At 60.4% G+C, this 57,671-nt stretch carries 48 protein-coding genes and 1 pseudogene (2 of these 49 only partly in view); 29 read left to right on the plus strand and 20 right to left on the minus strand.

Annotation, left to right across the window (positions count from 1 at the left end; genetic code table 11):
- The 12 genes from AB4N48_RS19735 to AB4N48_RS19790 form a co-directional block, all read left to right on the plus strand.
- Positions 1–50: the final stretch of a nucleotide sugar dehydrogenase gene (locus tag AB4N48_RS19735; RefSeq protein WP_016771595.1), read on the plus strand. 1,267 nt of this gene lie to the left of the window's left edge; 50 of the gene's 1,317 nt are visible here — the last part of the coding sequence; its start codon lies beyond the left edge, outside the window; the stop codon is at positions 48–50.
- 79 nt (positions 51–129) lie between these two features.
- Entirely contained in the window at positions 130–1,611 is a 1,482-nt protein-coding gene (alg8, locus tag AB4N48_RS19740; protein WP_162098720.1) for a mannuronan synthase, read from the plus strand.
- A gap of 35 nt (positions 1,612–1,646) precedes the next feature.
- Positions 1,647–2,816: an alginate biosynthesis protein Alg44 gene (locus AB4N48_RS19745; protein ID WP_024011680.1), complete on the plus strand. Its 1,170-nt coding sequence runs from the start codon at positions 1,647–1,649 to the stop codon at positions 2,814–2,816.
- 9 nt (positions 2,817–2,825) lie between these two features.
- A complete protein-coding gene (gene algK, locus AB4N48_RS19750) occupies positions 2,826–4,334 on the plus strand; it encodes an alginate biosynthesis TPR repeat lipoprotein AlgK (protein WP_276574718.1) in 1,509 nt (502 codons plus the stop codon).
- Positions 4,331–5,812, plus strand: a complete 1,482-nt coding sequence (locus AB4N48_RS19755) for an alginate export family protein (RefSeq protein WP_056783051.1) — start codon at positions 4,331–4,333, stop codon at positions 5,810–5,812. Before algK ends, AB4N48_RS19755 begins: the two co-directional genes overlap by 4 nt.
- 26 nt (positions 5,813–5,838) lie before the next feature.
- Positions 5,839–7,410, plus strand: coding sequence for a mannuronan 5-epimerase AlgG (algG, locus tag AB4N48_RS19760; RefSeq protein ID WP_073473915.1), 1,572 nt, complete (start codon positions 5,839–5,841; stop codon positions 7,408–7,410).
- An 11-nt stretch (positions 7,411–7,421) separates the two neighbouring features.
- Entirely contained in the window at positions 7,422–8,888 is a 1,467-nt protein-coding gene (locus tag AB4N48_RS19765) for an alginate O-acetyltransferase (protein WP_122751910.1), read from the plus strand.
- 8 nt (positions 8,889–8,896) lie between these two features.
- Positions 8,897–10,009: a mannuronate-specific alginate lyase gene (locus AB4N48_RS19770; protein ID WP_095180419.1), complete on the plus strand. Its 1,113-nt coding sequence runs from the start codon at positions 8,897–8,899 to the stop codon at positions 10,007–10,009.
- A gap of 270 nt (positions 10,010–10,279) precedes the next feature.
- A complete protein-coding gene (locus tag AB4N48_RS19775) occupies positions 10,280–11,845 on the plus strand; it encodes an MBOAT family O-acyltransferase (protein ID WP_252883214.1) in 1,566 nt (521 codons plus the stop codon).
- A 10-nt stretch (positions 11,846–11,855) separates the two neighbouring features.
- Positions 11,856–13,028: an alginate O-acetyltransferase gene (locus AB4N48_RS19780; RefSeq protein WP_076565958.1), complete on the plus strand. Its 1,173-nt coding sequence runs from the start codon at positions 11,856–11,858 to the stop codon at positions 13,026–13,028.
- Positions 13,029–13,042: 14 nt separating this feature from the next.
- Positions 13,043–13,699, plus strand: a complete 657-nt coding sequence (locus AB4N48_RS19785) for an alginate O-acetyltransferase AlgF (protein WP_041479483.1) — start codon at positions 13,043–13,045, stop codon at positions 13,697–13,699.
- Between the two features lie 208 nt (positions 13,700–13,907).
- Positions 13,908–15,359: a mannose-1-phosphate guanylyltransferase/mannose-6-phosphate isomerase gene (locus AB4N48_RS19790; RefSeq protein WP_024011673.1), complete on the plus strand. Its 1,452-nt coding sequence runs from the start codon at positions 13,908–13,910 to the stop codon at positions 15,357–15,359.
- Between the two features lie 80 nt (positions 15,360–15,439).
- On the opposite strand, the gene AB4N48_RS19795 is transcribed toward AB4N48_RS19790, so the two are convergent.
- Positions 15,440–18,187, minus strand: coding sequence for an RHS repeat domain-containing protein (locus tag AB4N48_RS19795; protein ID WP_460094194.1), 2,748 nt, complete (start codon positions 18,185–18,187; stop codon positions 15,440–15,442).
- A gap of 170 nt (positions 18,188–18,357) precedes the next feature.
- On the opposite strand from AB4N48_RS19795, the gene AB4N48_RS19800 reads away from it, so the two are divergent.
- The 3 genes from AB4N48_RS19800 to AB4N48_RS19810 all read left to right on the plus strand — a co-directional run bounded on the left by AB4N48_RS19800 (position 18,358) and on the right by AB4N48_RS19810 (position 21,139).
- Entirely contained in the window at positions 18,358–18,822 is a 465-nt protein-coding gene (locus tag AB4N48_RS19800; protein WP_056783040.1) for a hypothetical protein, read from the plus strand.
- A gap of 35 nt (positions 18,823–18,857) precedes the next feature.
- Complete coding sequence (locus AB4N48_RS19805) at positions 18,858–19,682, plus strand: SDR family oxidoreductase (RefSeq protein WP_460094195.1); 825 nt, start codon at positions 18,858–18,860, stop codon at positions 19,680–19,682.
- A gap of 161 nt (positions 19,683–19,843) precedes the next feature.
- The gene (locus tag AB4N48_RS19810; protein ID WP_305382256.1) at positions 19,844–21,139 is read left to right on the plus strand and encodes a hypothetical protein; all 1,296 of its coding nucleotides are present in this window, start codon (positions 19,844–19,846) and stop codon (positions 21,137–21,139) included.
- 45 nt (positions 21,140–21,184) lie between these two features.
- On the opposite strand, the gene AB4N48_RS19815 is transcribed toward AB4N48_RS19810, so the two are convergent.
- The 4 genes from AB4N48_RS19815 to AB4N48_RS19830 all read right to left on the minus strand — a co-directional run bounded on the left by AB4N48_RS19815 (position 21,185) and on the right by AB4N48_RS19830 (position 26,083).
- Positions 21,185–22,051 carry an efflux RND transporter periplasmic adaptor subunit gene (locus AB4N48_RS19815; protein ID WP_460094196.1) on the minus strand — a complete coding sequence of 289 codons (867 nt, stop codon included), beginning with the start codon at positions 22,049–22,051 and terminating at the stop codon, positions 21,185–21,187.
- Positions 22,052–22,061: 10 nt separating this feature from the next.
- Positions 22,062–22,262, minus strand: coding sequence for a DUF1656 domain-containing protein (locus tag AB4N48_RS19820; RefSeq protein ID WP_016771611.1), 201 nt, complete (start codon positions 22,260–22,262; stop codon positions 22,062–22,064).
- The gene (locus AB4N48_RS19825) at positions 22,252–24,444 is read right to left on the minus strand and encodes an FUSC family protein (protein WP_236168113.1); all 2,193 of its coding nucleotides are present in this window, start codon (positions 24,442–24,444) and stop codon (positions 22,252–22,254) included. Before AB4N48_RS19825 ends, AB4N48_RS19820 begins: the two co-directional genes overlap by 11 nt.
- Before the next feature lie 139 nt (positions 24,445–24,583).
- The gene (locus AB4N48_RS19830; protein WP_460094197.1) at positions 24,584–26,083 is read right to left on the minus strand and encodes an efflux transporter outer membrane subunit; all 1,500 of its coding nucleotides are present in this window, start codon (positions 26,081–26,083) and stop codon (positions 24,584–24,586) included.
- 272 nt (positions 26,084–26,355) lie between these two features.
- Between AB4N48_RS19830 and AB4N48_RS19835 the strand changes: the two genes are divergently transcribed.
- From AB4N48_RS19835 to AB4N48_RS19850, 4 genes are all read left to right on the plus strand, one after another.
- Positions 26,356–27,324, plus strand: coding sequence for a LysR family transcriptional regulator (locus AB4N48_RS19835; protein WP_024011667.1), 969 nt, complete (start codon positions 26,356–26,358; stop codon positions 27,322–27,324).
- A 413-nt stretch (positions 27,325–27,737) separates the two neighbouring features.
- Positions 27,738–28,112: a DUF6124 family protein gene (locus AB4N48_RS19840; RefSeq protein WP_460094198.1), complete on the plus strand. Its 375-nt coding sequence runs from the start codon at positions 27,738–27,740 to the stop codon at positions 28,110–28,112.
- Positions 28,113–28,952: 840 nt separating this feature from the next.
- Complete coding sequence (locus AB4N48_RS19845; protein WP_460094199.1) at positions 28,953–29,927, plus strand: 2-hydroxyacid dehydrogenase; 975 nt, start codon at positions 28,953–28,955, stop codon at positions 29,925–29,927.
- 140 nt (positions 29,928–30,067) lie between these two features.
- Positions 30,068–30,577: a DUF2165 domain-containing protein gene (locus tag AB4N48_RS19850; RefSeq protein ID WP_073473697.1), complete on the plus strand. Its 510-nt coding sequence runs from the start codon at positions 30,068–30,070 to the stop codon at positions 30,575–30,577.
- 18 nt (positions 30,578–30,595) lie between these two features.
- Here AB4N48_RS19850 and AB4N48_RS19855 read toward each other — a convergent pair whose 3' ends face one another.
- Complete coding sequence (locus AB4N48_RS19855; protein ID WP_460094200.1) at positions 30,596–31,498, minus strand: DMT family transporter; 903 nt, start codon at positions 31,496–31,498, stop codon at positions 30,596–30,598.
- 140 nt (positions 31,499–31,638) lie between these two features.
- Here AB4N48_RS19855 and AB4N48_RS19860 point away from each other — a divergent pair, with 140 nt between their 5' ends.
- Positions 31,639–32,514, plus strand: coding sequence for a helix-turn-helix domain-containing protein (locus AB4N48_RS19860; RefSeq protein WP_460094201.1), 876 nt, complete (start codon positions 31,639–31,641; stop codon positions 32,512–32,514).
- 463 nt (positions 32,515–32,977) lie between these two features.
- Here the strand turns inward: AB4N48_RS19860 and AB4N48_RS19865 are convergent, their stop codons facing one another.
- The 6 genes from AB4N48_RS19865 to AB4N48_RS19890 form a co-directional block, all read right to left on the minus strand.
- The gene (locus tag AB4N48_RS19865) at positions 32,978–35,407 is read right to left on the minus strand and encodes a TonB-dependent siderophore receptor (protein WP_460094202.1); all 2,430 of its coding nucleotides are present in this window, start codon (positions 35,405–35,407) and stop codon (positions 32,978–32,980) included.
- 212 nt (positions 35,408–35,619) lie between these two features.
- Positions 35,620–36,609, minus strand: a complete 990-nt coding sequence (locus tag AB4N48_RS19870) for a FecR family protein (protein WP_460094203.1) — start codon at positions 36,607–36,609, stop codon at positions 35,620–35,622.
- Positions 36,606–37,172, minus strand: coding sequence for an RNA polymerase sigma factor (locus AB4N48_RS19875; RefSeq protein ID WP_460094204.1), 567 nt, complete (start codon positions 37,170–37,172; stop codon positions 36,606–36,608). The genes AB4N48_RS19870 and AB4N48_RS19875 overlap by 4 nt, the downstream gene beginning before the upstream one ends.
- Position 37,173: 1 nt before the next feature.
- The gene (locus AB4N48_RS19880) at positions 37,174–37,500 is read right to left on the minus strand and encodes a DUF3325 domain-containing protein (RefSeq protein ID WP_460094205.1); all 327 of its coding nucleotides are present in this window, start codon (positions 37,498–37,500) and stop codon (positions 37,174–37,176) included.
- Positions 37,500–39,083 (minus strand): PepSY-associated TM helix domain-containing protein, encoded by a 1,584-nt coding sequence (locus AB4N48_RS19885; RefSeq protein ID WP_460094206.1) that lies wholly within the window; start codon positions 39,081–39,083, stop codon positions 37,500–37,502. The genes AB4N48_RS19880 and AB4N48_RS19885 overlap by 1 nt, the downstream gene beginning before the upstream one ends.
- Positions 39,080–39,385: a DUF3649 domain-containing protein gene (locus AB4N48_RS19890; RefSeq protein WP_041479671.1), complete on the minus strand. Its 306-nt coding sequence runs from the start codon at positions 39,383–39,385 to the stop codon at positions 39,080–39,082. The genes AB4N48_RS19885 and AB4N48_RS19890 overlap by 4 nt, the downstream gene beginning before the upstream one ends.
- 146 nt (positions 39,386–39,531) lie before the next feature.
- Between AB4N48_RS19890 and AB4N48_RS19895 the strand changes: the two genes are divergently transcribed.
- The 4 genes from AB4N48_RS19895 to AB4N48_RS19910 all read left to right on the plus strand — a co-directional run bounded on the left by AB4N48_RS19895 (position 39,532) and on the right by AB4N48_RS19910 (position 44,481).
- The gene (locus tag AB4N48_RS19895; protein ID WP_305382244.1) at positions 39,532–40,062 is read left to right on the plus strand and encodes a sigma-70 family RNA polymerase sigma factor; all 531 of its coding nucleotides are present in this window, start codon (positions 39,532–39,534) and stop codon (positions 40,060–40,062) included.
- Positions 40,059–40,991, plus strand: a complete 933-nt coding sequence (locus AB4N48_RS19900) for a DUF4880 domain-containing protein (protein ID WP_460094207.1) — start codon at positions 40,059–40,061, stop codon at positions 40,989–40,991. The genes AB4N48_RS19895 and AB4N48_RS19900 overlap by 4 nt, the downstream gene beginning before the upstream one ends.
- Before the next feature lie 178 nt (positions 40,992–41,169).
- The gene (fecA, locus tag AB4N48_RS19905) at positions 41,170–43,503 is read left to right on the plus strand and encodes a TonB-dependent Fe(3+) dicitrate receptor FecA (protein WP_460094208.1); all 2,334 of its coding nucleotides are present in this window, start codon (positions 41,170–41,172) and stop codon (positions 43,501–43,503) included.
- Between the two features lie 69 nt (positions 43,504–43,572).
- Positions 43,573–44,481 (plus strand): hypothetical protein, encoded by a 909-nt coding sequence (locus AB4N48_RS19910; RefSeq protein WP_460094209.1) that lies wholly within the window; start codon positions 43,573–43,575, stop codon positions 44,479–44,481.
- A gap of 10 nt (positions 44,482–44,491) precedes the next feature.
- Here the strand turns inward: AB4N48_RS19910 and AB4N48_RS19915 are convergent, their stop codons facing one another.
- Complete coding sequence (locus tag AB4N48_RS19915; protein ID WP_016771629.1) at positions 44,492–44,899, minus strand: HPF/RaiA family ribosome-associated protein; 408 nt, start codon at positions 44,897–44,899, stop codon at positions 44,492–44,494.
- Between the two features lie 200 nt (positions 44,900–45,099).
- A complete protein-coding gene (locus AB4N48_RS19920) occupies positions 45,100–46,047 on the minus strand; it encodes a LysR substrate-binding domain-containing protein (protein ID WP_016771630.1) in 948 nt (315 codons plus the stop codon).
- A gap of 135 nt (positions 46,048–46,182) precedes the next feature.
- On the opposite strand from AB4N48_RS19920, the gene AB4N48_RS19925 reads away from it, so the two are divergent.
- Both AB4N48_RS19925 and AB4N48_RS19930 read left to right on the plus strand, forming a co-directional pair.
- On the plus strand, positions 46,183–47,559 hold the full coding sequence (locus AB4N48_RS19925) for an L-serine ammonia-lyase (protein WP_460094210.1): 1,377 nt from the start codon (positions 46,183–46,185) through the stop codon (positions 47,557–47,559).
- A 263-nt stretch (positions 47,560–47,822) separates the two neighbouring features.
- Complete coding sequence (locus AB4N48_RS19930) at positions 47,823–48,140, plus strand: DUF3509 domain-containing protein (protein ID WP_016771632.1); 318 nt, start codon at positions 47,823–47,825, stop codon at positions 48,138–48,140.
- Here the strand turns inward: AB4N48_RS19930 and AB4N48_RS19935 are convergent.
- Positions 48,137–48,637 (minus strand): phosphate-starvation-inducible protein PsiE, encoded by a 501-nt coding sequence (locus AB4N48_RS19935; RefSeq protein WP_039759287.1) that lies wholly within the window; start codon positions 48,635–48,637, stop codon positions 48,137–48,139. The genes AB4N48_RS19930 and AB4N48_RS19935 overlap by 4 nt on opposite strands.
- A 336-nt stretch (positions 48,638–48,973) precedes the next feature.
- Between AB4N48_RS19935 and AB4N48_RS19940 the strand changes: the two are divergent.
- Positions 48,974–49,228, plus strand: a pseudogene (locus tag AB4N48_RS19940) (YebG family protein); the annotation flags it as partial.
- Positions 49,229–49,383: 155 nt separating this feature from the next.
- Here the strand turns inward: AB4N48_RS19940 and AB4N48_RS19945 are convergent.
- Positions 49,384–50,403, minus strand: coding sequence for a Glu/Leu/Phe/Val dehydrogenase family protein (locus tag AB4N48_RS19945; RefSeq protein ID WP_041479665.1), 1,020 nt, complete (start codon positions 50,401–50,403; stop codon positions 49,384–49,386).
- A 184-nt stretch (positions 50,404–50,587) separates the two neighbouring features.
- Between AB4N48_RS19945 and AB4N48_RS19950 the strand changes: the two genes are divergently transcribed.
- Positions 50,588–51,391: a SirB1 family protein gene (locus tag AB4N48_RS19950; RefSeq protein WP_056782998.1), complete on the plus strand. Its 804-nt coding sequence runs from the start codon at positions 50,588–50,590 to the stop codon at positions 51,389–51,391.
- A 139-nt stretch (positions 51,392–51,530) separates the two neighbouring features.
- Here the strand turns inward: AB4N48_RS19950 and maiA are convergent, their stop codons facing one another.
- Genes maiA through hmgA form a run of 3 tightly spaced genes read right to left on the minus strand, consistent with a single transcriptional unit; the run spans position 51,531 to position 54,791 of the window.
- On the minus strand, positions 51,531–52,166 hold the full coding sequence (gene maiA / locus AB4N48_RS19955) for a maleylacetoacetate isomerase (protein WP_056782996.1): 636 nt from the start codon (positions 52,164–52,166) through the stop codon (positions 51,531–51,533).
- Between the two features lie 12 nt (positions 52,167–52,178).
- Complete coding sequence (fahA, locus tag AB4N48_RS19960) at positions 52,179–53,483, minus strand: fumarylacetoacetase (protein WP_460094211.1); 1,305 nt, start codon at positions 53,481–53,483, stop codon at positions 52,179–52,181.
- A gap of 3 nt (positions 53,484–53,486) precedes the next feature.
- Entirely contained in the window at positions 53,487–54,791 is a 1,305-nt protein-coding gene (gene hmgA / locus AB4N48_RS19965) for a homogentisate 1,2-dioxygenase (RefSeq protein WP_323621681.1), read from the minus strand.
- Between the two features lie 163 nt (positions 54,792–54,954).
- Between hmgA and AB4N48_RS19970 the strand changes: the two genes are divergently transcribed.
- Positions 54,955–55,734 (plus strand): IclR family transcriptional regulator, encoded by a 780-nt coding sequence (locus AB4N48_RS19970; protein WP_056782991.1) that lies wholly within the window; start codon positions 54,955–54,957, stop codon positions 55,732–55,734.
- A 26-nt stretch (positions 55,735–55,760) separates the two neighbouring features.
- Here AB4N48_RS19970 and AB4N48_RS19975 read toward each other — a convergent pair whose 3' ends face one another.
- On the minus strand, positions 55,761–57,671 hold the 3' portion of the coding sequence (locus tag AB4N48_RS19975; protein ID WP_460094212.1) for a dermonecrotic toxin domain-containing protein. The gene runs 1,554 nt beyond the window's last position; 1,911 of the gene's 3,465 nt are visible here — the last part of the coding sequence; its start codon lies off the right edge, out of view — the gene reads right to left on this strand; the stop codon is at positions 55,761–55,763.

A 57,671-nucleotide genomic window follows, 5' to 3' on the forward strand; every position in this document is an offset into this window, starting at 1 on the left:
TGTCCAAGGCCACCAGCGCCGGTAGCCGCACCGAAGGCATTTGCTGGTAAGGCAAGCCTCAAGCTTCAAGCCGCAAGCAAAAGCAACACGCTTGCGGCTTGAAGCCTCCATCACCTTCGGATGACGGTTATGACCAAGCTCAAACATTTTTTTCTGCAATCAGCCGGCTGGCTTTTTTATCTCAGTCTGCTGATGGGCCTGGCCTTGATGCTGCCCACGTCCACATTCGACTCCGAGTCGAAGGACTTCATTTTCCTGATTGGCGCCGTGGGTATCTGGCGCTACTCGATGGGTGCAACGCACTTTGTGCGCGGCATGATTTTTCTCTACATCGTTTACCCGCACCTGCGTCGCAAAGTACGCAAGCTGGGTAAAGCGGCCGATCCGTCGCATGTGTTTCTGATGGTCACCAGCTTTCGTATTGACGCGCTGACAACCGCGCAGGTCTACAGCTCGGTGATCCGCGAAGCCATCGACTGCGAACTGCCGACCACCATTGTCTGCTCGATCGTGGAAATGTCCGACGAGCTGCTGGTCAAGGCGCTGTGGGCACGGATGAATCCGCCGGAGCGGGTCAAGCTCGACTTCGTGCGCATTCCCGGCACCGGCAAGCGCGATGGTCTGGCCTTCGGTTTCCGTGCGATCTCCCGTCACCTGCCGGACGACCGTGCCGTGGTGGCCGTGATCGACGGCGACACCGTGCTCGGCGAAGGCGTCGTGCGCAAGACCGTGCCGTGGTTCCAGCTGTTCGGCAATGTCGGCGGCCTGACCACCAACGAGTTCTGCGAAGTGCGCGGCGGCTACATCATGAGCGAATGGCACAAGCTGCGTTTCGCCCAGCGCCACATCAACATGTGCTCGATGGCCCTGTCCAAGCGCGTACTGACCATGACCGGTCGGATGTCGGTTTTCAAAGCCTCCGTGGTGACCAATCCGGAGTTCATCGCCGACGTTGAAAGCGACTCGCTGCAACACTGGCGTCTGGGCCGCTTCAAGTTCCTGACCGGTGACGACAAGTCGAGCTGGTTCAGCCTGATGCGCCTGGGTTACGACACCTTCTACGTGCCGGACGCCGCGATCAACACCGTTGAGCATCCGCCGGAAAAGAGCTTCATCAAGGCCAGCCGCAAGCTGATGTTCCGCTGGTACGGCAACAACCTGCGCCAGAACTCGCGAGCACTGGGCCTGGGTATCCGCCGCCTCGGCGCGTTCACCTCGGTGGTGCTGTTCGACCAGCGCGTGTCGATGTGGACCTCGCTGCTCGGCCTGACCGTCGCACTGATCGCCAGCTTCAAGTACGGCACCGCGTTCATCCTCGTGTACCTGCTGTGGATCGGTATCACCCGCCTGATCCTGACGCTGTTGCTGTCGTGTTCCGGTCACCGCATCGGCCCTGCTTACCCGGCGATTCTGTATTACAACCAGATCGTTGGCGCCCTGGTGAAGATCTACGTGTTCTTCCGCCTCGACCAACAATCCTGGACTCGCCAGCCCACATCCCTGACCCGTGATCTCGCCAGCTTTCAACGTTGGTTCAACACCTGGTCGTCTCGGACCATGACCTTCTCCGCCGGCAGCATTTTTGTCGCCGTGCTGCTGATGATGGTCTGACCCGCTCCTATTGAATTAACAAGGAAATCGCCCCTATGAATACCGCCGTCAACGTCAACGTAGTGCATGAATCCGAAGCCCAGCGCCAGCACGCTCGCGTGAAAATCCCGGCCAAGCTGCGTTTCTTCGGCCCTGACCGGACTCCGCTCGAAGCGCGGGTCCTCGATCTGTCGGCTGGCGGTCTGGCGTTCAACGCCGGGCAGATGCCACTGACCATCGGCGAGGTGTACAAGGCGCGTCTGCAATTTGTCATCGACAACCTCGGCCTGGCCATGGACGTTGAACTGCAGGTGCGTTCCTTTGACCGCGCCACCGGCCGCGCCGGCTGCCAGTTCCAGAACCTCGAGCCGCAGGACATTTCCACCCTGCGCCACCTGATCACCTCGCACCTGGCCGGCGACATCGTCAGCATCGGCGAAGTGCTGGCGACCCTGCAGCGCGACAACTTCACCAAGGCGCGCAAGAACAAGACCAACGACACCGGCATGACCCCGTTCGGCCGCCTGAAAGCCGTGACCTTCAGCGCCGGTATTTTCGCTGTTGGTCTGGTCGCCGCCGGTTTCATCTTCAAGTCGGTGTACGGCATGTACTTCGTCAGCCACGCCCAGGCCGGTCTGGTCAGCGTGCCGGGGATGAACATCACCATGCCGCGTGACGGCACCGTACAGAGCCTGGTCAAGTCCGACGGCGTTGCCGCCAAAGGCGCACCGCTGGCGACCTTCAGCACCAGCATGCTCGACGTGCTCAAGGGCCATCTGGCCGAAGACCAACTGGCCCCGGCCAAGGTTGAAGAACTGTTCGGCAAGCAAATGACCGGCACCCTGACTTCGCCGTGCGACTGCACCGTGGCCCAGCAACTGGTGGCTGACGGGCAGTACGCGAGCAAGGGCGACGTGATCTTCCAGTTGGTGCCGCGCAACACCCAGGCCAACGTTGAAGCACGCTTCTCCTATCGCCAGTTCGGCGACGTGCGCCCGGGCACCCCGGTGAGCTTCCAGATCGCCGGCGAAGACAAGACCCGCACCGGCAAGATCGTCAGCAGCACCAGCCTGAAGAGCGCCGACCTGTCCTCCGACATCCGCGTGCAGATCCAGCCTGACGAGCCGCTCGACAGCAGCCTGGCCGGCCGCCCGGTGGAAGTGAACAGCGACCGTGGCCCGAACCTGAACTGGCTGATCGACAAAGCCATGGCTGCCGGTCTTTAAGTCGAGGACATGCCTGTGACTACGCATAACTTGAACACACCGCCGACCTTGTGGGAGCGAGCCTGCTCGCGAAAGGGCCAGCGCGGTTTGTCTGAAGTACCGAGTCGACTGCTTCGGGAGCAGGCTCGCTCCCACATGGGATTGATGGTGTGCTCGCTGGCACTGGCAGTTTCTCTGGCCGGTTGCGCCGGGCTGCCCGATCAGCGTCTGGCCAACGAAGCGCTCAAGCGTGGCGACACCGCCACCGCTGCGCAGAATTACCAGCAACTGGCCGATCTGGGTTACAGCGAGGCGCAAGTCGGCCTGGCCGATATCCAGGTCGACAGCCGTGACCCGGCGCAGATGAAACAGGCCGAGGCGACTTACCGCGCAGCGGCCAGCGTGTCGCCGCGTGCCCAGGCACGTCTCGGTCGTTTGCTGGTGGCCAAGCCAGGCTCCACCGAAGCCGAGCACCACGAAGCCGAAACCCTGCTGAAAAAAGCCGCCGCCAATGGCGAAGGCAACACGTTGATCCCGCTGGCGATGCTGTATCTGCAATACCCGCACAGCTTCCCCAACATCAACGCGCAGCAGCAGATCGATCAGTGGCGCAAGTCGGGCTACCCGGAAGCGGGTCTGGCGCAGGTGCTGCTGTATCGCACCCAAGGCACTTACGACCAGCATCTGGATGACGTGGAAAAGATCTGCAAGGCCGCGCTCAATACCACCGACATCTGCTACGTGGAACTGGCCACCGTCTACCAGAAACGTGGCCAGGCGGAGCAACAGGCCGAGCTGATCAAGCAGATGCAGGCCGGTTACAGCCGTGGCACCGTCACCGCGCAGCGTGTCGATTCCGTGGCCCGCGTGCTGGCCGATTCGACCCTGGGCAAGACTGACGAAAAAACCGCGCAGGCGCTGCTCGAGCCGATCGCTCCGGGCTACCCGGCATCGTGGGTCACCCTCGCCCAACTGCTTTACGACTTCCCCGAACTGGGCGACGTCGACCAGATGATGAAGTACCTGGACAACGGTCGCGCCGCCGACCAGCCGCGCGCCGAACTGTTGCTGGGCAAGGTCTACTACGAAGGCAAAATGGTCCCGGCCGACGCGAAAGTCGCCGAGGAACACTTCCAGAAAGCCGTTGGCCGCGAAGTGGCCGCCGATTACTACCTCGGCCAGATCTACCGTCGTGGCTACCTGGGCAAGGTCTATCCGCAGAAGGCTCTGGACCACCTGCTGACCGCTGCGCGCAACGGCCAGAACAGTGCCGACTTCGCCATCGCCCAGTTGTTCTCGCAAGGCAAGGGCACCAAGCCCGACCCGCTGAATGCCTACGTGTTCAGCCAGTTGGCCAAGGCCCAGAACACCCCGCAAGCCGATGAACTGGCAGCGACCCTCGAGGCGCAATTGCCGCCCGAGCGCTTGCCCGAAGCCCGCCGCCTGTTGCAACAGGAACAGGCCAGCCGTGGCGCCCTGAACTCGAACACGCTGCAACTGCACGCCCTGCAAGAAGAAGACGGCGAGGAAAAACTATGAAGCTGAACCCATTCGTGAAGGCCGGTATTGGCCTCACCTTCGCGCTGCTCTGGTCTTGCCCGACACTGGCTGCGATGACTGAAACCAAGAATTTCGGTCTGGAAGTGAAACTCACCGGCCAGTCCGAAGACGACCGTGACCTCGGCACTGCCGGCGGCGGTGACGTCAATGGCGTGGGCCTCGACCTGCGTCCCTGGATCTACGGCGAAAGCGGCGCGTGGAGCGCCTACGCGATGGGTCAGGCAGTGACCTCGACCGACATCATCGAGACCGACACCCTGCAACAATCGGACGGTGAACAAGCCACCGACAACAGTGATCGCAAAACCAAGAAGAACTACCTGGCGATGCGCGAGTTCTGGGTCGGCTACAGCGGCCTCACCCCGTACCCGGGCGAGATGCTCAAGTTCGGTCGCCAGCGTCTGCGCAATGACGACGGCCAATGGCGCGACACCAACATCGAAGCGCTGAACTGGACCTTCGACACCACCCTGCTGCGCGCCAATGCCGGTGTTGCCGAGCGTTTCAGCGAATACCGCACCGACTTGAAAGAGCTGGCGCCGAAAGACAAGGATCGCCTGCACGCCTACGCCGACGCTGCTTACCAGTGGACACCGGGCCAGTGGGTCGGCATTCGCGGCCACCACACTCACGATGACGGCAAACTCGATTACGCCGAGCCGGGCGTCCCGCGCGACTCGCTGGACAAGACCGAGAACGGCGACATCAGCTGGATCGGCCTGACCGCTGACAGCGACGCCTACAACTGGCGCAACACCAACACCGTCAACTACTGGGGCAGCATCACCGGCATGAGCGGCGACCGCGACACGGTCAACGCGCTGAACGCCGACGGCACGCGCCCGACACAAGCCAAGCGCAGCGATGACATCAGCGGCTGGGCAGCCGATGTCGGCGTGCGTCTGCGCCTCGATCCGCAGTGGCAAGTCGGCGGTGCCTACGCCCGCGCCAGTGCCGATTACGAACAGAACGGTCTGGAGAGCAACCGCTCCAACTACACCGGTACCCGCTCGCGCGTGCACCGTTTCGGCGAAGCGTTCCGTGGCGAAATGAACAACATGCAGACCGCCACCCTGTTCGGTTCGTGGATGGTCAACGACGAGTACGACGCCAGCCTGATCTATCACAAGTTCTGGCGTGTCGACGGCAACAAGCCGGTCGGCAGCAACGGCATCAATGCGGTGGAAAACAACACCGACGACGTCACCGGCGCGATCCTCTCCAGCACATCCTTGCCGCTTGAAGATGGCAACAAGGACCTGGGTCAGGAAATGGACCTGGTCGTCACCAAGTACTTCAAGCAAGGCCTGTTGCCGGCGGCGTTGAGCCAGTCGATCGACGAGCCTTCGGCACTGGTGCGTTTCCGTGGCGGTGTGTTCAAACCGGGCGATGCCTACGGCAGCCAGGTTGATTCCTACATGCACCGCGCATTCATTGACGTGATCTGGCGCTTCTGATGCAAACCGCCAAGGGAGTGCCCGACATGATCAGCACCAGAACAGGCTCACTCAGCCTGCTGGCCGGCGCGATGCTGCTGGCCAGCGCCGGCGCCTTCGCCAATGTTGAACCGGCGAAACCTGCGACCGTGGCCAAAGAACTGCAACAGGCCAAGACCTACACCGTCAGCAGCGCGCCGACCGACGCACTGAAACTGGCCAAGCCGACACTGCCCGACCTCTCCGGCTTCACCGCCGAAGCCGCTGCCGCGAAGATCGTGCGCAGCAAACCGGGCAAGATCAGTGTGCGCCGGATGATGCAGGAAAACGCCCTGAAGGACTTCATCGGCGGCGATAACAAGATGGCCGAATGGGTGGTGCGTCAGCACGGCATCCCGCAGGCGATCTTCATCGACGACGGCTACATGAACCTCAAGGATCTGGCGAAAAAACTGCCCAAGCAGTATTTCAGCGAGACGTCCCCGGGCGTGTATCTGGCCAAATTGCCGATCGTCGTCGGCGAGAAAGGCATCCTCGAAATCGACGGTCAGACCCAGGAACTGCGCCTGTCCCAAGAGGCCGGTTCGTTCCTGGTCAACGACGGCAAACTGTTCGTGCGTGACACCAAAGTCACCGGCTGGCGCGAGAAGGACAACGGCCCGGCGACCTTCCGTTCGCCGAAGGAATTCCGTCCGTTCCTGCTCTCCTGGGGCGGCACCGAGACCTACATCGTCAACAGCAAGATGGCCAGCTTCGGTTACGCCAACAGTAAGTCGTACGGGGTGAGTATTTCCCAGTACACGCCGAACATGGCCAAAGTCCTCAAGCGCCCGGAACCGACCGGCTGGATCGTCGGCTCCGAGTTCTCGGACATGTGGTACGGCTTCTACTGCTACGAAACCAGCGACTTTGTGGTCAAGGGCAACACCTACAAAGACAACATCGTCTACGGCATCGACCCGCATGACCGCTCGCACCGTCTGATCATTGCCGAGAACACCGTTCATGGCACGAAGAAGAAGCACGGGATCATCATTTCCCGTGAGGTCAACGACAGCTTCATCTTCAACAACAAGAGTTTCGACAACAAGTTGTCGGGCCTGGTGATCGACCGTAACAGCGTCAACAACATCATTGCCTACAACGAGATCTACAAGAACCACACCGACGGCATCACGCTCTACGAGTCCGCCGACAACCTGCTGTGGGGCAACAAGGTCATCAGCAATACCCGTCACGGCATTCGTATTCGTAACAGCGTGAACATCCGCCTCTACGAAAACGTTGCCATGACCAACGGCCTGACCGGTATCTACGGCCACATCAAGGACCTGACCGACACCGACCGTGACATCAAGCTCGACCCGTTCGACGCGCAGGTCTCGCTGATCGTCGTCGGCGGCGAGCTGGCGGCCAATGGCAGCGGCCCGCTGTCGATCGACTCGCCGCTGAGTGTCGAGCTGTATCGCGTGTCGATGCTGGCGCCGACCAAGTCCAGCGGGATCAGCTTCAACGGCATTCTCGGCGAGCGCCAGGATGAAATTCTCGATCTGTTGGTGCGCCAGCAGAAAGCCGTGCTGATCGACCCTGTCGAACGCCAGACCGAATTGCAGGACTGAGGATAATTTTTATGCACCCACACATGATCAAACTGCTCAGCCTCTCGGCCCTGACTCTCGGCATTCTCGCTGCCGGCAACGCCCGCGCCGACGCTGACGGCGCAAGCGTGACGCCACCGAAGTTCACCGCCGAGCCGTGCTGCAACCTGTGCCCGGCTGCCCATGACGCGAAGAACTACACCACGCGTTATCAGCAGAACTTCACCACCCTGGTACAGGCCCAGGGCGACTGGCTGTTCCGTACCCAGGAAGACCTGCGCACCGAGTTCAACACCACGCCGGCCGGCTACAAGCGCCTGCAGCAGTTGCACGATGCGTTCAAGAGCAAAGGCGTCGAGTTGGTGATCGTTTACCAGCCGACCCGTGGCCTGGTGAACCGCAACAAGCTCAACCCGCAGGAAAAAGCCGCGTTCGATTACGAGAAAGCGCTGGGCAACTACAAGACCATGCTCGGCCGTTTCGCCAAGATGGGCTACGTGGTGCCGGACCTGTCGCCACTGACCAACGAATCGCTGCCGGACACCCTGCCCGCCCACGATTTCTACTTCCGTGGCGACCAGCACTGGACACCTTACGGCGCCCAGCGCACGGCAAAAATCGTCGCCGAAAAGGTCAAGCAGATCCCGGCCTTCGCCGACATTCCCAAGCGTGAATTCGAGACCAAGCGCTCCGGGCGCATGGGCAAGACCGGCACTCTGCACAACATGGCCGGGCAACTGTGCGGCACCAGCTATGCGATCCAGTACATGGACCAGTTCACCACCGAGCCGAAAGGCGAGGCCGGTGACGGTGATCTGTTCGGCGATTCCGGCAATCCGCAGATCACCCTGGTCGGTACGTCGCACAGCGGCAAGAACTACAACTTCGCCGGTTTCCTCGAAGAAGCCATCGGCGCCGACATCCTCAACGTGGCCTTCCCCGGCGGCGGTTTCGAAGGTTCGATGCTGCAGTATCTGGGCAGCGAGGAATTCCAGAAGACTCCACCGAAGATTCTCATCTGGGAATTCTCGCCGCTGTATCGCCTCGACCAGGAAACCATCTATCGCCAGATGATGGCGCTGCTGGATAACGGTTGCGAAGGCAAAGACGCGCAAATGTCCGCCAGTGCCACGCTGAAACCAGGCAGCAAGCAAGAACTGCTGGTCAACAGCAAGAACCTGAACTTGCAAAATGCCAACCATCAGGTCGACATCCGCTTCGCCGACACCTCGGTGAAAACCCTGCAAGCCACCCTCTGGTACATGAACGGTCGCCACGAGGACATCAAGATCGAGAAACCGGAAACCTCCGACACCGACGGTCGTTTCGCCTTTGAGCTGCGCACGGACGAAGACTGGGCCTCGCAAAACCTGCTGGCAGTCGAAGTCCAGGGTCCTGAAGCCGGACCTGACGCCGCGCCACAAAAAGTCGAAGCGAAAATCTGCAAACGCAACGTATTCCCGGGCGTCGGTCAACAGACCGCGCAGCTCGGGCAATGAGGTCTGCTATGCGAAATCCGAAACTGAAAAATCTGTTGGCACCGACACTCCTGAGCCTGGCGATGTTCGCCGGGGCGACTCAGGCCGCCGCGCCATTGCGTCCGCCGCAGGGCTACTTCGCCCCGGTGGATAAATTCAAGACCGGCGACAAGAGCGATGGCTGCGACGCGATGCCGGCGCCATACACCGGTCCGCTGCAATTTCGCAGCAAATACGAAGGTTCGGACAAGGCCCGCGCGACGCTGAACGTGCAGTCGGAAAAAGCCTTTCGCGACACCACCAAAGACATCACTACGCTGGAGCGCGGCACCGCCAAGCGCGTCATGCAGTTCATGCGTGACGGTCGCCCGGAGCAGCTCGAATGCACGCTCAACTGGCTGACCGCGTGGGCCAAGGCTGACGCGTTGATGTCCAAAGACTTCAACCACACCGGCAAGTCGATGCGCAAATGGGCGCTGGGCAGCATGGCCTCGTCGTACATTCGCCTGAAATTTTCCGACTCGCATCCACTGGCCCAGCACCAGCAGGAAGCGCAGGTGATCGAAGCCTGGTTCAGCAAAATGGCTGATCAGGTGGTCAGCGACTGGGACAACCTGCCGCTGGAGAAAACCAACAACCACTCGTACTGGGCCGCCTGGTCGGTGATGGCCACCGCCGTCGCCACCAACCGCCGCGACCTGTTCGACTGGGCCGTCAAGGAATACAAGGTCGGCGTCAATCAAGTCGATGCCGATGGCTTCCTGCCCAACGAACTCAAGCGCCAGCAACGCGCCCTCGCCTATCACAACTACGCCCTGCCGCCGCTGGCGATGATCGCCAGTTTCGCCCAGGTCAATGGTGTCGATCTGCGTCAGGAAAACAATGGCGCACTGAAGCGTCTGGGTGACCGCGTGTTGGCCGGCGTCAAGGACCCTGACGAGTTCGAAGAAAAGAACGGCAAAAAGCAGGACATGACCGACCTGAAAGAGGACATGAAATTCGCCTGGCTCGAACCGTTCTGCACGCTCTACACCTGTGCGCCGGATGTGATCGAGAAGAAGCGCGACATGCAACCGTTCAAGACCTTCCGTCTTGGCGGCGACCTGACCAAGGTCTACGACCCGTCGCATGAAAAGGGCTAAAAGCCCCTCACCCTAACCCTCTCCCGGAGGGAGAGGGGACTGACCGAGGTGGCTGTGCGAGTTACGTCGAAATGAAATACCGAGTCGATCTCCATTTTTGAAAACCATGGAGATCAGGCTCCCTCTCCCTCCGGGAGAGGGCGGGGGGTGAGGGGCGCGGTTTGACGGCCAGCCCAGACCTCAAGCAAACACTGTGTCACCCCTCCACTACCACGGGGGTTTGGGGGGGCTTTGGCCCTTGACTGTTGGTTCAAACATGGAGAGATCGGGATGGTATTTTCATCCAACGTGTTCCTGTTTCTGTTCTTGCCGATCTTTCTCGGCTTGTACTACCTGAGCGGGCAACGCTATCGCAACCTGCTGCTGCTGATCGCCAGCTACGTGTTCTACGCCTGGTGGCGGGTGGACTTCCTCGCGCTGTTCGCAGCGGTCACGCTGTGGAACTACTGGATCGGCCTGAAAGTCGGTGCCGCCGGCGTCAGAACCAAACCGGCGCAGCGCTGGCTGCTGATCGGCGTGGCCGTCGACCTGTGCATCCTCGGCTACTTCAAGTACGCCAACTTCGGTGTCGACAGCATCAACGAGATCATGACTTCGTTCGGTCTTGAGCCGTTCATCCTGACCCACGTGCTGCTGCCGATCGGTATTTCGTTCTACATCTTCGAATCGATCAGCTACATCATCGACGTGTACCGTGGCGACACTCCGGCCACGCGCAACCTGATCGACTTCGCAGCATTCGTGGCGATCTTCCCGCACCTGATTGCCGGCCCGGTTCTGCGTTTCCGCGACCTCGCCGACCAGTTCAACAACCGCACGCACACCCTCGACAAATTCTCCGAGGGCTGCACGCGGTTCATGCAGGGTTTCATCAAGAAAGTATTTATTGCCGACACCCTCGCCGTGGTCGCCGACCATTGCTTCGCCTTGCAGAACCCGACCACGGGTGATGCCTGGCTCGGTGCGCTGGCGTACACCGCGCAGCTGTATTTCGATTTCTCCGGTTACAGCGACATGGCCATCGGTCTGGGCTTGATGATGGGTTTCCGCTTCATGGAAAACTTCAAGCAGCCGTACATCAGCCAGTCGATCACCGAGTTCTGGCGCCGCTGGCACATCAGCCTCTCCACCTGGCTGCGTGACTACCTGTACATCACCCTCGGCGGTAACCGTAAAGGCACGCTGATGACCTATCGCAACCTGTTCCTGACCATGCTCCTGGGTGGTCTGTGGCACGGTGCGAACATCACTTACATCATCTGGGGCGCCTGGCACGGCATGTGGCTGGCGATCGAAAAAATGCTCGGCCTGAACACTTCGCCGCGCAGCCTCAACCCGATCCGCTGGGCACTGACCTTCCTGCTGGTGGTCATGGGCTGGGTGATCTTCCGTGCCGAGAACCTGCACGTCGCCGGGCGCATGTACGGTGCAATGTTCAGCTTCGGCGACTGGTCGCTGTCGGAACTCAATCAGGCCAGCCTCACCGGTCTGCAAGTGGCAACCCTGGTGGTGGCTTACGTGACCCTGGCGTTCTTCGGCCTGCGTGATCTGTACACCAATCAGCCGCCAGCCAAGACCAAACCGGAAGTCAACGTCGAGGCCGATGGCCCTGCCACGGCGACGCCGGGAATGATCAAGGCAGCGCCTGGGGAAAATCCGGCGAGCATCCACGAACCTGGCTACACCGTTGGCGTCGAAGCCCAGGTGCAACCGGCTTACTGGACAGCTGACTGGTCGCGCTACGTGATGCGCGGGCTGATCCTGCTGCTGTTCATCGCCTCGATTCTCAAACTCTCGGCGCAAAGCTTCTCGCCGTTCCTTTACTTCCAGTTCTGAGGGATCTGACATGACCCGCTCATTACGCATCTTCTACATCGCCCTGTTCCTGGTGACGCTGTTGGTCCTCGGTCTGTGGTCGGTTCGCAGCTTCTTCGGCTTCAGCACCAACGCCGATGCGACGGTGCTCAACGGCCGCTGGACCAAGGCGGTGGAAACCCACTACGACGATGAATTCCCGATCAAGCGTCTGGGCACTAACCTCTGGGCCGCGCTGGATTTCAAACTGTTCAACGAAGGTCGTCCGGGCGTCGTGCTCGGCCGCGACCAGTGGTTGTACAGCGATGAGGAATTCAACCCGATCGTCAACGAACAGCAGAACCTGCAAGGCAACTACGCGCTGGTCGAAGGCGTGCGCCAGACCCTGAAAGAGAAAGGCGTGAAACTGGTGATGGCGATCGTGCCGGCCAAGGTGCGTCTGTATCCGGAGCATCTGGATGAAGTGAAGCCTTCGAGCATTCACCAGAACCTGTATCAGGATTTCCACGCCCGTGTCGCGGCCGACAAGATCCTCGCCCCTGACCTGCTCGGCCCGCTGCAACAGGCCAAGCAGAACGGTGAGCAAGTGTTCCTGCGCACCGACACCCACTGGACGCCTGAAGGCGCCGAGATCGCCGCCAACACGCTGGCGAAAACCATTGCCGAGAAATTCCCGCTGAGCGGCGAGCCACAGCGCTTCGTCACCACGCCAGCAGAGAAGGTCACGCACAAGGGCGATCTGCGTCTGTTCCTGCCGCTTGATCCGCTGTTCGAAAACATGATGCCGGCGCCTGAGCCACTGCTTAAACGCAACACCGTTGCCGCCGAGCAGCCTGCCGGTGACGACGCCCTGTTCGCCAACAGCGAAGTACCGGTCGCGCTGATCGGCACCAGCTACAGCGCCAACCCCAACTGGAACTTCGTCGGTGCGCTCAAACAAGCGCTGCACAGTGACGTCGTCAACTACGCCGAAGACGGCCACGGCCCGATTCTGCCGATGCTCAGCTACCTGAAAAGCGATGACTTCAAGAACAGCCCGCCACAAGTGCTGATCTGGGAGTTTCCTGAACGATATCTGCCTGTGAACAACGAAATCGGCGACGCCGACCCGCAGTGGGTCGCAGAGCTCAAACAAGCCGGCGCCCGCCAACAAAACGTAGCCATCAACACTAAATCCGAGACGCCCGATCGGGCGCAAAACTGAAAGAGAGGTACACCATGACTTTCACTACTACTCCTCGTCGTCTCGCTAAAAGCTTCGCACTGGTTGCTGGCCTCAGCGTACTTTCCGTCCCAGCCTTCGCCGGTGGCGACGCCGCGCTGTACGGCCCGACCGCTCCGAAAGGCTCGAGCTTCGTGCGTGTCTACAACGCCAGCAACGCCGAAGTCAGCGCGACTGTCGGCAGCACCAACCTGAGCGACATCGCGCCACTGGCCAGCAGCGACTTCAGCTTCATGCCGGGCGGCGATTACAGCGCCAAGGTCGGCAGCCAGACCCTGCCGGTGAAACTCGCCGGTGACCACTACTACACCCTGGTCAACAACGCCTCCGGCGCGCCTCAACTGATCGAAGAGCCGCCGTTCAAGAACAAGCAGAAATCCCTGGTGCGCGTGCAGAACCTCAGCGACAAATCGCTGACCCTGAAAACCGCCGACGGCAAGACCGAAGTGGTGCCGAACGTCGCTGCCAAGGGCCGTGGCGAACGTGAAATCAACCCGGTGAAAGTCAGCCTGGCGCTGTACGAAGGCGACAAGAAAGTCGGCGACGTGAAACCGGTCGCCCTGGAGCGTGGTGAGGCAGCCGTGCTGTACGTCACCGGCAACGGCAGCAACCTGTCGCCAGTCTGGGTGAAACGCCCGGTGTCGACTCGCTAACCAATTTCCCGCAGAGACGCTGATCCCTGTAGGAGCTGTCGAGTGAAACGAGGCTGCGATCTTTTGATTTTGAAGATCAAGATCAACAGATCGCAGCCTTCGGCAGCTCCTACGAGGGATGCGGCGTCTTCGGACACGAGACAAAAACAAGAGTGAAACGACACAACGTTCGTTGCTCTAACCAAATTGATTTTATGGAGTAAACACTATGATTCCGGTGATCTTGTCAGGTGGTAGCGGTTCGCGTCTGTGGCCTCTTTCGCGCAAGCAATTCCCCAAGCAATTCCTCGCCCTGACCGGCGAACACACACTGTTCCAGCAAACCCTCGAGCGCCTGGTGTTCGAGGGCATGGACACGCCAATCGTGGTCTGCAACAAAGAGCACCGTTTCATCGTCAACGAGCAACTGGCCGCGCGCAATCTGGAATGTCAGCGCATCCTGATGGAACCGTTCGGCCGCAACACGTCGCCGGCCGTGGCCCTGACCGCGATGATGCTGGTCAATGAAGGTCGTGACGAACTGATGCTGGTGCTGCCGGCCGACCACGTGCTGGAAGACCAGAAAGCCCTGCAACGTGCGCTGGCCCTGGCGACTGTCGCTGCCGAGAACGGCGAGATGGTCCTGTTCGGCGTGCCGGCAACCAAACCGGAAACCGGCTACGGCTACATCAAATCCACTGCTGATTCGCTGCTGCCCGAAGGCGTCAGCCGCGTCTCGCACTTCGTCGAAAAACCGGATGTGAAGCGCGCCACCGAGTACGTCGAATCCGGCGGTTACTACTGGAACAGCGGCATGTTCCTGTTCCGCGCCAGCCGCTTCCTCGAAGAACTGAAAAAGCACGATCCGGACATCTACGACACCTGCCTGCTGACCCTTGAGCGCAGCCAGCAGGACGCCGACACCATCACCTTCGACGAAGCCACCTTCGCCTGCTGCCCGGACAACTCCATCGACTACTCGGTGATGGAAAAAACCCAGCGCGCCTGCGTGGTGCCGCTGACCGCCGGCTGGAGCGATGTCGGCTGCTGGTCGTCGCTGTGGGAAGTCAACGAGAAAGACGCCAACGGCAACGTCAGCAAAGGCGATGTGGTCATCCAGGACAGCAAGAACTGCATGATCCACGGCAACGGCAAACTGGTCTCGGTGATCGGTCTGGAAAACATCGTCGTGGTCGAAACCAAGGACGCGATGATGATTGCCCACAAGGACAAGGTCCAGGGCGTCAAGCAGATGGTCAACACCCTCAATGCCCAGGGCCGCAGCGAAACCCAGAACCACTGCGAAGTCTATCGTCCGTGGGGCTCGTACGACTCGGTGGACATGGGCGGGCGTTTCCAGGTCAAGCACATCTCGGTCAAGCCGGGTGCGTGCCTGTCGCTGCAGATGCACCACCACCGCGCCGAACACTGGATCGTGGTCAGCGGCACCGCCGAAGTGACCTGCGACGAGAACGTGTTCCTGCTCACCGAAAACCAGTCGACCTACATCCCGATCGCCTCGGTGCATCGCCTGCGCAACCCGGGCAAGATCCCGCTGGAAATCATCGAAGTGCAGTCGGGTTCGTACTTGGGTGAAGACGATATCGAGCGTTTCGAAGATATCTACGGCCGCTCCACCCCGATCGAACGCGGCGTGTCGGTGAAAACCATCGCGCAGTAATCGCCTGCTGAAACAAGAAGCCCTCGTCCAGCCCGTTGCGTTCCCTATCCGCAGCGGGCTGGGCGGGGGCTTTTTTTCGTTTAGCCGAAGCCAGAGTTTCGGCGAGGTCTGTTCATCCACTTGTCTTCGGCGGTTGCGCCATCAATCGCATGAACACCCTGCAACGGCGCTGTAAAACCGGCAACCAGCAGTTGTTGCGCCCATGGGCTCGGTGTTTCACCGTGTTCTGCAAGCCGTGCTTGATGCCGTGCAGACGATGCTGGGTTCAACGACTGAAAGCCTAATGTGGGTGTACTCGAAGGCGGTGACAACGGCGCATGGACGGGGGTAGTCAAAACTCTGTGTTGAATACGCGTTTGCGCTTCTGAAATATCCATCACGTTGCCCAGGGCAATACTCGCTGCTCCAACCAGCTGTACGGCAGGACTGGAGGCGTGCATCAATAATTTCCCACCGATCTTGAAGCCCGTGGCTACAGCTCCCCGTCTTGCAGCCAATACGTTGGGATCTTCGACGGGGCTGTTGAACGCGACAGACAAAGGACCCATTACCCGACTGGTAGCCTCCTCTCCCACAACTCTGTTCATCGCTGATGAAACCAGCTCGCCGGAGTGATAAAGAACAGCACCGGAGGGCGACGCCGTGTTCGTCCGGGCGGCAGCGATAACGTGCGCCTGATGTGTGTTGAGCACGGAGTTGTCCCGGGCTCCCAGCTCTGCCAGCGCTACCGGTATTTCGCGGCGGTAGGCCTGGACGTCGGGATTTGGGTCATTCTCGAAGTAACGGCGCACGGGCTGCATGCCGGCGGCTTGCGTGGGATTGACCAGTTTCTTGTCGGCAAGATCGTGATACACCCGGTCGCCAGCACGCTTGCCGGGCTTGTCGGGCTTGCGCCCGTCGCTGTCCCTGTAAGTCATTGGGTTGTTGCGCAGCGCGCGGTAGCGATTATGGCCGTCGATCGCTCCACCAGGATCGCTGTTCAGCCAGCGTTGCAGCCACGGGACGTAATAGCGAAACCCGTAATAGTAAAGTCCCGTGGCGTCACGTTCCTTTGCCGAATACCGCGCGGTCTTGTAGCTGACGTCGGGTTCTTCGGCCCACGCCGTTGCACCGAATGGATAAAAATGCTCGCGGCTGATCAACTGCGCATCCGCGTCCAGCTCAAGACTGATTGAACCCAGATGATCATTGAAACTGTATCGGTAGAGATAATTGACGCCGGTCGGCGATGGGCTCTGCCAATGCAGGACGCGTACGATATTGAGTCCGGTCCGCACGATGATCACCTGCAGGCTCTCACCGGTGCCGGTATCGGTGCGTAATTCCAGCGCTGGCAGATAACGCACCTGTGCAAGAAGACTGCGTGCAGAGGCCCGTGACGAACGCGTCTTGCATACCCGCTGACCGGCGCCGTCATAGAGATAGCTTTCACGATCATCGGCATCTGATCGGCGTGAGACGACCACGACCGAGTCCAGCTGGCAACGCAGATTCCACTGCAACCGGCGCCCCTGATCCAGCAACAACAAATTACCCCGCGAATCGAAAGCTGCAGCGATCTCTGCTTCAGAGGGCGGCTTACCGTCGTGCCACGGCAAACACCGATTGCTAAAGCGTGCGGCCTGCAGTTGATGACCTGGACTCTGTTGGCCGACGTGAGTCAGCCCGCGCAAATTGCCGCCGGCGTCGTAATGATAGCGCTGGCTGTAGTTGGCGACAGCGGTCGGCCCGCCACCGCCAACGCCGGCCTCCCAGCCAGTGGCATGGGACAACTGATAAAGACTGTCATAGCGGTAACGACTGACCGGCTCGATACGCTGGTTGGCGAACCAGCGCACGGGCAATGCCTGGTCTTCGATACTCGTTACATTGCCCATCGGGTCGTAGGCGTAGATCAGATGCTGCAGCACATTGCCTAGATTGTCCTGAGCATGGCGCGTGAGCAGGCGGCCGTCTTCGGGACGGTAGCTCAGCGTAGTCAGCACGCCGTTGCCTGCCAGTTCATCAGTGACTTGTCCGTAAGCGTCGTAGCGAATATCACTGACGACCGAATGGTTCTGAGTCTGAAGTTTGAGCCGTATTTCAACTGCGCGTAACTGGCCGTGGAGAGTCAGTGCGAAGGCCTGCCGATTGCCACCGGCATCGAACTGTTCGAGCACAGGTCCCAGCGGGGCATAGCGCCATTGTGTGGTTGCCCCTTGAGGTTCGAGCAACTTCTGTCGATCGGCGAGAGCCTCTGGCCAATCCGCGGCAACCGGCTCAAGCGTGAAGTGACGGATGTTTTCACTGCACTGCCCGGTGATCGCAAACTGCGAGAACAGAACACTGCCACCGGGATCGTCATGACGAATCACTTGACCGAGCTGATTGCGCAGCGGATCGCCCGCGCCGGGGCGGCCATAGGCAAGGCGCTCGGAACAACGGCGAGGTACGCCGGTGCCTTCCTCGAACACCGCGACAGGTCGCAACAAGTCATCGTATGCAATTTCGCGGCATGTGCCACGGCTGTCCCAGTTGCACAACGTCTGGCCGGCCAAACCCGGCAACTGGACCTGGACTCCCGCATCGGTACTGTCCGAGCGCAGCGCGATATCGTTCAAGGCATGGACAGTGGTGAGGCTGGCGGGCGCTTGTGGATCATTCGCCTGCAACGCCCACAATCGCGCATCCCATTGTTTGACTGCACGGCCGGCGTTGTCGCGCAACGTCCGCTCGATCCGGGGCTCGCTTGCCAGCGCCGCATCGGCGCGCCAGTAGTTGACGCTGAGGATGGCCAACCCGCGCGGATCGTTCACGGCAAGCGTTGGCGTATTGCTGTGGATGCCCATAGTGCGTCAACGTCCCAGTGTGCCCTTGGCTCATGAGAGCAAGCGCGAAACCGCATTCCTACTGTCAGAAATTACAGTCCCGACCAACGGTGCGCACAAACTCGTCCCGAATACCCATTGCGCCAAGCCTTCGGTAGGATGGGGCTCACTCACCCACGGAGCGCTCACGCATGTTCATCGGCATCCTGCTGGTCATTACCTGGTTGATCCTGCTGCTGCGCTACCCGGCCAAGGCCTTGCCGGTTTCGGTAGCCGCTGCGATTGGCTTGGGTTTCGTGGCCATGTGGGTGGTGTGGCTGGACAACCGCGAGATCAAGCAACTGGCGCGCCTGGAACTGCGCATTGCCTACGCTCCCGAGCAATGCCCGGCCGACCGTCCGCTGCAATTGAAAATGAACAATGGCAACAATGTGCCGCTGACCGAGCTGCGCTGGCGCATCGCCGCTTATGCGCCGGGCGATACGGTCAACCTGGCCGACAATCAATACACTGCCCCACGCTATCGTGGCCCCGGCGAGTTGCAGGCCGGTGCAACCTGGGAAGACTGCTTGCCACTGCCGCCGCTGCGCCCCGGCTATCGCCCGCAAACCCTGGAGTTTCGCGCCGAGCATTTGCAAGGTAGTTTCTCCGACTGATCCCCTCCCCCGACTGTTTGCACAAGGAATGCGCCATGCCCGTTGCGTTGATTACCGGTTGTTCCAGCGGCATCGGCCGCGCCCTTGCCGACGCGTTCAAAGCCGCCGGCTACGAAGTCTGGGCCAGTGCGCGCAAGGCTGAAGATGTCAGCGCGCTGAGCGCTGCCGGTTTCACCGCTATCGAGTTGGACGTCAACGATGGCGCCGCGCTGGAACAACTCGCCGAGCGTCTGAGCCAGCAACACGGCAGTCTTGATGTACTGATCAACAACGCCGGTTACGGCGCGATGGGGCCACTGCTCGACGGCGGCGTACAAGCGATGCAGCGCCAGTTCGAAACCAACGTATTTTCGATTGTCGGCGTCACCCGCGCGTTGTTTCCGCTGCTACGTCCGGCCAAGGGGCTGGTAGTGAATATCGGCAGTGTGTCGGGTGTGCTGGTCACACCGTTTGCCGGCGCCTACTGCGCGTCGAAAGCGGCGGTGCATGCGCTTAGCGATGCATTGCGCATGGAGCTGGCACCGTTTGGCATCCGTGTGATGGAAGTCCAGCCCGGTGCGATTGAATCGAGTTTTGCGAAGAATGCCGGACATGAAGCCGAGCAGTTGATCAACGAGCAATCGCCGTGGTTTCCCCTGCGTGAAGGCATTCGGGCACGGGCCAAGGCATCGCAGGACAAGCCAACACCGGCCAGTGAGTTTGCGGCTGAGCTGTTGAAAGCGGTGCGGCAGAGCAAGCCGCCACGGCTGGTTCGCATCGGCAACGGCAGCCGGGCGTTGCCGTTGTTGGCGGCGTTGTTGCCGCAAGGGTTACTCGAATCGACGTTGATGAAGCGGTTCGGGTTGCGCGCCAAGCTCTGATCCCCAGTCGTTGCGACCAGCGGTAGCCAGACCTGTCAGAGTTGACAGTAGGCGCCCTCTAAGCGAAGGCCTATCGTGAGTTCAAGCCAGGTGAATAGTGTTAAGACAGCGTTAGCGCCCGGCGAGTAAACCGACCTCCCGACAACCGCGCAGGGACGTATATGGCAATCGCAGAGAAGGCCGCGAACATCAGGGCGACAATCGACGCTACATGGGGAAGCGGCCAAGGCAAACTTCAACTTGACGATATATTCCAGGACGACCCGACGAAGTCCCGGCCCCTCACGGGGTCAACGCTGCTGCGCGATAAATCGTTGCTGGTCACCAGTACCTTCGACAAAGGCGTCTTCTTCATTTCCAAGCTGAACCACTTGGGTGCCGTAGACCTGGCGTTTGGGGTCGCAGGGCGTGTCACGGGTTCGTTCCTGGCCAATGAGCAGGCCTCTGGCGGGCCGATTGCAGAAGGTGCCGATGGGCGGCTGTTCATGGCAGGCAGCACAGCCAATGAGCAATCGAACGAGGTTAGCGCTGCGATTCTCTGCCTTGACAGCAAAGGCAATCGAGTGAGCAGCTTTGGCGAGAATGGCCAAGTCATCATCGATCCCCCAAACACACAACGGCTTACGAAAAAAGGCCCGGCATTCGTCTTCGCGCTACCCGATGGCAGCGTTATTGTCGGCGTTGATTACCACACGCCTGACGTGCTCAGGGCGCACCTTTACAAATTCGATGCGCAAGGCGCACCCGTGAAGGCATTCGGCACAGATGGCCGAGTTGAAATTAATCACGGGATGCCGCATGCATCGACTTCACTCAGCGACGGTTGCGTGCTCGACAATGGACTCTTGTTATTTGCAGGCTACGAAAAATACGAGCCCGACGTGAACACGGACGGTCTCCTCGTGATGTTGAATTCAGACAGTGGCGCGCTCCATGAGAGTTTCGGCCTCTCGGAAAGACCCGGGGTTGTGGTAGTCCGGTACAACTTCATGGGTGCCGAACTCAATACTGTGAGACAGCGAGCCCCTGATAGATTTACGGCATCTGGCTACACCAACATGGGCAGCGGTGTCAGTGAGCGATACGGCATGTTGTTCGCCTTCGATGAAAAAGGTAAGCCCGATTTTGACGTTTTCGGCAGTCCGAATGCCATGCCACTCCCACCAGCTCTCGGCAGCGACAGGCGAGTCAACTGGGCGGACCATGTTCCTTTCGCTGATAACATCGTAGTTTCTGGTGGAGACGAGAAGGGCAATTATATTGCCTGTGTGAAAACCCGGAGCGGTGGCTACAACTCCGATTTTTCAGACGCGGGTGGCGTCATCCATCGCGAGGAGACCACCGACTCGCTCTCCAGGCTTCATTATCAGCAGGCCCCAGGCAAATTGATTGTTGCCCTCAACATCAATCCAGAAAACCCTCTGGGTTGTCTGTATCGCTACAACATTTCCCAGTAGCTGGAAGCATCACCGCGTCGCCCTGGTCAGGGGCGACGCGGTCGATCAATTGCCTGCCAGGTCCTGCTTCACCACTACCGTGCAAGTAATCCCCGCCGCCAGTAACACGCCCTCTGGCACCTCATCAATATGAATCCGCACCGGCACGCGCTGCGCCAGCCGCACCCAGTTGAACGTCGGGTTCACGTCGGCAATCAGTTCGCGGCTTTCCGGGTTGTCGCGGTCGTAGATCCCGCGCGAAATGCTTTCGACATGACCCTTGAGCACTTCGCCGCTCATCAATTGCATGTCGGCTCGGTCACCGATTTTGACGTGCGGCAACTTGGTTTCTTCGAAAAAGCCGTAAACCCAAAATGAATTCATGTCGACCACGGCCATCTTCGCCTCGCCGATGCGTGCGTAATCGCCGCGATGCACATTGAGGTTGGTCACGTAACCGTCCACCGCCGCACGCACTTCGGTGCGTTTGAGGTTGAGTTCGGCGGCTTCCAGTTGCGCCTGGGCATGTTGGTAATCGGCCAGCGCGGCGTCGGCGATGTTGCTGGCGTCGTCGCGGTTCTCTTTAGAGATCACCAGATTGTCGAGGTCGGCGCGGCGATGGGCGTTGACCTTGCGCATTTCCCAGGTCGACTTGCGCGAAGCGACCAGTGACTGCGCCTGCTTGACCGCAATGCGGTAGTGCTCGGGGTCGATGCGCATCAGCAGATCGCCCTTTTTCACCAGTTGGTTGTCACGCACCGGCACTTCGACCACTTCGCCGGTGACGTCGGCGGCAACGTTGATGATGTCGGCGCGAACGCGGCCATCGCGGGTCCACGGCGTGTTCATGTAGTGCTCCCACAACGTGCGGCCAATCCACAGCGCCAGGGCCAGCACCAGCAGGGTCGTGAGCAGGCTGAAAAACTTTTTCATCAAGATGTTCTCAACGGTAGACAGTCAGCGCCATGGCGCCGAACAGACAGGTAAACAGGCTCAGGCGCAGCAGCGCCGGGTGCCAGAAAAAGCGGTACAGGTCGAACCCCGAGAGGAAGCGGTCAACTGCCCAGGCCAATCCCGCAGCAATGAAAAACATCAGGGTCATGGTCGGCATGTACACGCCGTGGAAGGCGATTTCACGAGGCATGGGCAAGTCCTTCGGGCCTGGCGGGAGCGAATTCGGCCAGGGGTGATTGCGGGTCGAGCAACGAGGTGCGAATAAAGTGCAGATAGCTTTTCACCCGGCGCAACGCGGAGGTATCGAAGTGCGGCGCGAACGGCTCATCGGTGGCGGCGACGCGGCTGATGGCGTGATCGACCGCGACCAGTGCGCGTTCGAGATTGCTTGCGTTCGGCTGCAGAAACAGGCGCACCAGCGCACGCCCCATCACGCGGATTGCCTGACGCCACGGCTGCGATTCGGCATACGCCGGGTGCACCGGCAGGATCGCCTGCTCCTTGCGCAACTCGATGATCGCGTGGCCGACTTCCAGCACCACGAACATCCAGCGCAGCAGACTCTTCTGCACCTTCGGTTGCCCTGCCGCGAGGCCATAGGCCTGATGCAGCAGATCGCGGGTGCGGCTCTCGAAACTCGAGGCCAGGCCTTTGAGTTTTCCACTGATCGCATAGACCACTTGCCCGCGCAGATCCTGCTCCAGGCGCTGCCACAGCCAGCGACTGTTCGGCGGCAGAATAATCGCCCCCGCCGCAGCACACACGAGCATGCCCATGACCATGGCGATGTAGTCGTTGATGAAGGTGTAGGGGTTGTAGATCGTGAGATTGTCCGGCACTGAACCAGTGCTGAAAAAAATCAGCAGGCCCAGTCCGACCCCGGCGTATTGCGGCCGCGAGGCGAGGAACGAACCGAGCACGATCACCGGCGCGAGCATCACGCAGAGCAAGGGGAAACCGTCGATCCACGGGAAGATGAAAAACATCTCGACGAAGCCGATCAGCGCGCCGAGAAAAGTCCCGCAGGCCATTTGAAAAGCCATGCGTTTCGGGTTCGGTGTGGCGGCGGAAAGACCGACGGTGGCGGCGGCGATCAGGGTCATGGTCGCCCCGCTCGGCCACGCGGTGGCGACCCAGTAACTGCCCAGCACAAGCAGAATGAACGAGGCGCGGATCCCCGAAGCGGCCGCCGCCCACCAGTTGGTTTGCGGGGTGAACGGCTCGTCCCAGCGTTCGCGTTCGTGACGATGCTCGCCCAGCGACGCGTGGGTCTGCGCATAGCTGTGCAGGTCATCGACGAAGCGGTAGAGCAATTCGTAGGCGGTGTGAAAATCCAGTTGTTCGGCTTCGCTCGGAGCAGTGTCCTGAAAGATTCCGCGCAACGCTCGGACACGAGCCGGCAGACCTTCCTTGTAGGTGGCCAACGCGGTCGCCAAACGTGCCGCATCCGGGCTGGTCAGCGCGCGACCGCTGAAGCCGTCGAGCACTTCGGCGAGGTCCTGCAAGCCCGGTTTGATCGCTGCCACGACGTGCTCTTCGCCATTGCCGTGCAGGCGTTCGAGCAATTGATGCAAGGCGTTGAAGCGCGTGGTGATGCCCATGAACTCGCTGTTCAAACGACTCAGACGACCGTTGCGCCGGCGCATGTGCGGGTCTTCGAACACGGTCACGCTGCGCAGCCCTTCCAGGCCGACGGCTTCAGCAATGAAGCGCACGTTGCTGGCTTCGAACGCTTCGGCTTTGCTGCGCCCGCGCAAGCCGTCGGTGACGAAGAGCGCGAACACACCGAAGCGCTGATACAAGGCGTTGCGCATCGCCGCACTGGCGGTCTGCGGCAGGATCGCCGCGCTGATCAGCGTCGAACAGAGAATGCCCAGCGAGATCTCCAGCACCCGCCACACTGCCGCCATAAAGGCGCCGTCGGGATGGGCCAGCGCCGGCAGACCGACCATCGCTGCGGTGTAACCGGCAAGGACAAAACCATACGCGCGAAAGTTGCGGCAACGTGCGGCACCGGCTGAGCAGATGCCGACCCAGATCGCCAGCGAGCCGAGAAACAGCTCCGTGTTCTGCGCGAACAAAGCGATCAGCGTGACCATCATCGCCGACCCGGCCAGCGTGCCGAGCAAGCGATAGAAACTCTTGGCGAACACCTGGCCGCTCTGCGGCTGCATGACGATAAACACCGTGATCATCGCCGTACGCGGTTGCGGTAGTTCCAGACGCATCGCCAGCCATAGCGTGAGAAACGCGGCGAGCAACACCTTGAAGATATACACCCAGGTCACGCCATCGCTGCGTGCCCAGTCGAAAAAACCGCGACGCCATTCCAGGGAATGGAGCCAGCGCAGGGGGGCGGGCAAGGAGGTCATTGAAAATACTCAGGCATGCAATGCGGACTCGAAACCTGTGGGAGCGAGCCTGCTCGCGAAAGCGCAGTCTCAGGCAACATGTTCATTGACTGATACGCCCCCTTCGCGAGCAGGCTCGCTCCCACAATGGATGCTGTGTTCAACGCAGCAGCGCCGGGGTTTTCGGGGCTTGTGTCTGCTCGGCTGTCGGCACGTCATTACCAGCACCGAGGCCGCCCCCCAAGGCAGTCACCAGCTCGGCATGCGCACTCAACCGCGCCGCCTGCACTTGCTGCTGAACCTGCTGCTGCTTGAACAGCAAGGTCTGCGCATTCAGCACATTGAGGTAATCGGTGAGGCCGCGTTGATAAGCGATCATCGCGATATCGTAAGTCTTCTGCGCTGCGGCCACGGATTCGGCAGCGAAGTCCTGCTGCTTGTCCATCGACTCGCGGCGGATCAACTGATCGGATATGTTCTTCAGCGCGTTGATCAGGGTCTGGTTGTAGTGCGCCACGGCGATGTCATAACCGGCCGCCGCTTCGCCCAATTCACCACGCAGTCGGCCGCCGTCGAAGATCGGCAACGAGATCGCCGGGCCGACGTTGTAGTTGAGTTTCTTGCCGGTCAGAAACTCCAGCGCGCCGCCGCCCGTGGCCATGTAGCCGAGGCTGCCGACCAGATCGACGTTGGGGTAGAAACCGCCGTGGGCAACATCAATGCCACGCGCCTGCGCCGCCACTTGCCAACGACTGGCGACCACGTCCGGACGCTGCCCGAGCAGTTCGGCGGGCAATGCCGTGGGCAACTTCAACGGCGCCGCGAGGGACAGCGTCGGCCGTTGCAGTTGCGCCGCAGCGCCCGGGCCTTTACCGGCCAGCGCTGCAATCTGGTTGCGGCTAAGGGCGATTTCCTCGTCCAGCGCATCGAGTTGGCGATGGGTTTCGGGCAGCGGCGTTTCGGCCTGGCTGACTTCGAAATGCGTGCCGATGCCACCGCTCAAACGCTTCTGCGCCAGATCGAGAATCTGCTGTTGCTGCCTGAGCATTGCGGCGACGATGTCGCGCTGGGCGTAATGCAGCGACAACTCGATGTAGGCGCGGACCAGATTGCTCTGCAGTTCCAGCTGCGCCAGTCGCGCCTCGGCCACGCTCACATGGGCCAGATCCACCGCGCGTTCACTGGCATTGCGCTCGCGGCCCCAGATGTCGAGGGCGTAGCTGAAGCCGAGCGCGGCGTTGTTGTCCCATGTGGTGGTATTGGCCAGTTCGCCGGGGCCGTAGAACTGATCGGTCGGCCAGTTGTGTCGTTTGAGGGTCGACTCGCCATTGATCTGCAACGCCTCGGCCGCTTCGGCAACACCGGCCATGGCCTTGGCCTGACGCACCCGCGCAGCTGCCATGGCCATGCTCGGGCTGCCTTGCACGGCGAGGTCGATCCAGCGATTAAGTTGCGCATCACCAAACGCCTGCCACCATTGGGCGCTGGGCCAGTGGGCGTCTTTGGCGGCCTCGGCAATGGCCGCGTCGGTGGCCAGTGAATCGGCCGCGAGTGCCTCGCCGTGAGGGGCAATGCCTTGGGTAGAGATGCAGCCGCCGAGAGCCAGGGTTAAAGCCAGAACACTGAGCGGCAAAAGCGCTCTGTTGATGCGACGCGGCACAGCTGCGAATTCCTGAGAAAGGGATCAATCGAGGGACTTGTGTAGGAGCTGCCGAAGGCTGCGATCTTTTGATCTTTTTAAAGACAACATCAAAAGATCGCAGACTTCGGCAGCTCCTGCAGGGATCGGCGCAATTCTATGGAGCTGCCTCTGCGGCGATAAGCTGGGATTTCTGTGAATCTTTGTTACGGTTAACGAGATAATCCCTTGGTCGGGGGTCTCAGCCCCTGAAACTTCGTGTCACAATTTGCCATCTCCCTTGAGAGCACCCCATGGACACTTTGCAAAACATGCGCGCCTTCAGTTGTGTTGCCGAAGCGGGCAGCTTCACCGCCGCCGCCGTGCAACTGGACACCACCACCGCCAACGTCTCGCGCGCGGTCTCCAACCTCGAAGCCCATCTGCAAACCCGTCTGCTCAATCGCACAACCCGGCGCATCGCCCTGACCGAGGCCGGCAAGCGCTACCTGCTGCGCTGCGAACAGATCCTCGCCTACGTCGAAGAAGCCGAAGCGGAAGCCAGCGACGCCCACGCGCGCCCGGCCGGCCAGTTGAAAGTGCACACCATGACCGGCATCGGTCAGCACTTCGTCATCGACGCCATCGCCCGCTACCGCAAGACCCACCCCGACGTGACGTTCGACCTGACCCTGGCCAACCGCGTGCCGGACCTGCTCGACGAGGGCTACGACGTGTCCATCGTGCTGGCCAGCGAACTGCCAGACTCGGGCTTCGTTTCGCAGCGCCTGGGCATCACCTACAGCATCGTCTGCGCCTCGCCGGCGTACGTGAAAGCCAACGGCGCTGCGCAGAAACCCAGCGACCTGCTCAACCACGCCTGCCTGCGCCTGGTCAGCCCGGTGATCCCCCTGGAGAAATGGGCCTTCGACGGCCCGGACGGCCAGGAAACGGTCACCATCAACAGCTCGCCGTTCCTGGTGAACTCCGCCGACGCCATGAAAACCGCCATCACCAGCGGCATGGGCGTCGGCGTGCTGCCGGTCTACGCCGCCATCGAAGGCCTGCGCAACGGCACCCTGGTGCGCGTGATGCCGAACTACCGCTCGCAGGAACTCAACCTCTACGCGATCTACCCGTCGCGGCAGTACCTGGATGCCAAGATCAAAACCTGGGTGGAGTACTTGCGTGGGTCGTTGCCGGAGATATTGGCGGCGCATCAGGCGGAATTGGTCGCGTATGAGTTGAGCGGGAGTCTGGCTGGCGCGCGCGTCGCCACCTGACTTTAAACACCGCTGACTTCGTGCAGGAGCTGACGAGTGCAACGAGGCTGCGATCTTTGGATCTTGCTGTTTAAAAATCAACGGATCGCAGCCTACGGCAGCTCCTACATCGCGGTGTTTACGGGGAAGTTTCCGACAGGTTTTGCAGGTTGTCCGTCGGAAGAGCGCTGGCTAGGATTTGGCGGTTGCTGACGAATCAGCGACCGGGTCTGGAAAACCCGCAGGATCACAGCGCATGACATAATGCCGCGCTCTTTCAGCGCCGGTATTCAGTTATGGCGGCTGTACGTGGGAGACCTTCGGGTCTGCCGGGTTTGATCCTTTGCCGGTTTTTCCAGTCCGCGTACAGCTGCCACCCCTTTCGCCTGGAAAACGAAAAATGGCAGCTCCATAAATCCAAAAGGATCTTTGCCATGTTCAAACCCACACCCAATCCCCCCGAATCCGCAAGCACCTCCCCCTACCAATCCCCCGACTCGAAAAAACTCCACGACGCCGCCGAGCGTGCGCTGGATCACTACCTCAAACCGTCCGCCAGCGCGCAGCAAAACCACAAACCCAGCACCATGTTCCAGGTCGCCCCGGACCAGGACAACGAAAGCCTGCTGGCCCACGCCTGCGAATCCCTCGCCTCGGCCAGCATCATGAGCAGCGACATCGCCGCCCACGTCGACAGCCCACAACGGCACACGATATTGGCCATCCAGCAGGTGATCATGCTGGCGGAACTGGCGGTGAACCGCGTGCTGGATAACTACGAAATCCATCAGCTCCCGTCACACAATTGAACCTCTGTGGGAGCGAGCCTGCTCGCGAAGGCTTCGGCACATTCAACATTCGGGTGTCAGATAAACCGCTTTCGCGAGCAGGCTCGCTCCCACAATTCTGGATCGTGTACATCAGCAAGATAGGAGTTGGCTGTCAGGCCGCCTTCGCTGGCAAGCCAGCTCCCACAGGGACGGGGTGAATCTGGCAGAGATGGGTTGGCAGTGGAGACGCTTTCGCGAGCAGGCTCGCTCCCACAGTTTGAATCGTGTACATCAGCGAGATATGAGTCGGCTGTCAGGCCGCCTTCGCTGGCAAGCCAGCTCCCACAGTTTGAATCGAGTACATCAGCGAGAAACAGGTCGGCTGTCAGGCCGCCATCGCGAGCAGGCTCACTCCTACAAAAGCAAAAGCAAAGCAGCGCAGCTGCCCGCGGCGCAGCCGCCCCACTCAACAATGAGCGCAAGCTCGAGTGCTTTTGATCTTGATCCACCGGCGACGTCGGAAGGCTGAGCGGAGGGATTGATCCGGGCGTGGGAGCGCAGCGACCGTACGACGCAGTCGTACACAGCGAGTGTAGGTGCAGCGAAGCAAACCGGAGCCGCTGCGCCCGGATCGATCCCGCAGCGAAGGAACCCGAGCCTGCGAGGGCCGAACGCAGGAGCTAGCGTTTTTTGCTTACTTTTTTAGGCGCTTGTAAAAAAGTAAGTCGCCGTCAGGCGAAACCGCCAGCCGCCGCACCGAAACCTTCGGATATTCACACCAGACAAACCCAAGGCATGGCCGGCCCAGAGGCCGCCAAGACAACCCGAGCGAGAAAATGTTAGCGTGCTTGCAATCAAGCCCCGACGAGCCCAAGCCCAATGAAAAAAACAGTCCTGGCCTTCAGCCGCATCACCCCGCCCATGATCGAACGCCTGCAAGAAGAATTCGACGTCATCGTCCCCAACCCCAAGACCGGTGATATCAACGCCCAGTTCAACGAAGCCCTGCCCCACGCCCACGGCCTCATCGGCGTCGGCCGCAAACTCGGCCGCGCACAACTGCAAAGCGCAACAAAACTCGAAGTGGTCTCGAGCGTCTCGGTCGGCTACGACAACTACGATCTCGACTACTTCAACGAACGCGGGATCATGCTCACCAACACCCCCGACGTGCTCACCGAAAGCACCGCCGACCTCGCCTTCGCCCTGATCATGAGCAGCGCCCGCCGCGTCGCCGAACTCGACGCCTGGACCAAGGCCGGGCAATGGCAGGCCAGCGTCGGCGCCCCGCTGTTTGGTAGTGATGTGCACGGCAAGACCCTCGGCATCGTCGGCATGGGCAACATCGGCGCCGCTGTCGCCCGGCGCGGACGCTTCGGCTTCAACATGCCGATCATCTACAGCGGCAACAGCCGCAAGACCGAACTGGAACAGGAGCTCGGCGCGCAGTTCCGCAGCTTGGATGAACTGCTGGCCGAAGCCGATTTTGTCTGCCTGGTAGTGCCGTTGAGCGACAAGACCCGCCACCTGATCAGCCATCGCGAACTGGCGCTGATGAAGCCGAGCGCTATTCTGGTCAACATCTCGCGCGGCCCGGTCGTCGACGAACCGGCACTGATCGAAGCCCTGCAAAACAACCGCATCCGCGGCGCCGGGCTGGACGTCTACGAAAAAGAACCGCTGGCCGAATCGCCGCTGTTCCAGTTGAAAAACGTCGTGACTCTGCCGCACATCGGCTCGGCCACCACCGAGACCCGCGAAGCCATGGCCAACCGCGCCCTGGCCAACCTGCGCAGCGCCCTGCTCGGCGAACGGCCGCAGGATCTGGTCAACCCGCAAGTCTGGCGCGGCTGAAAAAAAGGGCCGGCGCAATATTACGCCGGCCTTCACCTTACATAACTTGCAACCGAACAAAAACGCCAGACCAAGTAACAGCAATATAAGCTCTCGCAACTTATCAACTTATTGATTAATTGCCATGGAGAGCCAGCCTCGTGAACACCCTGACCACCGACAAGCTCATTCGTTACAGCAAAGTCATCTTGATGGCTTATATAAGTTTCTTTGGCCTGCTGGTGATGATCCATAACTTCACTGACTATGAGTCCAACTACACTTACGTTGCACATATCCTGAGCATGGACACCACCAACGCCAGCGAAAACATCATGTATCGGGCCATTGATTCGCCGATGATCCATCACCGGATCTACTGGTTCATCATCACCATGGAAGTCACCTATACCGTGCTTTGCCTGATCGGTACTTACCAGTTGTATCGCTACATCGATGCATCGCCAGCGGCATTCCATGAAGCCAAGAAATTTTCGATCATGGGCATATTGGTTGCCATCTTCATTTATTACGTGTGTCTGCAAACTGTAGGTGTCGAGTGGTTCGACATGGACACTTCGCAATCCTGGAATGCCAAGGACTGGGCGCGACATATTGTCGACTTCATCTTCCCGGTGATGATCTACATCACTTTAAAAGTTGAGCGCTGAGTATCAGCGCTCGCTTTATCAAGCCAACTTCCCGTGACCTGCAGACAACAGCACTTTCGGTTTACGAAACACCAGCACGTTGCCCAACATTACCAACACCAGCCCGACCAGCGCTGGCGCGGTCCATTGATAACCTTCGGCAAACGCCGACACGTTCAACGCCACCACCGGGAACAGCACCGTGCAGTAAGCCGCCCGCTCCGGGCCCATGCGCCCGACCAGCGTCAGGTACGCGGTGAAGCCGATCACCGAGCCGGGAATCACTAGATACAACAGCGCACCGACATATCGCGGCGACCAGTCCATGGTGAAGGGTATGCCGTTGAACAGACACCACACCGTCAGCATCGCCGCGCCGTAGGCCATGCCCCAGGCGTTGGTGGTCAGCGGTCTGAGGCCGGCCTTCTGTTGCAGGCTCGAAAGCATATTCCCCGCTGAAAAACACAAGGTGCCACACAACGCCAGACCCAGCCCCAGCAGGGTTTGCGGACTGGCCTGATGCCCGGCCAGTTCCGGCCAGAACAACAGCCCCAGACCGAACAGCCCCAGCGCACCGCCCATCAACACATTGCGGGCAATGCGCTGGCCGAAGAACACCCGCGCATTCAGCGCGTTCCACAACGTTGCCGTAGAAAACACCACCGCCACCAGACCACTGGGTATCCACTGGCTGGCCGTCAGAAAGCACATGAAGTTCACACAGAACAGACAGAGCCCTTGGGCCACGCAGATCAAATGGCCTCGGCGGTTCATCGGTTGCAGGCGCCGGCTGAGCAGCAACAACGCAAACAACACGAACGCGGCGAGGCCGAAGCGATAGACAATCGACACCGGGATTTCAACCACGCCCAATTGCCATTTCAAGGCAATCCAGGTGGTGCCCCAGATCAGCACGGTCAGCAGGTACAACGACAGGTTCATGGCCAACACTCCTTAAACAGGCCTTGAGTGTCAGCCTCGGCCATCATTCGGCGCTTGCACAATCTTGCGCTTTTGTCTGGCGGCAGGCTGGCAGGGCGGCGTCTACGGAGTAGGATGCAAGGCGTTGGAGAGAACAGAACATGGCTGCTATCGATACCCTGCAAGTCTTTCAAGCCCTCAACCGCTCGCCGAATGCACGCCTTGTGCACAGCGCCGAGCTCGGTGACGGCATGTCTGCGGCTTTGTGGACCAACCACCACGATGCCCAGGAATACGAAGCGCCAAGTCATCACACACTTTCGTGCTACGTCGCCGGCGGCACCGGCACATTCCGTCGTGGCCAGCCGGGCCGCAAGGGCGGGCCGGACAAGCTGTGCATCCTGCCGGCCGATCACGAATCGGGCTGGGTGATCAATGGCGACATCCGCTTGGCGCACCTGTATTTCAGCGCCGAACAATTCGCCCTCGGTTGCGTCACGTTGCTCGATCGCGAACCGCGCGAGATGCAATTACGCGAGCAGACCTTTCTCGAAGATCCGCAGCAGGCGCAGCGCTTTCGGCAGTTGCTGAACCTGAACTGGCAAGAGCCGGCCGAGCGCTTGCTGACCAGCAGCCTCGCCCATGAATTGATCAGCCACACCTTGCTCAGCCAGGTCGGTGCGCGACAGGGCTTGCGCTTGAAGGGCGGGCTGGCACCGCATCAGCGCCGACAACTGGTGGAGTTCATCGACAACCAGTTGGCCGAGCCGATCAGCCTCGGGCAACTGGCCGGGCTGTGTGCACTGTCGGAATATCACTTTGCGCGGATGTTTCGCCTGAGCTTCGGCCTGCCGCCGCATCAATATGTGCTGGCGCGGCGCTTGAGCCGGGCGCGGGAATTGTTACGCGGGACGACGTTGCCCTTGGGCGAGATTGCGCTGGCGTGCGGGTTTGCCAGTGCGAGTCATTTTACTAATCGGTTCAAGCAGGTTTTGGGTGGGACGCCGGGCGAGTATCGGCAGGCGTTTTTGCGTTGAGCCCTTTTCCCCTCACCCCAGCCCTCTCCCAGAGGGAGAGGGGGCCGATCGAGTTGTCTTGCACTGTACGTCGACCTGAAACACCGAATCGATTATGGATTCAAAGCAACACATTCAAGTCGGTGTACCTCTGGAATATCCCACGGTCAGCGCCCTCTCCCAGAGGGAGAGGGGGCCGACCGAGTTGTCTTGCACTGTACGTCGACCTGAAACACCGAATCGATTATGGATTCAAAGCAACACGTTCAAGTCGGTGTACCTCTGGAATATCCCACGGTCAGCGCCCTCTCCCAGAGGGAGAGGGGGCCGACCGAGTTGTCTTGCACTGTACGTCGACCTGAAACACCGAATCGATTATGGATTCAAAGCAACACGTTCAAGTCGGTGTACCTCTGGAATATCCCACGGTCAGTCCCCTCTCCCCTCCGGGAGAGGGCTAGGGTGAGGGGCTTTTGATCTTGCCTCAAAACTCCAGCGTGCTGGAAAGCGAAACCTGCCGCGAATCCCCCATCGACACAAAGAAGCGGCTCGCCGAAGAAGTGTAATAAGTGCGATCAAACAGGTTCTTCACGTTCAACTGAAACTTGACCTTCTGCCCCTCAACCGTGGTGTCGTAAGTGGCAAACGCATCCGCCACGGTATAGCTCGGCAGGTCAAAATCATTCACCGCGTTGCCGGCACGCTCGCCGACGTACCGCGCGCCCGCCCCGACACGCAACTGATCGCCGCCAAACACATTGCCGAAGTCATACACCGCCGACAGCGAGCCGGAATTCTTCGCTACGTTTTGCAGGCGTTTGCCTTTGTATTCCGGGTCTTCGGTGACTTCGGCATCGGTGTAGGCATAGCTGCCGATCAGGTTCCAGCGCTCGCTGAGTTGCCCGCTCAGGTCGACTTCCAGCCCACGGGAACGCACCTCACCAGCGGCGCTGTAGATCGTCGTCGGGCCTTCGGAATTGGCCACCAGCACGTTGCGTTTCTTGATGTCGAACAACGCGATATTGCCGGTGATGCTGCCCGGCATATCCAGCCGCGCACCCAGCTCCCACGACTTGGCTTCTTCCGGCGCAATGCTGCCGTCGAGCACGGTGCTGCTGCCGCTCAGCGGGGCGATGGTCGAGTTGGGTTTGAAGGATTCGGTGTAGCTGCCGTAGAACGACAGCGCGTCGGTGTAGCGATACACAAGACCGGCGCGCGGTACCCACTTCTGCCCATTGCTGTCGGTATTGGCCTTGAACGGCACGCCTTTGCCGGCGTACTGGTCGTACTCCTGAAAACGGCCGCCAGCGACCAGAATCCACTGCTCGTTGAGGTGAATCGAATCCTGCAGGAACAGCGAATCGCTACGCAGCTTATCGGTCTGCGCACTGTCGGGCGCACTCACCGTAGTGCCCATCACTTCGCGACCATACACCGGGTTGAGATAGCTGAAGGTGGTCAGGCTTTTCTGCCGGATCAGATCTTCGCGGTAGATCTTGCGGTACTCGTCATCGACGCCGAACACCAGATCATGCTGCATGCCCAGCACATTCACTTTGCCTTCGAGGCTGGCGGTGGTGAAACGATCGGTGCTGATCGCGTTTTGCGTGCCGTCCATGCTCCGCGTCAGTGTGCCTTTGTTGGTGTCGATCGCCGTCACGCGCACTTGGCTGGCGTCGTAGGTTTCGCGGTTCCAGCTGTAGCCGAAGTGGGCTTTCCAGCCGTCGTTGAGTTCGTGGTCGGCTTCGAAATGGTAGAGGTCCGAGCGCCCTTCCATGTCGTTGAACGGCTCGTCGAGACGCTGCTTGCGCGAGATATCCAGCGGATGGTTGGTGCGCGGATCGATCAGCGTGCCACGGTCGAAGGGGGTGAGAAACTCGCGGTGCTCGTAGGCGAACAACAGCTTGGTGCGCTCGCCGTACCAGGCCAGCGACGGTGCGATCAGCGTCTCGCGGTGGGTGCCGAAGTTGCGCCAGTAATCTTCGTCTTCGTGATCGACGACCATGCGATAGGCGAAGCCGGAATCGCCCAGCGCACCGGTGCTGTCGAAGGCGCCACCGCTACCGTTCTTGCCGTCACCGTAGGTCGAACCGCGCACGGTCACGGCATTGTACTGGGTCAGTTCCGGCTTCTTGCTGACCAGGTTGACCACGCCACCCGGATCCTGAATCCCGTAGAGCAACGAGGCCGGGCCTTTGAGCACTTCGACGCGATCCACGGTCGCGTTCATGCCACGGCCCTGCACCAGCGGCATACCGTCGCGCATGATCGAGCCATTGCGGTTGTCGCCGAAGCCGCGAGTCATCACCGAGTCCTGGGTACTGCCCAAGGTGTTGCCCTGGGTGATGCCGCTGACATTGGCCAGCGCGTCATCGAGATTGCGCGGCGCCTGATCGCGAATGACCTGCGCCGGGATGACATTGACCGTCTGTGGAATTTCTTGCAGCGACGCCGATGAGCGCATCACCGAACTGGTTTCCGGCGGCTGATAGCTCATCGATTCGTCGCGCGTGGACGTGATGGTGGTGGCGCCGAGATTAAGCGCCCCTTCGGTCGGCATCGGCTCCAGCGCCAGGGTATGACTGTCGGTGCGGCGAAAGCTCAGGCCGGAATTGCCGAGCAGACGTTGCAGTGCCTGTTCGGCGCTCATCTGGCCGTTGACTGCCGGAGCATTGAGGCCGTACGGCGCTTCATCGGTGTAGACCACGCTTTGCCCGGTCACGCGGCTGAAGTCGCTCAGGGCTTGCGGCAACGGTTTCGCGGCGAGGGCAAAATTGAATTGCTGTTGCGCCTGATTGCTCACCGCTTCTGCCGCCAGGGCGATACTCATCGGCAGCAATGCCGATGATGAAAAACTCAACGCCGACACGCTTAACCACTGTTTGACCGAACCGGATTTTGCCCTGGACTTCATTGCTCAATGACCTGTGTAGAACCGCAACGGATGCGAATGGCTCGCAGTTTCAGTCACTACACGGATGGGGCTCGGGGTTACCTCACCTTTAATTTGAAAATATTTCGCGGGGGATTTGTTGCCTGGGCTGACGCCTTCGCGAGCAGGCTCGCTCCCACCTTTGGAATGCGTTCCCTGTGGGAGCGAGCCTGCTCGCGAAGAGGCCGGCAGCCTCAGCGCAAAATAATCAACTGTCCCATCACCCGATGCTGCTCAAATCCCAGTACCCCTTGCAGCGAATTGAGCACCGCTTGCGGATCCTTGCTCGGGAAACTGCCGCTGACCTTGCGCGCCGCCAGCTCATCGTTGAGCAGCACAATCCGCCCCGGGTAATAGCGGCGCAGATCCTCGACGACATCGGCCAGCGTGGTCTTGTAGTAGGTCAGCCAACCCTGACGCCAGGCCAGTTGCGCTTCACTGTCCACGCCATGCAGTTTTTCCGCTGAGCCCTCGGCGTAGGCAACTTGCTGACCGGCCGTAAGAATCTGCTGTTGGCCATGCTCATCAGCCGTCACCGCGACACGCCCGGACAATACCGTCACTTGCGCGCCATGGAGTTGCCGGCGCACTTCGAACTGGGTGCCCAGCACCCGCGCTTCGCCCTGCTCCGCCGCCACCACAAAAGGGTCGCCAGTGTGAGTGACGCTGAAGAAAGCAGCACCTCTGATCAATTTCACGCGGCGCTGACCGTGACTGAAATCCACAGCAATCGCACTGTCGGCATCCAGTGTCACTTGCGACTGATCGGCCAGAGTCACCGTGCGGATTTCCCCAGGTGCCGAGACATGATCAGCGCGCAGATCGTCGAGCCAGCGCTGCGCCTGCCACCCGGTGCCGAGGCTGACCATCAGCAGCAGACACGCGGCCAGCGCCAGCGCTCCAGACCAACGCAACATCGGCGAACGACGCGGGGCGTCCATCGCCCGCAGATAACCTTGCAGCGAAAGCGTATCTTCCTCGGCCAGCGTGCGCGCGGGGCTTTCGCTGAGTTCCCAGATCACCTGCGCCTGCGCGTACGCTTCGGCATGGGCCGGATCGGCGCGCAGCCATTGGCTGAAGGTGAGTTGATCGCCAGTGCTCGGGCGGTCGTGCAACAGGCTCAGCCAGGCCAGCGCGGCTTGCTCCTGGGCCGGCGTCGGTGTGATCGGATCGGATGGCTTCACGGTGCTTTCCCTGGCAGGCGTGGCGCGGGGTCGCGCAGGCTGGCCTTGCAGGCCTCGAGGGCGCGCATCATATGTTTTTCCACGGCACTTTGGGACAGGCCCATGGCCTTGGCGATGTCGGCGTACTTGCGCCCATGAATGCGATTGAGCAGAAAAATCTGCCGGGTGCGTTCGGGCAAGGCGCGCAATGCGGCTTCGACATGGCGCAGATCGTTGCCGGCTTCGAGGGCGGCCTGGGGTTCGCTGCCGTGGCTGTCGGGTTCGTCCGGCTGCCAGCCTTCGTTGACCCGCGTGCGCGTGCCTTCACTGCGCAAATGATCGATGGCGATGTTGCCGGCGCAGCGCAGCAGATAGGTGCTGAGCTCTTCGACCTGGACCAGCGGCCGACGCCAGAAGCGCAAAAACAGATCCTGGACCAGATCCGCCGCCGTCGCCCGACAACCGACGCGGCGGTTCACCAGTGCTTCCATTTGCGCACGCTGGGACAGAAACACCTGAAGAAAATGCGCACGAGCGCCACGCGTTTCATCGTCACGCGATTCCGGCGGCAGACCGATCAGCACTTCAGCACTGCGCCCAGGCGGCGACCGGGCTCGCCAGCAGGCTCAACCCGGCCAGTGCCATGGCCAGACGCGGGCGATACGGCAGCAACAGCACCAATGCCAAAGCGCTGAGCATCAGCACCGCGAACCAGTCGACCAGACCGAAACTCCAGCCACCGGCCGCCACCGCCGCCCACAGCGAAAGCGCCAGCAACAGCCATCCCGCCAACGCCAGACCCTGACGGCGGCGCATCGACGGTTTGGCGCCGAGCAACTCGGCGTGATGACGTGGCATCGACAGGCACAACGCGGTGAAGCCGGCATAGGTGAGCAACAGGGCCAGCAGCATCAGTTGGCACCCTGTTCGACAGTGATCGACCGAGGCGAAGAACTTGCTTTGCGAACGCTGACGCGGTCGCCCGTACGCTGCATCTTGCGCGCAGCCCAGCCGAGGAAAAGCCCCGTCGCCAGACAAGTCAGATCAAATCCGGCCAGTGCCCAGTCGCGCTGCATCAGGGTCGCGCCAAGATTCCACGGTGTGGTCAGCGCATTGATCAGCGGCACCGCGATAAACAGCGCAGCGCCGAGCGTCAGCTGTTCGATCCAGGCCTTGCGTCCCGAACGCAACACCGCGTGCACCACGCTCAGGCCCCAGGCTATGAAGAACGCATTCACTTCCCAATCGGCCCGCCCCGCCAGACTCACCGGCAACAGTCGATTGGCCAAAAAGAACACCGCCACCGCCGACACCAGGCCGGCCATGCTGGCGATATTCAGCACCTCGACCAGGCGCAATTCGAACGGCAGCGCCGCGCTTTTCACGTGCTTGAGCTGCCGCTTGCCGAGCCAGATCACCAGCCCGGTGCCAATCATCGCCGTGCCGGCCAGCCCGCAAATGAAATACAGCCAGCGCAACAGCGGCCCGGCGAAATGGCCCATGTGCAAACCGTAGAACGCGCCACCCACCGCCATCGCCATGGGTTGATCGGGGGTACTGCTCAGAAGCTGCCCGGTGACGCCATTGAAGGTCACCGCCCGACCGAAATCATGCACCACCCGATCGCCCGCGCGGGACAGCACCACCGTGGCGCTGGCATCGCCCGGGTTGCTCACCGACAGGCGCGCGGTATGGCCGCCCGACCACTGCTCGCTGGCCTTGGCCAGTAGCGGCGCCATGGCGGTCAGCGGCGCGGCGATATCGGCGCGCTCGGGTGTCTTCGAGGCGGGAAAGACTTCGTCGTAGAACTTGCGCACGTCGCTGCCGTAAGAGGCGACGATGCTGGCCGGCATGACCATCGACATGAAAATCACCAGGCTGCTGTAAGTGATCATCAAGTGAAACGGCAGCACCAGCACGCCCACGGCGTTATGCCCGTCGAGCCAGGAACGCTGGCCCTTGCGCGGGCGGAAGGTGAAGAAGTCCTTGAAGATTTTCTTGTGGGTGATGATGCCGCTGATCAGTGCAACGAACATCACCATCGCGGCGAGGGTCGCCAGCCAGCGCCCCCACGGGTAAGGCATCTGCAACTGGAAGTGGAAACGGTAAAAGAACTCGCCGCCCATGCTTTCGCGGCCCTGCACCTCGGCCCCGGTCTGAGCGTCGAGAGTTCGGGATTCGAAGCGGCCGCGCTCGCCGGGTTTGCCCGGCGCCTGCTGCCAGCGCACCGTCAGACCGGGGTCGCGGGCATCAGGCAAGTCGATCAGCCAGCGCGAGGCACCGGCGGCGTGTTGCTGCAGATAATCTTGCGCCAGCGCCAGGCTCGCTTCGCTGTCGAGCGAATGCGCAGCAATTTCCGGCTGCATCCAGTGGCTGATTTCGTCTTTGAAGTAAGCAAGCGTGCCGGTGAGAAAAATCGCGAACAGCAGCCAGCCGAACACCAGCCCGGCCCAGGTGTGCAGCCAGGCCATCGCCTGGCGGAAACCCTCTTTCATGCCAGCCCCAGTCCGCGCGCGGCACCGGAAACGGTGGCAAGAATCACGCTCGGCACCAGCAGGCCGACCCACGCCGACCACGCGCTGCGGCAGGCAAAGCACCAGAGCACCGCGACCAGATAGACCAGAAAGGACACGGTCATGCCGGTGACCACGGCTTCGGCGCGGTTCAGCGGCAGCCACAACGTCAGGGTGACGCTGGCCAGCGCCGCGACCAGATAGCCGCCGAAAATCGCCGCCAATACCCGCGAAGTGACGGCCAGACGATAGGACATGGGAAGGGTGGCGAGTTTGCCTTTCATGTTTCGACCCTGAAACGAAAAACGTTCGGCCGACAAGCCGAATCTACAGGCGAGCAATATTAATGATAAATATTCTCATACGCAAAAGCATCTGATTGCCGGACACTGTCGCCAGCCTCTACAATGCGAACCATTCTTGTTCTCTAATGCACGTTCTCTACGCAAGTTTTGCGTCCGGAGTCATTTCGTTGCCGCCCGCCCATCCCGTCGAATCGCTCTACAACGCCCACCACAGTTGGCTCACCGGCTGGCTGCGGCGCAAGCTCGGCTGCCCGGACAGTGCGGCGGATCTGGCCCAGGACACGTTCATCAAAGTGCTGACCGCCCGCGAACCACCGGTGATCATCGAACCGCGCGCCTTTCTCACTACGCTGGCCAAGCGCGTACTGTTCAACCATTACCGGCGCCAGGATGTGGAACGCGCCTACATCGAGACACTGGCGCAGATGCCTGAAATGGTCGCGCCTTCGGAAGAGCACAAAGCGATCATCCTGCAGACGTTGATCGAACTCGATGAGTTGCTCGACGGTTTGCCGCGCCAGGTCAAACGCGCCTTTCTGCTCGCGCAGGTCGATGGTCTGACTTATCCACAGATCGCCGCAGAACTGGGCATCTCGGTGGCCACGGTCAAACGCCATTTGAACAAAGCGGCCATGCGCTGCTATTTCGCCCTGTGAATCGCACGCCGGATTTCTCCGCGCAAGTCGCCGAACAGGCGGTGCACTGGTTGCTGGAAATGCAGCAGGGCACGCTGACCCCGCGCCAACAGCAGGCCTGGCAACAATGGCTGGATGCACACAGCGAACACCGCCGAGCGTGGGAACACATGCAACGGGTCAACCAACGCTTGCGCGGCGTGTCGTCGCCGTTGGCCCACGCCGCGTTGAACGGACCGAAGTCCGGCAGCCGCCGTCAGGCGCTGAAAATGTTGCTGATTCTAGGAGCGGGCTCAGCGGCAACCTGGGGCATGCGCGAGCACACGCCGCTGCCTTCGCTGCTTGCCGACTACCGCACACCGATCGGCCAGCGGCGCAAGATTGGCTTGGGCGGTGCCGATTCGTTGCAGCTCAATACCGCCAGCTCGGTTGATGTTGATGGTGCGCAGCGGTTGATTCGTCTGCTCGAGGGCGAAATGCTGTTGAGCGCTGCGAATCCGTTCGAGATACGTACGGCACACGGCGTGCTGAAAAGCCAAGGTGCGCGCCTCAATGTGCGGCAGTTTGTTGATCACACGCATATCGCGCTGTTTGAAGGACGAGTCGAACTCATCGCCAGCCAGCGCGCGCCCCTGCTGCTGCCGATCGCGCGGCAGTTGAGTTTTACTGCCAGCTCGGTCAGCGAGGCTAAACCGCTGGACGCCAACAGCGGTGCATGGACCGACGGCATGCTGGTCGCCGCCCATATGCGCCTCGGCGATTTCCTCGAAGAGCTTGGCCGCTACCGGCGCGGGCAGCTGCGGTGCGACAGTCAGGTTGCCGATCTGCTGATTTCCGGGACGTATCCACTGGATGACAGCGAGCAGATTCTCGACCTGCTGCAGATCAGTCTACCGGTCAGAGTGAAGCGCTTTACCCGTTATTGGGTGAGCGTCGAAGCGCGGGTTTAGAAAGCAAGATCAAAAGATCGCAGCCTTCGGCGGCTCCTACATTTGGAATGCATTTTTTCTGTAGGAGCTGCCGAAGGCTGCGATCTTTTGATTCTGAAAAAATAAATGAGCCGTTTTTCAGATCTGGCGTGACAGAGAAGGAAAGCCCCCTTGATTCCACCTTCTCAGGATCATCCACATGCAGCCCACCCGCCTTACGCCACTGGCCCGCAGCCTGCGCAATCTTCTGCTCGGCGCCAGCCTGAGTTTCACCGCCCTGCCCGCCGCGATGGGTGCCGAAGCCAAGGTTTATCACATCGCCCCGGCATCGCTGGAAACCGCGCTCAACCAGTTTGGCCGTGAAGCAGGCGTACTGATTTCCTTCGGTTCGCAAGTCACCAGCGGCGTACAAAGCCGGGGTCTGGAAGGCAATTACACCGCGCAACAAGGCCTCGATGCCTTGCTCGAAGGCACCGGCCTGCAAGCCCGCGCCGAGGGTGACAACGCCTTCAGCCTGCAACCGCTGGCTGACGCGGCGCTGGAGCTGGGCACCTCGACCGTAGTTGGCGACTGGCTCGGCGATGCGGCGCAGATCAATGTCTTCGAACACCCCGGCGCGCGCGATGTGATCCGCCGCGAAGAATTCGAACGCCAGGGCGCGACCCAGGCCCGCGATGTGCTCAACCGCATCCCCGGTGTGAACGCGCCGGAGAACAACGGCACGGGCAGCCATGACATGGCGCTGAATTTCGGCATTCGCGGTTTGAATCCGCGCCTGGCCGCACGCTCGACAGTATTGATGGATGGCATCCCGGTGCCGTTCGCGCCGTACGGTCAGCCGCAGTTGTCGTTCGCGCCGATCAGCATGGGCAACATGGATGCCGTGGACGTGGTGCGTGGCGGCGGCGCGGTGCGTTACGGCCCGCAGAACGTCGGCGGCGTGGTCAACTTCGTGACCCGGGCGATTCCCGACGAGCCAACGGTCAAGGGAGGTTTCCAGACTGAAACCAGCCCATCGTCGAGCCACGACGGTTTCAAGACCAGCGCCAATCTGCTGGCCGGCGGCACCAATGCCAACGGCCTCGGTGGTGCGCTGTTGTACTCCGGCACTCGTGGTGGTGACTGGCGTGAACACAGCGATACCGAGATCGACGACCTGATCCTCAAGGGCAAGTACCAGCTCGACGACGCCAACAGCTTCAACGCCATGGCCCAGTATTACGAGGGCAAGGCCGACATGCCCGGCGGTCTCAATGTCGCCGATTACGATGCCGATCCGTTCCAGTCGACGCGACCGAAAGATCAGTTCTGGGGGCGCCGGACGATGTTCAACTTCGGCTATCGCTATCAGCAAGATCGCCGCGAGTTCACCGCCAACACCTTCTTCACCAAAACCCTGCGCAGCGGTTATCTGGATCAGGGCACGTTTCTTTCGCTGTCGCCTCGCGAGTATTGGGTGCGTGGTCTGGAAACCCGTTTCGCCCAAGGCTTCGACTTGGGTCCGAGCAGCCACGAAGTCGGAGTCGGTTACCGCTACATCAATGAGGCCGGCCACGAACTGCGCTATCGCACGCCGATCAGCGCCAACGAATACCCGACCGCCAGCAGCCGCAACGACCGTGACACTCGCGGTGGTACCGAGGCCAACGCATTCTTCGTCGATGACCGCATCGACATCGGCAAATGGACCATCACCCCGGGCGTGCGCTACGAGATGATCGAGTCGCAGCAGACCAACAACCTGACCAACGTCAAATACAAGGGCGACTACAACACCGCGCTGCCGGCGCTGAACGTGCTCTATCACCTCACCGACAGCTGGAATCTGTACGCCAACACCGAAGGCTCGTTCGGCAGCGTGCAATACAGCCAGATGCCCAATCGCGTGAGCAGCGGCGAGGTGAAACCGGAAAAGGCCCGCACCTGGGAACTCGGCACGCGCTATGACAACGGTGCCCTGCGCGCTGAAATCGGTACGTTCCTGATCAACTTCGACAACCAGTACGAAAGCAACCAGACCAACGACTCGGTGATCGCTCGCGGCGAAACCCGCCATCAGGGCATCGAGACCAGCGTCAATTACGCGCTCGATGACTTGAGTCCGGCGCTGGCCGGTTTCGATGTCTACGCCAGTTATGCCTATGTCGATGCGACCATTCGCGAAGACGGGCCAAACAAAGGCAATCGCGTGCCTTTTTCCTCCAAGCACAAAGGCACGATTGGCGTCGGTTATACCGAAGGGCCATGGAAGCTGAATCTGGACAGCAGCTTCCAGAGCGACCAGTTCGCCGACAACGCCAACATCTCGAAGGAAAGTGCCGATGGCAGCACCGGCAAGATCCCCGGTTACATGCTGTTCAGCAGCCGCGCCGGGTATGACTTCGGACCGCAACTGTCGGATTTGAATGTGGCGGTGGGGGTGAAGAACATCTTCAACACGCAGTACTTCACACGCTCGTTCGATGACAACAACAAGGGCAAGTACGTGGGAGAGCCGCGGACGGTTTATGTGCAGACGTCGGTGGCGTTCTGACCCCACCCCATCGAAGATCAAAAGCCCCTCACCCTAACCCTCTCCCAAAGGGAGAGGGAACTGACCGAGGTGTATTTACGATTTACGCTCGCCTGCAATATCGAGCCGAACGCTGGACTTGAAAACAACCGGGATCGGCCCCCTCTCCCAGAGGGTGAGGGACTGACCGAGGTGTATTTACGCTTTACGCTCGCCTGCAATATCGAGCCGAACGCTGGACTTGAAAACAACCGGGATCGGCCCCCTCTCCCAGAGGGTGAGGGACTGACCGAGGTGTATTTACGCTTTACGCTCGCCTGCAATATCGAGCCGAACGCTGGACTTGAAAACAACCGGGATCGGCCCCTTCTCCCAGAGGGTGAGGGACTGACCGAGGTGTATTTACGATTTACGCTCGCCTGCAATATCGAGCCGAACGCTGGACTTGAAAACAACCGGGATCGGCTCCCTCTCCCAGAGGGTGAGGGACTGACCGAGGTGTATTTACGCTTTACGCTCGCCTGCAATATCGAGCCGAACGCTGGACTTGAAAACAACCGGGATCGGCTCCCTCTCCCAGAGGGTGAGGGACTGACCGAGGTGTATTTACGCTTTACGCTCGCCTGCAATATCGAGCCGAACGCTGGACTTGAAAACAACCGGGATCGGCCCCCTCTCCCAGAGGGTGAGGGACTGACCGAGGTGTATTTACGAATTGCGCTCGCCTGCAGTATCGAGCCGAACGCTGGACCTGAAAACAACCGGGATCGGCTCCCTCTCCCAGAGGGTGAGGGACTGACCGAGGTGTATTTACGATTTACGCTCGCCTGCAATATCGAGCCGAACGCTGGACTTGAAAACAACCGGGATCGGCTCCCTCTCCCTCGGGAGAGGGCTGGGGTGAGGGGCTACGGTCTTAAACCCTGCGAGCAATCACCAACACCACAAACAAAAAACGGGCCTGCATCAGCAGGCCCGTTCTCCTTTGGTTACTTGTGAAATCAGCGCATCAACTGTTGATCGCTGCCTGTTCGTTCTCGTCAAATTCTTCCGCCAACAGCTTGTCGTTGGCTTTGCCGGTAAATGGCACTACAGCGGCGCGTGGTTTACCTCGCAGTTTGCCGAACAGATGATCCAGTTTGTGCTCGAGTTTCTCGGCAGCACCGTCGATCGCCTGTTCCAGCGAATCGGCTTTATGAGTCACGGAAATCGGTTGGTGGCCTTTTGGCCGCGCTTCCAGTTGGCAGCGCAAGTCATGGGGACCTGGTTTCTCGCCGTTCTCGTCGCTCAGGTGGACTTCGACACGGGTCAGGTCTTCTTCATAACGGTCGAGCGTGCTCTCAATAGTTGTACGTACCCACTCCTCCAGTCGCTTACTGCTTTGAATATGGTTATCGCTGTTGACTTGGATTTGCATAGTTCATCCCTTATTTCAGCTAGCTCGCTGGAGGCCTTGAGTTGAATTTCCTGACCTCCTGGTTACAACAATCGGCCCGAGCGACGAACATTTCAACCCCTGAAAAAAGAAAAATATTCATTCGCAAAAAAAGCCGGACAACCGAGCGAGGCGCTGTTAATGTCGGGAGTTGGGTCGACCCGCTCCGTAGAAAAATCTGCTCACATCTGTTGCTCATTCAGCGGGTGCAGGCTGCGAAAAATCCCCGCCTCTTCCACCAGCCAGTCATGCACAGCGCGCACGCCCGGATGGCTCAACGCCCCCGGCGCATATAGCAGCACGTAGCGTTTATGGTTGGGCACCGACAAGCCGAACGGCACAATCAAAGTGCCGCGCTCCAGCTCATCATTGAGCAACGTGCGCCGGGCAATCGCCACGCCCATACCGGCAATCGCCGCTTCAATGGTCAGGTGATTGCGATTGAACGTGTGCCCGCGCCGCACATCGGCGCCTTCGAAGCCGATCGCGTTCAAGTAGAACTCCCATTCCGCATACTCGTAACTGCCACGCCAGGCGGTAATGTCGTGCAGCAGCGGGAAATGCACCAGATCCGCCGGACCGTGCAACGGCGGTCGCCCGCGCAGCAGGCTCGGCGCGCACACCGGAAATATCTGCTCGTCGAGCAAGGCTGTGGATAACAATCCGGGGTAGCTGCCATCGTTGAGGTCGATCGCCAGATCGAAATCGCCCTCATGCAGGGGCACGCTGCTGTCCTCGGCCACCAGGCGCAACTGGATATCCGGAAAGCGTTGCTGCAAGCGCGGCAGGCGCGGAGTCAGCCATTTGCCGAGAAACGACGGGATCGACCGCAACCGCAGAGTTCCGCTGATCATCCCGGCGTCCAGCCGGCGCAATTCCGCATCGATGCTGCCGTACGCTTCATTGACGGTAATCGCCAGTCGCTGCCCCTGTGCACTCAACTCAACGCCCCGCGCGCGCCGATGAAACAGGCGAAAGCCCAGGCGCTCTTCCAATTGGCGGATCTGCTGGCTGACCGCGCCCGGGGTGATGTGCAGCTCTTCGGCACAACGGGTGAACGACAGGTGCCGCGCGGCACAGGCAAACACCTGCAGCCAGACGTAGGTCTGGGCATGCAATTGACGACTCATTGTTTAGTCCTGCTAAAGGCTGTCTTAGGAGGTTTCGTTGGTCACCTCGAAGCGAGGCAGGCAGTATCGCCGACATTGCGCTTGTCCGACAAAAAATGGCAGCGATTCCTACTCCATTGCTTGTAAGGGTTTAGCATGGCTATCAGTGTTTTCGATCTATTCAAAGTGGGCATCGGCCCGTCCAGTTCCCATACCGTCGGTCCGATGCGTGCAGCGGCGACGTTTGCCCAGGCCCTGATCGACCAACATCTGCTCTATGACGTGCGACGGGTGGAAATTCGTCTGTACGGCTCGCTGTCTGCGACCGGCGTTGGCCATGCCACCGATCGCGCGACGGTCATGGGCCTGATGGGCGAGTGGCCGGACAGCATCGATCCTTCGACCATCGATCCACGCATCCAGCAACTGCGCGAAACCGGACAACTGTCCCTCGCCGGTCAACGCTCGATTGCGTTTGACTGGCAGAGCGATCTGCTGCTGCTCGACGAGAGCTTGCCCTACCACCCCAACGCCATGTCGCTGAGCGCATTTGGCGAAAGCGCCGAGCTGTTCACGCAAACCTATTACTCGGTGGGCGGCGGCTTCATCGTCGAAGCGGCTGAAGCCGAGTCTGGCGTGGCGCCAGCCAGCGACGTGGTGTTGCCCTACGATTTTTCCAGCGCCGCCGAACTGCTCGCTTTGTGCAAAAAGCACAATCTGCGCGTGTCCGAACTGATGATGGCCAACGAGCGCGCCTGGCGCAGCGATGCCGAGATTCGCCAAGGCCTGCTGCACATCTGGTCAGTGATGCGCGAGTGCGTCGAACAAGGTTTGCGCCACGAAGGCATCCTGCCCGGCGGTCTGAAAGTACCGCGCCGCGCGGCGAAACTGCATCGCAGCCTGTTGGAAATCGGCAAACCGAATGTGATCAGTTCGACCCTGTCGGCAATGGAATGGGTCAACCTGTTCGCCCTTGCCGTCAACGAAGAAAACGCTGCCGGCGGGCGCATGGTCACCGCGCCGACCAATGGCGCCGCCGGCATCATTCCGGCCGTTCTGCACTACTACATGAAATTCAATCCGGATGCGTCTGACGATGACGTCGTCGCGTTCTTTCTCGGTGCAGCCGCCGTGGGCATTTTGTGCAAGAAAAACGCCTCCATCTCCGGTGCCGAGGTCGGCTGTCAGGGCGAAGTCGGTTCGGCATGCGCAATGGCCGCCGCCGGCCTGGCCGACGTCCTCGGCGCGACACCGGAGCAACTGGAGAACGCTGCCGAAATCGGCCTGGAACACAACCTCGGCCTGACCTGCGATCCGGTCGGTGGCCTGGTGCAAGTGCCGTGCATCGAGCGCAATGCCATCGCGGCGGTGAAGGCGATCAACGCCACGCAAATGGCCCTGCGCGGCGACGGCAATCACTTCATTTCCCTCGACCGGGTGATCCGCACCATGCGCGACACCGGCGCCGACATGCACGACAAGTACAAGGAAACCTCGCGGGGCGGGCTGGCGGTGAACTGGGTGGAGTGCTGATCGGCCTGACTGCACTGTCAGCGATCATCCGCTCATTCCTGCCCTGAAAACGCGCCACAAAAAACGGCGAGCCCCGAGGCTCGCCGTTTTTTTCGCCGTGTTTATTGTTCGACAATTTTTCCGGCATGCGCCTTGCTACATCACCCTTGAGGCAAACGGACATTGCAAACCTCAGCGAACGAGATGCCAGTGGTCTGGTGTTGCGAACCAAATCAGATCATGGCCGGTCAACAACTGCACGTTCAATCAGGCGGTGACGCATCATGGACAACCCATTTCAGATCATTACCGATGCTTTCGCGCCGGACTATCAGATCAATCTGAGCATTCAGGGCCTGGACGGCAGCATCATGCTGACGCTGTCCAACGCGGGGCGCATCGTGGCCAAGCGCATGATCAGCGCCGAACAGCGCAACGATCCCGAGCGTTTGAAGAGGCTGGTGCAAAGCATCCAGTTCGGCATCGCCATCGAACAGGGCCACAGCGCCATGTCGATTCTCGAAGCCATGACCAGCGGCGCCGGGCTGACCCCGCCACCGCCACGCGTCAAGGGCCAGCCGGGCCAGGCGGCGGGCCTTTAAAGCTCGCCCTTCTCCACTTCAGGATGTTCGCTGGAGCCCGTGCCGAGCTTGCGCTGCGGGTTCTCGATCTTCACTGAGGGGAATTGCGACGAAGCGTAACGCACCACCAGGATCGCAAACGCCAGCAGCAGAATGCCGCCGCACAGGTAGATAATGCCCATGTCCGGCGGGTTGTGGTGCGAGACGTTGGAGATCAGCAGGCGCGTCAGTGCAGTGATCGCCACGTAGATCAGGAAGCGCACCGGCATGTGGTTGGTCTTGAAATAAATCCCGACCATCGCGCCCAGTTCCAGATAGATGAACAGCAACAGAATGTCATCGATCTTGATGTGCCCGACTTCGAGCATCCCGAGAAACTCCATCACCGCCGCCCACGCTGTCACCGCACCGATGGCGAACAGCGCCAGATAGTGAAAGGTTTCGACGAACAGGTTGCCCAGGGACTCGGCCAGTTGATGCACGTTACGCCGCAGTTTCTCGGCCCAATTTATTTTCACGATGAGTTTCCTTAGCCCGTTTCGGGCGGATGATGCGTATCGCGCGTGACGGTTTTGCGCGCGCGCCTTGTAGCAACGGTTTTCATGCAGGTTCAGGGCCACGCATCATGGCGATCCGCCGCAAATCCCGCGCCGTGGCGTTTGGTCGCACCGCTGGAGTTTCTGTGGGGGCGAGACTGCTCGCGAATAGCCGCACGCCCTACCCCTGACAAATGCCAAATCCGGTCTACATTGAAAAGCCACTACCCATGGCGCAGGGATTCGCTTATCCTTTTCGCTGTATATGGATACAGTAGTCGTCAAGACAACTTAATGTGAAGGCATGTGAGGTGGTGAATGGCCGTCGAAGTGGTATACCGCAGCAGCCGAGATCTGGAGCGCTTGTTCATGGATAAAGCCGAAGCTGATCGTCATGACAAAATGCTCGAACTGGCCGAATATCTGGCCGATGTGCTGCAAAAAGCCGTTCCGTCCCTGACTGAACAGCAAGTGGAAGAAGCCGGGATCTACATGGCGAAGAATCGCGATGTGTTCGCCAGAGCGTTCAAGAGCCAGCCCGATGCGCTGTCGGAGCTGATCAATGCGCCGGCCGAGCCTGTCGAAAAAGCTGAAGCGGCAGAACCTGATGAGGCGCCGGCGAAGCCAGCCAAACCAGCGAAAGCGCCGAAGTAATTAGAAAGATCGCAGCCTTCGGCAGCTCCTGCACTCGGAATGTAGGAGCTGCCGAAGGCTGCGATCTTTTGCTTTCAGCGATACAAAACCTTTTCGGCCAACTCATCCGCCACCCGCGCCGGCGAACGTTTTTCCGCCTGAGCATGGGCGAAGACTTCGGTCAGCCGCGAACTGATTTTCGACAGATGCGCCGTAATCGTCGGCAACTCCTCACCGCGATGTTTAAGCGATACGTAAATCAGCCCGCCGGCATTGATCACATAATCCGGCGCATAAAGAATCCCGCGCCGTTCCAGTTGATCCGCCACATCCAGATGGGAAAGTTGATTGTTCGCCGAACCGGCCACCGCCGAGCAGCGCAGCTGTGAAACGCTGTGACTGTTGAGCACACCGCCCAACCCGCACGGCGCGAGAATGTCGCACGGCGTGCTGAGCAATGCGTCGTTGGCGATCGGGTGAGCATTGAGCTGCTCCATCGCCAGTTGCACCTTGCCGTGGTCGATGTCACTGACGAGCAACTCGGCGCCTGCCGCGTGCAGTTGCTCGGCCAGCGCAAAACCGACATTGCCAAGCCCCTGGATGGCAACGCGCAGACCTTCGAGGTTGTCGCTGCCCAGGCGCGCCATCGCCGTGGCGCGTATGCCGGCGAACACGCCCATGGCCGCATGCGGCGCCGGGTCGCCTGCCGAAGTGGTGCTGGTAACGTGGCGGGTCTGCTGGGCAATGCAGTCCATGTCCGCCACTGACGTACCGCTGTCGATGGCGGTGATATAGCGGCCGTCGAGTTGCTCGATGCAACGTCCGAAAGCCTCGAACAACGCGGCGCGATTCTCGACATGGGCCGGGCGCACGATCACCGCCACCCCGCCACCTTGCGCGAGGCCGGCGAGCGCCGCTTTGTAGCTCATGTTTTGCGCCAGGCGAATGGCGTCCTCGACCGCAGATTCGTCGTTGGGATAGGCAAGGTAACGGCACCCACCCAGGGCTGGCCCCAGATGGCTGTTATGAATGGCAATGACCGCCTTCAACCCGGTGGCCGGGTCCACGCTCAGGTGCAGCGATTCCAGGCGAGTGCTTTGCATGAGAGCGAACATCGACAGGCTCCCGAATCACTTCTTGTAGAACGCCAGTATAGGCTTGCCCCTGAAAATTGCTGGCGCACACCGGCATGAGCCGCCGAGCGGACAATGCTGCGCCGCTATAACTCGCGCTCAGTGAGCCCGGCACTGGACGAACAACCCGGACGGGGCTAAAACGAGGCATTGGAGGGAGATTTTGATGAGTGCGCGCCAACGCTTTTTCGAATGCCTGCATCGTTCACCGCCGGCCCTGCTGGAAGCTGCGCTGTGGATAAGTGCCGAGCACGACAAAACCCTCGAGCCCGAGGCATGGTTGCGCACCTTCAAGGATCTGCAACTACGCGTCAGCTATGGGCTGCCGATGCTGCCGGTCAGCGAACTGGCGCAACCGCTGTTGCGACGCATGGTCGATCTCGGTTTCGCGCAGGATGATTTCCTGCCGCTGCGCCCGCAGGCGGCGCTGCTGCATCGCGTGTTGCACACCCAACGCGGTCAGCCGTTGGCATTGGCGTTGATCGCACTGGAATTGGCGCGTGGGTTGGAGATTCCTCTGGTCGGGGTCAACTTCCCCGGACATTTTCTGCTGCGGGTACCCGGCGCCGACCACTTGCTCGATCCTTGCGGCGGGCGGCGACTGTATCCCAATGACTGCCGAGAACTGTTGCAACGCCAATACGGGCCGAACATGCAGCTCAGCGCCGAACATTTGCTGAGCGCAACGCCGGTGCAGATGCTGCAACGTCTGTCACGCAACCTGCGCCAATTGCACCTGACCCACGACGATCACATCGCCGCGCTGATCGACGCAGAACGAGTGCTCGAACTGGGCGATGCGAAGGCCTCCGATTACATGGCCCGGGCCAGTCTGTATCAACGGCTGGATTGCCCGAACGCTGAACGCTTCGATCTGGAGCATGCATTATTGCTCAGCGAAGACCCGATCCAGCGCCTGCGCCTGACCGAACGCCTCGGCCATCTGCCGCCCAACTCCGTCGTGCATTAACTACCTTCCGCAGGCTGCCACCATCCTTGAGGCCCACACAAACCTGTGTGGGAGCGAGCCTGCTCGCGAAAGCGGTGTGTCAGCTGAATGAACAGCGACTGACACTCCGTCTTCGCGAGCAGGCTCGCTCCCACAGGAATTACGGGGTGTCTGGTTGATTGGCAGGATGCGCCTTGATAAACGCCGGATGTTCAGCCGCCAACGCAGCCACACGGCAAATTTTCGGATACGCCTCCAGGCTGACGTTGAACCGCTCAGCCGCATACAACTGCGGAATCAGATACACATCTGCCACGCACGGCCATTCGCCAAAACAGAAACCGCTGTCGCCGATCAACTGCTCCACCGTTGCCAGCCCTTGGCTGATCCAATGGCTGATCCACTCCACCACTTGCGCCTCATTCTGCCCCGCCTGGCGCAGGCGATTGAGCACGCTGACGTTGTGCAGCGGGTGCACATCGCAGCCGATCACCGCCGCGACACCGCGCACCTGCGCGCGCGCCAGCAGATCATCCGGCAGCAACGGCACCTGCGGGTATCGCTCTTCCAGATACTCGATGATCGCCGGCGATTGAATCAGCAGCGCACCATCATCGGTGCGCAAGGTCGGCACCCGGCCCTGCGGATTGAGCGCCAGATACGCCGGTTGCCGATGTTCACCGCCCGACGGTGCGATCAGGTTGACCGGCAACGCCTGGTAATCGAGGCCCTTCAACGCCAGCGCAATGCGCACCCGATACGACGAAGTGGAACGGTAATAGCCATAGAGATCCATAAGCCGCTCCCGTCAGCGCGCAGCGATCACGGTGCCGCGACATTCGCCGAAGCCGATCGAGGCAAAACCGTCGCGGGCGCAGCGGGCACGCAGGATGATTTCGTCACCGTCCTCAAGGAATTTGCGCACTTCGCCGGAAGCCAGTTCGATCGGTTTCTTACCGCCCTCGGTAATCTCCAGCAGGCTGCCAAACTGGCCGTTTTCCGGGCCGGACAAAGTGCCCGAACCGAACAGATCGCCGGCCTGCAACTGGCAACCGTTGACGCTGTGATGCGCAACCATTTGCGCGACTGTCCAGTACATGTAGCGGGTGTTGCTCAGGGTCAGGCGATGGGCGGGCAGGTTCTGCTCGCGCATGGTTTCGGTACGCAACAGCACTTCCAGCTCGATGTCGAAGGCGCCGCCATCCTGATCGCGCTTGTCGAGCAGATACGGCAGCGGCTGCGGATCACCTTCAGGGCGGGCCGGTTGCGCCGTGCGGAATGGTTCCAGTGCTTCAGCCGTCACCACCCACGGCGAGACGCTGGTGATGAAACTCTTCGACAGGAATGGGCCGAGTGGCTGGTATTCCCAAGCCTGGATATCCCGCGCCGACCAGTCGTTGAGCAGGCAGAAACCGGCGATGTGCTCGGCAGCGTCACCGATGGCAATCGGCTCGCCCATCTCATTGCCCTGGCCGATCCAGATACCCAGTTCCAGTTCGTAATCCAGACGCGCGCATGGACCGAATACCGGTTCGGTCTGGCCGGCCGGCAGCGTCTGGCCTTTCGGCCGGCGCACGTCGGTGCCGGACGCTCGCACCGTGGAAGCGCGACCGTGGTAACCGATCGGCACGTGCTTGTAGTTCGGCAGCAGCGGGTTATCCGGGCGGAACAGTTTGCCGACGTTCTGCGCGTGCTCGATGCCGACGTAGAAGTCGGTGTAATCGCTGATCCGTGCCGGCAGGTGCATCTGGCAATCGGCAGCCAACGGCAAGAGTTTCGCGCCTTGCGCTTCGATGTTGCCACGCAGGGTGCTGCCTTCACTGAACAGTTCGATCAGGCGTTCGCGCAGGGCCACCCGCGCCTCACGGCCAAGTTCAAAGAACGCGTTCAACTGCCCGCCGTGCATGGCTTCCACCGCACTGCGTGCGATACCGTCGAACAGACCGGCCTCAAGCGCCACCTGCAAATCGAAAATGTGCTCGCCGATCGCTACGCCCGCGCGAGGCGCCGAACCGTCCAGGCTGAACACGCCCAGCGGCAGATTCTGCAAGGGGAAATCGCTGTGACCGTTGGCCGAAGCGACCCAACTGCGGGGGATGGAATTCTGTGTCATGGGTTATCTCCGGGTCGGGTCGAACGTGGCGGGCAGCGTCGCCCAGCAAGCGTCGTAACTGGGTTGCAACTGTGGGCATTCGAGGGCGAAACGACTTGGACGAAGCACCTGGCTGGTCTCGAACATGAAGGCCATGGTGTTATCGATTTTTGCAGGTGCAAGCTCGGCGTTGATCGCCCTGGTGCAGGTTTCGCCGTCCGGGCCGTGGGCGCTCATGCAGCTGTGCAGCGACGCGCCGCCGGGCACGAAGCCTTCGGCCTTGGCGTCGTATTCGCCCTGGATCAGGCCCATGAATTCGTTCATCAGGTTGCGATGGAACCACGGTGGCCGGAAGGTGTTTTCGGCGACCATCCAGCGCGGCGGGAAGATCACGAAATCGAGGTTGGCCAGACCGTGCACGCTGGTCGGCGAGGTCAGTACAGTGAAAATTGAAGGATCAGGGTGATCGAAACTCACCGTGCCGATGGTGTTGAAACGGCGCAGGTCGTATTTGTACGGCACGTTGTTGCCGTGCCAGGCGACCACATTGAGCGGTGAGTGATTGAGTTCGGTGGCCCACAACTGGCCAAGGAATTTCTGCACCAAAGTAGTCGGTTGCTGCAGGTTTTCGTAGGCAGCGACCGGGGTGAGGAAATCCCGTGGATTGGCCAGACCGTTGCTGCCGATCGGCCCCAGATCCGGCAGGCGCAGCGGCGCGCCGTGGTTCTCGGCGAGGTAGCCGCGAGCCTGTGGATCGAGCAGTTCGACGCGAAATTTCAGGCCACGCGGCAGAACGACGATTTCCAGCGGCGCCACTTCGAGTACGCCCAGTTCGGTGGCGATACGCAGGCGACCGAGTTGCGGCACCAGCAGCATTTCCCCATCGGCGTTAAAGAACACACGCTCCATTGAACGGTTGGCGGTGTAGTTATAAATGCTGATGCCGGAAGGTTTTTCGGCGCCAGCATTGGCCGCCATGCTGACCAGACCATCGATGAAATCCGTTGGCTCGGTCGGCAGCTCCAGTGGATTCCAGCGCAGGCGATTGGGCGTCACTTCACCCAAAGGTCCGCCGGCCAGTTGCCGTTCCAGTTTGACGAACGCCGGGTGGTTGGCCGACGGCTGAATCCGGTACATCCAGGTGCGCCGCGCTTCGCTGCGCGGCATGGTGAACGCGGTGCCGGAGAACAGCTCGGTATACAGGCCGTACGGGGCTTTCTGCGGGGAATTCTGGCCAACGGGCAGCGCGCCGGGCAACGCTTCAGTGCTGAATTCGTTGCCGAAGCCGGACTGGTAAACCAGGTCCTGCGCGGTTGAATCGGGGTTCATGGAGCCTCCTGAACAGGGAGTCGGCAGTGGCCCATCGCTCTGGCTCAGAGTTCTCGGCACGCCGGGGTTGTTATTATCGTAATCTGATTACGCATAACGTAATTTGCTCGCTATCCAGCGTCAAGCTATAAAGACGCCCATTCGAACCGGAACCGCCAGCCCCATGGAAAAAACCAGCGACAGCAACGGCAAACAGAAAGTCCGCTCCGCCGAAGTCGGCACCGACATCCTCAAGGCTTTGGCCGAGTTGTCACCGTCGACTTCGCTGTCGCGTCTGGCCGAACATGTGCAGATGCCGGCAAGCAAGGTGCATCGCTATTTGCAGGCGTTGATAGCCTCCGGATTTGCCGAACAGAACACCGCCACCAACCATTACGGCCTCGGTCGCGAAGCACTGCGCGTGGGCCTGGCCGCGCTCAACAGCATGGACGTGCTGAAAGTTGCCGCCCTGCCGCTGTCCGAGCTGCGCGATGAACTCAACGAAACCTGCTTTCTCGCGGTGTGGGGCAATCAGGGCGCAACCGTCGTGCACATTGAACCGGCGGTGCGCGCGGTGACGGTGGTGACGCAGTTGGGTTCGGTGCTGCCACTGCTCAGCTCGTCCACCGGGCTGGTGTTCAGCGCTTACCTGCCGCACCGGGAAACCGATGAATTGCGCGAGCAGGAGATCGCTGTCGAGAAGCATCCCCTCAAGGACGAAAAAGCCTATGCAGCGCTGTGTGAACAGATCCGCGAACGCGGTCTGCATCACGTGCATGGTTTGTTGATGCCGGGTGTGGATGCGCTTTCTGCGCCAGTGTTCAACGCGGTCGGCCAGATCGCTGCGGTGCTGACCATCGTCGGCCCGACCTCACTGTTCCACGCCGACGAAAACGGCCCGGCGGCGCAGCGGTTGTTGGCTGCGACCCGGGCCGTGAGTTGGCGCATGGGTTACGAAAGATAAATCAGACTATGAGCGCTCGAAACGGCTCAGCGAACCGTGGTCTTGCTTAATGCAGACTCAGCCTCTTGCATCAGTGACTTGAAGAACCCGATCAGTTCATCGGCGGGGTCTTCATGGCCGGTGTAATACGTAACCAGCTCCGCGACCGTGCGGGCGTCTTCAAACAGACTGAGAAACGAGCGTTGCGCACGGGTAAGTTCTTTAGCCGGCGCCCCCGCCGCTGCAGCCTGACCCAATGTCAGCAGTCCGCTCAATACATCCTGCACATGCCCCAGCGCGGCGGAATAATCACCGCGCCGGTGCGACTGCGACGCGTCGTAGATGCTTTTCATCACCTGCACAGCCACCACCACAGTGCCTACGGGTGGCACCAGCAGGCTGACAATGTTTGCGGCCTTCAACAGATTTTCATAAACCACACCGGCGATTATTTCGTTGAGACTGGTGGTCCGTTCGTCGATGTCACTCAATACACGGCGCACTCGCTCGTCATGGAAAGTGAACAGATCGGGCAGTAACGAACGCTGCTGTGTGCGAATGACCGGTCGGGTATCAACCGTTGCGACCAGATTATCGAAGTAGTCATTGGTCACTTTCTGGTCAACCAGCAGTATCCGCTCGCTGTAATAGTTCCTGAACGGGCCTTTTCGAAAACGAATCGAAGGAATGAACTCAGCGATCGGCCGGAAGTTGACTTGATCCGGCGCGTCAGGCGTATAGAGCAAGTCGAAGAAACCTGACGACAACTTCAGTCGAAAAATATAAACGCCGCCAACCGCGCGGTCCCCAGGAGTCGTCAGACCCAGCGCGCCAATATTGAATTTGTACAGCCCGATATCACCTTCGGCGGTGCTGGTCCCTACCGACTGATAACCGCCACTCTCTTTCAGGTTATCGATAACCCCTTGGACAGCAGAGAAAGACTCTGTCGATAATCTGCCGTTGGTGAAATCGGCAAACGCATTGCGATACATCTCACAGCGGATTTTCCGGGCGTGTACCGCGCGCTTGAAAGCGTGATCAGGATGAGCCTTGTTCAGATATTGCTCTTCCAGCATCGCGCTGTATCGGTCACCAGGGCGGAAGGTTTTCGATAGCGAAGACAAATCCCGGATATCCAGTTTTTCAACGAGGGGATGTCCATTCACCAAGTAATATTTGGGGCTGTACTTGGTTTCATAGGCCGGATGCACCGCTTCGAAAGCGAGTCCCTCAAGCAAGACGTCGGTAACGCTCTTACGAAACTCTTCGGTCTGAATAATGATCTGGTCGGGATTGACCGAAATGTTGCTGCCGCGCGAACGCAATAGGTCTTCTATCTGGGCTTTCACCGCGTCATAGGTGAACTGCTCGAATGTCGGAAAACCATTGTCTCGTGCATCAACCGTGGACAGCGCCTTGAGTTCGGTTGTCAGACGCGAATAGCGCTTGCGCCCCTCAATGCCAAGCGCCCGATAAGCTGCCGGTGCAATGGCCTTGTGCAGCGCAACTTCGGCTCGGTAGGCGACATTTACGTAGTCCGCCAAAGGTGCCTTGGCGTTCAGATAAAGATCGACCGGCCGGCTATCAAGCGTGTAGCGGTAGCTCAGTTGAGTACCAGCGCTGCCAAGCAACTCACCCGCCTCGTGCAGGTAGTCGGGATGAATCATCAATGCGGCGTATTCACGATCCGCCGACAATGCCGACTCCAGCCAGCGGTTCGCCGCGTAGATATCGGAAAATTTCTGCAGTTCGAATTGCCCGTCAGCTGTTTTGACCAACATCAGCGACGGTGCGTATTCTTTGGCCGAAATCATCAGAACATCTTTCAATGCTGGGACTTGCAGCCTGATTTTCAAGCCCTGAATAGTCACCGCAGGGTCGTTGGCCATGGCTCGCGCGATGATGTTCGCATCGGTGGAATCCAGCTTCCCGGACTGGCGAGCTACAAAAACTGC

The organism is Pseudomonas sp. S2_C11 (assembly GCF_054668395.1).

Bases quoted from the DNA above. Each gene is read 5' to 3' on its own strand.
- alg8 (WP_162098720.1), top strand. From the start codon at position 130: ATGACCAAGCTCAAACATTTTTTTCTGCAATCAGCCGGCTGGCTTTTT.
- AB4N48_RS19745 (WP_024011680.1), top strand. From the start codon at position 1,647: ATGAATACCGCCGTCAACGTCAACGTAGTGCATGAATCCGAAGCCCAG.
- algK (WP_276574718.1), top strand. From the start codon at position 2,826: ATGCCTGTGACTACGCATAACTTGAACACACCGCCGACCTTGTGGGAG.
- AB4N48_RS19755 (WP_056783051.1), top strand. From the start codon at position 4,331: ATGAAGCTGAACCCATTCGTGAAGGCCGGTATTGGCCTCACCTTCGCG.
- algG (WP_073473915.1), top strand. From the start codon at position 5,839: ATGATCAGCACCAGAACAGGCTCACTCAGCCTGCTGGCCGGCGCGATG.
- AB4N48_RS19765 (WP_122751910.1), top strand. From the start codon at position 7,422: ATGCACCCACACATGATCAAACTGCTCAGCCTCTCGGCCCTGACTCTC.
- AB4N48_RS19770 (WP_095180419.1), top strand. From the start codon at position 8,897: ATGCGAAATCCGAAACTGAAAAATCTGTTGGCACCGACACTCCTGAGC.
- AB4N48_RS19775 (WP_252883214.1), top strand. From the start codon at position 10,280: ATGGTATTTTCATCCAACGTGTTCCTGTTTCTGTTCTTGCCGATCTTT.
- AB4N48_RS19780 (WP_076565958.1), top strand. From the start codon at position 11,856: ATGACCCGCTCATTACGCATCTTCTACATCGCCCTGTTCCTGGTGACG.
- AB4N48_RS19785 (WP_041479483.1), top strand. From the start codon at position 13,043: ATGACTTTCACTACTACTCCTCGTCGTCTCGCTAAAAGCTTCGCACTG.
- AB4N48_RS19790 (WP_024011673.1), top strand. From the start codon at position 13,908: ATGATTCCGGTGATCTTGTCAGGTGGTAGCGGTTCGCGTCTGTGGCCT.
- AB4N48_RS19795 (WP_460094194.1), bottom strand. From the start codon at position 18,187: ATGGGCATCCACAGCAATACGCCAACGCTTGCCGTGAACGATCCGCGC.
- AB4N48_RS19800 (WP_056783040.1), top strand. From the start codon at position 18,358: ATGTTCATCGGCATCCTGCTGGTCATTACCTGGTTGATCCTGCTGCTG.
- AB4N48_RS19805 (WP_460094195.1), top strand. From the start codon at position 18,858: ATGCCCGTTGCGTTGATTACCGGTTGTTCCAGCGGCATCGGCCGCGCC.
- AB4N48_RS19810 (WP_305382256.1), top strand. From the start codon at position 19,844: ATGGCAATCGCAGAGAAGGCCGCGAACATCAGGGCGACAATCGACGCT.
- AB4N48_RS19815 (WP_460094196.1), bottom strand. From the start codon at position 22,051: ATGAAAAAGTTTTTCAGCCTGCTCACGACCCTGCTGGTGCTGGCCCTG.
- AB4N48_RS19820 (WP_016771611.1), bottom strand. From the start codon at position 22,262: ATGCCTCGTGAAATCGCCTTCCACGGCGTGTACATGCCGACCATGACC.
- AB4N48_RS19825 (WP_236168113.1), bottom strand. From the start codon at position 24,444: ATGACCTCCTTGCCCGCCCCCCTGCGCTGGCTCCATTCCCTGGAATGG.
- AB4N48_RS19835 (WP_024011667.1), top strand. From the start codon at position 26,356: ATGGACACTTTGCAAAACATGCGCGCCTTCAGTTGTGTTGCCGAAGCG.
- AB4N48_RS19840 (WP_460094198.1), top strand. From the start codon at position 27,738: ATGTTCAAACCCACACCCAATCCCCCCGAATCCGCAAGCACCTCCCCC.
- AB4N48_RS19845 (WP_460094199.1), top strand. From the start codon at position 28,953: ATGAAAAAAACAGTCCTGGCCTTCAGCCGCATCACCCCGCCCATGATC.
- AB4N48_RS19855 (WP_460094200.1), bottom strand. From the start codon at position 31,498: ATGAACCTGTCGTTGTACCTGCTGACCGTGCTGATCTGGGGCACCACC.
- AB4N48_RS19860 (WP_460094201.1), top strand. From the start codon at position 31,639: ATGGCTGCTATCGATACCCTGCAAGTCTTTCAAGCCCTCAACCGCTCG.
- AB4N48_RS19865 (WP_460094202.1), bottom strand. From the start codon at position 35,407: ATGAAGTCCAGGGCAAAATCCGGTTCGGTCAAACAGTGGTTAAGCGTG.
- AB4N48_RS19880 (WP_460094205.1), bottom strand. From the start codon at position 37,500: ATGCTGCTGGCCCTGTTGCTCACCTATGCCGGCTTCACCGCGTTGTGC.
- AB4N48_RS19885 (WP_460094206.1), bottom strand. From the start codon at position 39,083: ATGAAAGAGGGTTTCCGCCAGGCGATGGCCTGGCTGCACACCTGGGCC.
- AB4N48_RS19890 (WP_041479671.1), bottom strand. From the start codon at position 39,385: ATGAAAGGCAAACTCGCCACCCTTCCCATGTCCTATCGTCTGGCCGTC.
- AB4N48_RS19895 (WP_305382244.1), top strand. From the start codon at position 39,532: ATGCACGTTCTCTACGCAAGTTTTGCGTCCGGAGTCATTTCGTTGCCG.
- fecA (WP_460094208.1), top strand. From the start codon at position 41,170: ATGCAGCCCACCCGCCTTACGCCACTGGCCCGCAGCCTGCGCAATCTT.
- AB4N48_RS19915 (WP_016771629.1), bottom strand. From the start codon at position 44,899: ATGCAAATCCAAGTCAACAGCGATAACCATATTCAAAGCAGTAAGCGA.
- AB4N48_RS19920 (WP_016771630.1), bottom strand. From the start codon at position 46,047: ATGAGTCGTCAATTGCATGCCCAGACCTACGTCTGGCTGCAGGTGTTT.
- AB4N48_RS19925 (WP_460094210.1), top strand. From the start codon at position 46,183: ATGGCTATCAGTGTTTTCGATCTATTCAAAGTGGGCATCGGCCCGTCC.
- AB4N48_RS19930 (WP_016771632.1), top strand. From the start codon at position 47,823: ATGGACAACCCATTTCAGATCATTACCGATGCTTTCGCGCCGGACTAT.
- AB4N48_RS19945 (WP_041479665.1), bottom strand. From the start codon at position 50,403: ATGTTCGCTCTCATGCAAAGCACTCGCCTGGAATCGCTGCACCTGAGC.
- AB4N48_RS19950 (WP_056782998.1), top strand. From the start codon at position 50,588: ATGAGTGCGCGCCAACGCTTTTTCGAATGCCTGCATCGTTCACCGCCG.
- maiA (WP_056782996.1), bottom strand. From the start codon at position 52,166: ATGGATCTCTATGGCTATTACCGTTCCACTTCGTCGTATCGGGTGCGC.
- fahA (WP_460094211.1), bottom strand. From the start codon at position 53,483: ATGACACAGAATTCCATCCCCCGCAGTTGGGTCGCTTCGGCCAACGGT.
- hmgA (WP_323621681.1), bottom strand. From the start codon at position 54,791: ATGAACCCCGATTCAACCGCGCAGGACCTGGTTTACCAGTCCGGCTTC.
- AB4N48_RS19970 (WP_056782991.1), top strand. From the start codon at position 54,955: ATGGAAAAAACCAGCGACAGCAACGGCAAACAGAAAGTCCGCTCCGCC.